57 protein-coding genes (2 of these 57 running past the window's edge) are annotated in these 55,162 nt (G+C 71.9%); 26 read left to right on the forward strand and 31 right to left on the reverse strand.

The genetic code is table 11. From position 1 onward, the window contains the following. Both P5G50_RS06385 and P5G50_RS06390 read left to right on the forward strand, forming a co-directional pair. Positions 1-3,326, forward strand: the 3' portion of a protein-coding gene (locus P5G50_RS06385; protein WP_301210526.1) for a discoidin domain-containing protein. 667 nt of this gene lie to the left of the window's left edge; the window shows 3,326 of its 3,993 coding nt (coding positions 668-3,993); its start codon lies off the left edge, out of view; its stop codon occupies positions 3,324-3,326. A gap of 86 nt (positions 3,327-3,412) precedes the next feature. Next, positions 3,413-4,024, forward strand: coding sequence for an NAD(P)H-dependent oxidoreductase (locus P5G50_RS06390; RefSeq protein ID WP_301210527.1), 612 nt, complete (start codon positions 3,413-3,415; stop codon positions 4,022-4,024). Positions 4,025-4,041: 17 nt separating this feature from the next. Here the strand turns inward: P5G50_RS06390 and P5G50_RS06395 are convergent, their stop codons facing one another. From P5G50_RS06395 to P5G50_RS06405, 3 genes are all read right to left on the reverse strand, one after another. Beyond that, entirely contained in the window at positions 4,042-4,890 is an 849-nt protein-coding gene (locus P5G50_RS06395; RefSeq protein ID WP_301210528.1) for a serine/threonine-protein kinase, read from the reverse strand. Positions 4,891-4,966: 76 nt separating this feature from the next. Next, positions 4,967-5,407, reverse strand: a complete 441-nt coding sequence (locus P5G50_RS06400) for a universal stress protein (RefSeq protein WP_301210529.1) — start codon at positions 5,405-5,407, stop codon at positions 4,967-4,969. Beyond that, positions 5,404-6,699, reverse strand: coding sequence for a CynX/NimT family MFS transporter (locus P5G50_RS06405; RefSeq protein WP_301210530.1), 1,296 nt, complete (start codon positions 6,697-6,699; stop codon positions 5,404-5,406). The genes P5G50_RS06400 and P5G50_RS06405 overlap by 4 nt, the downstream gene beginning before the upstream one ends. A gap of 54 nt (positions 6,700-6,753) precedes the next feature. Here P5G50_RS06405 and P5G50_RS06410 point away from each other — a divergent pair, with 54 nt between their 5' ends. The 9 genes from P5G50_RS06410 to P5G50_RS06450 all read left to right on the forward strand — a co-directional run bounded on the left by P5G50_RS06410 (position 6,754) and on the right by P5G50_RS06450 (position 16,270). Beyond that, positions 6,754-7,521, forward strand: coding sequence for an AraC family transcriptional regulator (locus P5G50_RS06410; protein WP_301210531.1), 768 nt, complete (start codon positions 6,754-6,756; stop codon positions 7,519-7,521). A 110-nt stretch (positions 7,522-7,631) separates the two neighbouring features. Continuing rightward, the gene (locus P5G50_RS06415; protein WP_301210532.1) at positions 7,632-8,801 is read left to right on the forward strand and encodes an ROK family transcriptional regulator; all 1,170 of its coding nucleotides are present in this window, start codon (positions 7,632-7,634) and stop codon (positions 8,799-8,801) included. Positions 8,802-8,867: 66 nt separating this feature from the next. Beyond that, positions 8,868-10,190 carry an ABC transporter substrate-binding protein gene (locus tag P5G50_RS06420; protein WP_301210533.1) on the forward strand — a complete coding sequence of 441 codons (1,323 nt, stop codon included), beginning with the start codon at positions 8,868-8,870 and terminating at the stop codon, positions 10,188-10,190. Continuing rightward, on the forward strand, positions 10,190-11,206 hold the full coding sequence (locus P5G50_RS06425) for a carbohydrate ABC transporter permease (protein WP_301210534.1): 1,017 nt from the start codon (positions 10,190-10,192) through the stop codon (positions 11,204-11,206). Before P5G50_RS06420 ends, P5G50_RS06425 begins: the two co-directional genes overlap by 1 nt. A 2-nt stretch (positions 11,207-11,208) precedes the next feature. Beyond that, entirely contained in the window at positions 11,209-12,132 is a 924-nt protein-coding gene (locus P5G50_RS06430) for a carbohydrate ABC transporter permease (protein WP_301210535.1), read from the forward strand. Then, the gene (locus P5G50_RS06435; protein ID WP_301210537.1) at positions 12,129-13,388 is read left to right on the forward strand and encodes a 6-phospho-beta-glucosidase; all 1,260 of its coding nucleotides are present in this window, start codon (positions 12,129-12,131) and stop codon (positions 13,386-13,388) included. Before P5G50_RS06430 ends, P5G50_RS06435 begins: the two co-directional genes overlap by 4 nt. Next, positions 13,376-14,395 carry an N-acetylglucosamine kinase gene (locus P5G50_RS06440; RefSeq protein ID WP_301210538.1) on the forward strand — a complete coding sequence of 340 codons (1,020 nt, stop codon included), beginning with the start codon at positions 13,376-13,378 and terminating at the stop codon, positions 14,393-14,395. The genes P5G50_RS06435 and P5G50_RS06440 overlap by 13 nt, the downstream gene beginning before the upstream one ends. Further along, complete coding sequence (locus tag P5G50_RS06445) at positions 14,392-15,453, forward strand: SIS domain-containing protein (protein ID WP_301210539.1); 1,062 nt, start codon at positions 14,392-14,394, stop codon at positions 15,451-15,453. The genes P5G50_RS06440 and P5G50_RS06445 overlap by 4 nt, the downstream gene beginning before the upstream one ends. 79 nt (positions 15,454-15,532) lie before the next feature. Next, on the forward strand, positions 15,533-16,270 hold the full coding sequence (locus P5G50_RS06450) for an SDR family oxidoreductase (RefSeq protein ID WP_301210540.1): 738 nt from the start codon (positions 15,533-15,535) through the stop codon (positions 16,268-16,270). Between the two features lie 34 nt (positions 16,271-16,304). Here P5G50_RS06450 and sigJ read toward each other — a convergent pair whose 3' ends face one another. Next, on the reverse strand, positions 16,305-17,270 hold the full coding sequence (sigJ, locus tag P5G50_RS06455; RefSeq protein WP_301210541.1) for an RNA polymerase sigma factor SigJ: 966 nt from the start codon (positions 17,268-17,270) through the stop codon (positions 16,305-16,307). Positions 17,271-17,482: 212 nt separating this feature from the next. Between sigJ and P5G50_RS06460 the strand changes: the two genes are divergently transcribed. After that, a complete protein-coding gene (locus tag P5G50_RS06460; RefSeq protein WP_301210543.1) occupies positions 17,483-17,659 on the forward strand; it encodes a phosphoheptose isomerase family protein in 177 nt (58 codons plus the stop codon). 39 nt (positions 17,660-17,698) lie between these two features. Here P5G50_RS06460 and P5G50_RS06465 read toward each other — a convergent pair whose 3' ends face one another. Then, positions 17,699-18,718 carry a LacI family DNA-binding transcriptional regulator gene (locus P5G50_RS06465; protein WP_301210545.1) on the reverse strand — a complete coding sequence of 340 codons (1,020 nt, stop codon included), beginning with the start codon at positions 18,716-18,718 and terminating at the stop codon, positions 17,699-17,701. A gap of 157 nt (positions 18,719-18,875) precedes the next feature. On the opposite strand from P5G50_RS06465, the gene P5G50_RS06470 reads away from it, so the two are divergent. From P5G50_RS06470 to P5G50_RS06485, 4 genes are read left to right on the forward strand one after another with little or no spacing between them, the layout of a single operon-like run. Continuing rightward, positions 18,876-20,168: an ABC transporter substrate-binding protein gene (locus P5G50_RS06470; protein ID WP_301210547.1), complete on the forward strand. Its 1,293-nt coding sequence runs from the start codon at positions 18,876-18,878 to the stop codon at positions 20,166-20,168. A 50-nt stretch (positions 20,169-20,218) separates the two neighbouring features. After that, positions 20,219-21,160 carry a carbohydrate ABC transporter permease gene (locus P5G50_RS06475; protein ID WP_301210548.1) on the forward strand — a complete coding sequence of 314 codons (942 nt, stop codon included), beginning with the start codon at positions 20,219-20,221 and terminating at the stop codon, positions 21,158-21,160. Continuing rightward, complete coding sequence (locus P5G50_RS06480) at positions 21,157-22,017, forward strand: carbohydrate ABC transporter permease (RefSeq protein ID WP_301210549.1); 861 nt, start codon at positions 21,157-21,159, stop codon at positions 22,015-22,017. The genes P5G50_RS06475 and P5G50_RS06480 overlap by 4 nt, the downstream gene beginning before the upstream one ends. A gap of 3 nt (positions 22,018-22,020) precedes the next feature. Beyond that, the gene (locus P5G50_RS06485) at positions 22,021-22,992 is read left to right on the forward strand and encodes a glycoside hydrolase family protein (RefSeq protein ID WP_301210550.1); all 972 of its coding nucleotides are present in this window, start codon (positions 22,021-22,023) and stop codon (positions 22,990-22,992) included. Between the two features lie 16 nt (positions 22,993-23,008). Here the strand turns inward: P5G50_RS06485 and P5G50_RS06490 are convergent, their stop codons facing one another. Together P5G50_RS06490 and P5G50_RS06495 are read right to left on the reverse strand one after the other, a co-directional pair. After that, positions 23,009-23,437, reverse strand: a complete 429-nt coding sequence (locus P5G50_RS06490) for an SRPBCC family protein (protein WP_301210551.1) — start codon at positions 23,435-23,437, stop codon at positions 23,009-23,011. Between the two features lie 83 nt (positions 23,438-23,520). Beyond that, positions 23,521-24,954: an MFS transporter gene (locus tag P5G50_RS06495; RefSeq protein WP_301210552.1), complete on the reverse strand. Its 1,434-nt coding sequence runs from the start codon at positions 24,952-24,954 to the stop codon at positions 23,521-23,523. Between the two features lie 90 nt (positions 24,955-25,044). Here P5G50_RS06495 and P5G50_RS06500 point away from each other — a divergent pair, with 90 nt between their 5' ends. Further along, positions 25,045-25,596 (forward strand): TetR/AcrR family transcriptional regulator, encoded by a 552-nt coding sequence (locus P5G50_RS06500; RefSeq protein ID WP_301210553.1) that lies wholly within the window; start codon positions 25,045-25,047, stop codon positions 25,594-25,596. A 6-nt stretch (positions 25,597-25,602) separates the two neighbouring features. Here P5G50_RS06500 and P5G50_RS06505 read toward each other — a convergent pair whose 3' ends face one another. The 5 genes from P5G50_RS06505 to P5G50_RS06525 form a co-directional block, all read right to left on the reverse strand. Further along, on the reverse strand, positions 25,603-25,824 hold the full coding sequence (locus tag P5G50_RS06505) for a hypothetical protein (protein WP_301210554.1): 222 nt from the start codon (positions 25,822-25,824) through the stop codon (positions 25,603-25,605). Positions 25,825-25,908: 84 nt separating this feature from the next. Next, a complete protein-coding gene (locus P5G50_RS06510) occupies positions 25,909-26,244 on the reverse strand; it encodes a hypothetical protein (RefSeq protein ID WP_301210555.1) in 336 nt (111 codons plus the stop codon). Next, a complete protein-coding gene (locus P5G50_RS06515) occupies positions 26,241-26,669 on the reverse strand; it encodes a GNAT family N-acetyltransferase (protein WP_301210556.1) in 429 nt (142 codons plus the stop codon). Before P5G50_RS06515 ends, P5G50_RS06510 begins: the two co-directional genes overlap by 4 nt. Before the next feature lie 24 nt (positions 26,670-26,693). Beyond that, positions 26,694-27,611, reverse strand: coding sequence for an NADP-dependent oxidoreductase (locus P5G50_RS06520; protein WP_301210557.1), 918 nt, complete (start codon positions 27,609-27,611; stop codon positions 26,694-26,696). Between the two features lie 129 nt (positions 27,612-27,740). Beyond that, positions 27,741-28,367, reverse strand: coding sequence for a TetR/AcrR family transcriptional regulator (locus tag P5G50_RS06525; RefSeq protein ID WP_301210559.1), 627 nt, complete (start codon positions 28,365-28,367; stop codon positions 27,741-27,743). A gap of 75 nt (positions 28,368-28,442) precedes the next feature. Here P5G50_RS06525 and P5G50_RS06530 point away from each other — a divergent pair, with 75 nt between their 5' ends. Both P5G50_RS06530 and P5G50_RS06535 read left to right on the forward strand, forming a co-directional pair. Beyond that, entirely contained in the window at positions 28,443-29,093 is a 651-nt protein-coding gene (locus P5G50_RS06530; protein WP_301210560.1) for a TetR/AcrR family transcriptional regulator, read from the forward strand. A gap of 29 nt (positions 29,094-29,122) precedes the next feature. Continuing rightward, the gene (locus P5G50_RS06535; RefSeq protein WP_301210561.1) at positions 29,123-29,791 is read left to right on the forward strand and encodes an MBL fold metallo-hydrolase; all 669 of its coding nucleotides are present in this window, start codon (positions 29,123-29,125) and stop codon (positions 29,789-29,791) included. A gap of 79 nt (positions 29,792-29,870) precedes the next feature. Here the strand turns inward: P5G50_RS06535 and P5G50_RS06540 are convergent, their stop codons facing one another. From P5G50_RS06540 to P5G50_RS06585, 10 genes are all read right to left on the reverse strand, one after another. Next, on the reverse strand, positions 29,871-30,197 hold the full coding sequence (locus P5G50_RS06540; RefSeq protein WP_301210562.1) for a hypothetical protein: 327 nt from the start codon (positions 30,195-30,197) through the stop codon (positions 29,871-29,873). Positions 30,198-30,281: 84 nt separating this feature from the next. Next, complete coding sequence (locus tag P5G50_RS06545; RefSeq protein WP_301210563.1) at positions 30,282-30,704, reverse strand: transglutaminase-like domain-containing protein; 423 nt, start codon at positions 30,702-30,704, stop codon at positions 30,282-30,284. Positions 30,705-30,760: 56 nt separating this feature from the next. Continuing rightward, positions 30,761-31,603: a class I SAM-dependent methyltransferase gene (locus P5G50_RS06550; RefSeq protein WP_301210564.1), complete on the reverse strand. Its 843-nt coding sequence runs from the start codon at positions 31,601-31,603 to the stop codon at positions 30,761-30,763. Then, a complete protein-coding gene (locus P5G50_RS06555; protein ID WP_301210565.1) occupies positions 31,600-32,199 on the reverse strand; it encodes a TetR/AcrR family transcriptional regulator in 600 nt (199 codons plus the stop codon). Before P5G50_RS06555 ends, P5G50_RS06550 begins: the two co-directional genes overlap by 4 nt. A 69-nt stretch (positions 32,200-32,268) precedes the next feature. After that, positions 32,269-32,982, reverse strand: coding sequence for an SDR family oxidoreductase (locus tag P5G50_RS06560; RefSeq protein ID WP_301210566.1), 714 nt, complete (start codon positions 32,980-32,982; stop codon positions 32,269-32,271). 60 nt (positions 32,983-33,042) lie between these two features. Beyond that, positions 33,043-33,507: a hypothetical protein gene (locus P5G50_RS06565; RefSeq protein WP_301210567.1), complete on the reverse strand. Its 465-nt coding sequence runs from the start codon at positions 33,505-33,507 to the stop codon at positions 33,043-33,045. Between the two features lie 381 nt (positions 33,508-33,888). Continuing rightward, positions 33,889-34,059 carry a VOC family protein gene (locus P5G50_RS18580; protein ID WP_363319457.1) on the reverse strand — a complete coding sequence of 57 codons (171 nt, stop codon included), beginning with the start codon at positions 34,057-34,059 and terminating at the stop codon, positions 33,889-33,891. Positions 34,060-34,146: 87 nt separating this feature from the next. Then, a complete protein-coding gene (locus P5G50_RS06575; protein ID WP_301210568.1) occupies positions 34,147-35,760 on the reverse strand; it encodes an ABC-F family ATP-binding cassette domain-containing protein in 1,614 nt (537 codons plus the stop codon). Between the two features lie 362 nt (positions 35,761-36,122). Next, the gene (locus P5G50_RS06580; RefSeq protein ID WP_301210569.1) at positions 36,123-36,671 is read right to left on the reverse strand and encodes a CGNR zinc finger domain-containing protein; all 549 of its coding nucleotides are present in this window, start codon (positions 36,669-36,671) and stop codon (positions 36,123-36,125) included. Between the two features lie 35 nt (positions 36,672-36,706). After that, entirely contained in the window at positions 36,707-38,245 is a 1,539-nt protein-coding gene (locus P5G50_RS06585) for a helix-turn-helix transcriptional regulator (RefSeq protein WP_301210570.1), read from the reverse strand. A gap of 275 nt (positions 38,246-38,520) precedes the next feature. On the opposite strand from P5G50_RS06585, the gene P5G50_RS06590 reads away from it, so the two are divergent. Then, entirely contained in the window at positions 38,521-42,888 is a 4,368-nt protein-coding gene (locus P5G50_RS06590) for a beta strand repeat-containing protein (RefSeq protein WP_301210571.1), read from the forward strand. An 88-nt stretch (positions 42,889-42,976) separates the two neighbouring features. On the opposite strand, the gene P5G50_RS06595 is transcribed toward P5G50_RS06590, so the two are convergent. After that, entirely contained in the window at positions 42,977-44,080 is a 1,104-nt protein-coding gene (locus P5G50_RS06595) for an epoxide hydrolase family protein (protein WP_301210572.1), read from the reverse strand. A gap of 93 nt (positions 44,081-44,173) precedes the next feature. Between P5G50_RS06595 and P5G50_RS06600 the strand changes: the two genes are divergently transcribed. Both P5G50_RS06600 and P5G50_RS06605 read left to right on the forward strand, forming a co-directional pair. Then, positions 44,174-44,470 (forward strand): DUF2277 domain-containing protein, encoded by a 297-nt coding sequence (locus tag P5G50_RS06600; protein ID WP_301210573.1) that lies wholly within the window; start codon positions 44,174-44,176, stop codon positions 44,468-44,470. Positions 44,471-44,513: 43 nt separating this feature from the next. Further along, on the forward strand, positions 44,514-45,524 hold the full coding sequence (locus P5G50_RS06605) for an aldo/keto reductase family protein (RefSeq protein ID WP_301210574.1): 1,011 nt from the start codon (positions 44,514-44,516) through the stop codon (positions 45,522-45,524). Between the two features lie 94 nt (positions 45,525-45,618). Here P5G50_RS06605 and P5G50_RS06610 read toward each other — a convergent pair whose 3' ends face one another. From P5G50_RS06610 to P5G50_RS06625, 4 genes are all read right to left on the reverse strand, one after another. Then, positions 45,619-46,668, reverse strand: a complete 1,050-nt coding sequence (locus tag P5G50_RS06610; RefSeq protein WP_301210576.1) for an NAD(P)-dependent alcohol dehydrogenase — start codon at positions 46,666-46,668, stop codon at positions 45,619-45,621. A gap of 115 nt (positions 46,669-46,783) precedes the next feature. Further along, a complete protein-coding gene (locus P5G50_RS06615; protein ID WP_301210650.1) occupies positions 46,784-47,497 on the reverse strand; it encodes an SDR family NAD(P)-dependent oxidoreductase in 714 nt (237 codons plus the stop codon). Continuing rightward, positions 47,497-47,832: a carboxymuconolactone decarboxylase family protein gene (locus P5G50_RS06620; RefSeq protein WP_301210577.1), complete on the reverse strand. Its 336-nt coding sequence runs from the start codon at positions 47,830-47,832 to the stop codon at positions 47,497-47,499. The genes P5G50_RS06615 and P5G50_RS06620 overlap by 1 nt, the downstream gene beginning before the upstream one ends. Continuing rightward, positions 47,829-48,233 carry a (R)-mandelonitrile lyase gene (locus P5G50_RS06625; RefSeq protein ID WP_301210578.1) on the reverse strand — a complete coding sequence of 135 codons (405 nt, stop codon included), beginning with the start codon at positions 48,231-48,233 and terminating at the stop codon, positions 47,829-47,831. The genes P5G50_RS06620 and P5G50_RS06625 overlap by 4 nt, the downstream gene beginning before the upstream one ends. A 101-nt stretch (positions 48,234-48,334) precedes the next feature. On the opposite strand from P5G50_RS06625, the gene P5G50_RS06630 reads away from it, so the two are divergent. Continuing rightward, positions 48,335-49,216, forward strand: a complete 882-nt coding sequence (locus P5G50_RS06630; protein ID WP_301210579.1) for a helix-turn-helix transcriptional regulator — start codon at positions 48,335-48,337, stop codon at positions 49,214-49,216. On the opposite strand, the gene P5G50_RS06635 is transcribed toward P5G50_RS06630, so the two are convergent. From P5G50_RS06635 to P5G50_RS06645, 3 genes are read right to left on the reverse strand one after another with little or no spacing between them, the layout of a single operon-like run. Further along, on the reverse strand, positions 49,213-49,566 hold the full coding sequence (locus P5G50_RS06635) for a hypothetical protein (protein WP_301210580.1): 354 nt from the start codon (positions 49,564-49,566) through the stop codon (positions 49,213-49,215). The two genes, P5G50_RS06630 and P5G50_RS06635, sit on opposite strands and share 4 nt — an antisense overlap. A gap of 51 nt (positions 49,567-49,617) precedes the next feature. Further along, positions 49,618-50,199 carry a TetR/AcrR family transcriptional regulator gene (locus P5G50_RS06640; RefSeq protein WP_301210581.1) on the reverse strand — a complete coding sequence of 194 codons (582 nt, stop codon included), beginning with the start codon at positions 50,197-50,199 and terminating at the stop codon, positions 49,618-49,620. 7 nt (positions 50,200-50,206) lie between these two features. Beyond that, on the reverse strand, positions 50,207-51,124 hold the full coding sequence (locus P5G50_RS06645; RefSeq protein ID WP_301210582.1) for a LysR family transcriptional regulator: 918 nt from the start codon (positions 51,122-51,124) through the stop codon (positions 50,207-50,209). Between the two features lie 71 nt (positions 51,125-51,195). Here P5G50_RS06645 and P5G50_RS06650 point away from each other — a divergent pair, with 71 nt between their 5' ends. Then, positions 51,196-52,179, forward strand: coding sequence for a DMT family transporter (locus P5G50_RS06650; protein ID WP_301210583.1), 984 nt, complete (start codon positions 51,196-51,198; stop codon positions 52,177-52,179). On the opposite strand, the gene P5G50_RS06655 is transcribed toward P5G50_RS06650, so the two are convergent. Next, the gene (locus tag P5G50_RS06655; RefSeq protein ID WP_301210584.1) at positions 52,112-53,131 is read right to left on the reverse strand and encodes a LacI family DNA-binding transcriptional regulator; all 1,020 of its coding nucleotides are present in this window, start codon (positions 53,129-53,131) and stop codon (positions 52,112-52,114) included. The two genes, P5G50_RS06650 and P5G50_RS06655, sit on opposite strands and share 68 nt — an antisense overlap. Positions 53,132-53,255: 124 nt before the next feature. Between P5G50_RS06655 and P5G50_RS06660 the strand changes: the two genes are divergently transcribed. Together P5G50_RS06660 and P5G50_RS06665 are read left to right on the forward strand one after the other, a co-directional pair. Further along, a complete protein-coding gene (locus P5G50_RS06660; RefSeq protein WP_301210585.1) occupies positions 53,256-54,785 on the forward strand; it encodes a sugar ABC transporter ATP-binding protein in 1,530 nt (509 codons plus the stop codon). Next, a protein-coding gene (locus P5G50_RS06665) for an ABC transporter permease (RefSeq protein WP_301210586.1) crosses the window boundary here: on the forward strand, positions 54,782-55,162 show its 5' portion. Its footprint extends 663 nt past the window's final position; 381 of the gene's 1,044 nt are visible here — the first part of the coding sequence; it begins with the start codon at positions 54,782-54,784; the stop codon falls past the right edge of the window. Before P5G50_RS06660 ends, P5G50_RS06665 begins: the two co-directional genes overlap by 4 nt.

Consider the following 55,162-nt stretch of genomic DNA (forward strand, 5'->3'; position numbering starts at 1 on the left):
TCGCGCCCGGCCTCGCCTGGGCTCCCGGCAACCCGGACGCCGGGCGGTGGCAGACGCAGTTCGACGACTGGGCGCGCAATGCGGCTGGCCAGCCGACCGCCGACGCGAACAACCCTTCCGTGGTCGGCGGCAAGCCGATCGCCTCCAACACCATGGACAACATCTACGACACCTACGTCGTCGACAACCACAACACGGTCGAGCCGCACTACCAGTCGGACATCTGGCGATCCGGCGGCAGGAACGCGATCCAGTTCATCCTCAATGGCCGGCCGCTGCCGGAGATCCTGACCAAGCAGCCGAACTCGGCCGAGCTGTGGAACTCCCTGAAGCTCGTGCTGTCGGGCCGGGGCGAGCCGTTCCAGCCGATGAAGGACGACCGCGAGTTCCTGTACGGACGCGACGTGATCCCGCTCGCCTTCCTCGGCCAGGTGCTGCGCGACCCGGACGCTGCGCGCGCGGAGGCTGACATCGCCGGGGCCCTCGACGCGTACCAGAGCTACGCTCCGGTGAACCGGCTGGCCAAGTTCTCGGGCGAGCCCAAGTACGAGCCGGAGGCGCGGGCCGAGATCGCGATCTCGTACCTGCTGCACGTCCACGCGGCCGGAGCGGGCGGCGGAGTCGTGACGCCGACACCCGAGAACACGTTCTACCAGCGCTTGTCGGGCGTGCGCGACTACGGGGCGCGTGCGGGACTCACGGTCCAGCAGTCGTCCTCCGCGTGGGCCGCCGCCTCCAGCCGGCCCGGTTACGTGAAGTTCCCCTGGGTGCCCGACCACGACGAGTGGCTGTTCGACGTCTCCGGAACGACGCCCTTCCTCTACCCGACGACGTCGGCGACGGTCGGCACGCGCAGCACGTCGGTGTACACCGCGCCGCGCGACGGCTTCGCCGGGACGGCCTCCGTCTACGAGCTGGGCGACGGTTATGCGGGACAGGTCACGCTGCCCGACGGGTCGGCGATCTACGCCTCCACCGGCGCGGGCGCCGATGACGGGAGCATCCGCGTCCGCAACCTCGACATGTCCGGCCTCGACGGCCTCGACGGCTCGCGGACGTACGAGACCGCGGAGGGCAGCACCACGGCGGCGCTGCCGGTGACGCACGTCGCAGATCCCGCGGACGCCAAGGCGGCGCGGGTGGACGATCTCGACTTCGAGCCCGTGCACGCGCGCTATGTCCGGATGCAGGGCCAGCAGGGCGACGCGACCTACGGCTACTCGCTGTACTCGTTCCACGTCTACGGCGACGGCTCGGCCACCGCGGGCGACCTCGCTGCGGGGAAGACCGCGCAGGCGTCCAGCGAGGACGCGAAGAACGCGCACCTCGTCGCCCACGCCACCGATGCGAGCGCCTCCACCCGCTGGGCGGTGTCGGTCGCCGACCGGAAGCGGGCCGACTCCTGGATCCAGGTCGACCTGGGGTCGTCGCAGACGGTGTCCGGCGTCCGCCTGGCCTGGGAGGCGAGCGCCGGGGCGCGGTACCTCGTGCAGACCTCCGACGACGGCACCACCTGGACGACGCGGTCGGCCTACGGCGGCGCGCCGGCGGACGTCAACGTCGCCCGCCTCGACACGGTCGACCTCACGCCCGCGGGCGGCAGCACGCCGGCGCCGGTGACTACCCGCTTCGTCCGGATGCAGGGCGAGCAGGGCGACCCGTCGTACGGGTACTCGCTCTACCATCTGCGCGCGCTGACGGCGGCGGGCGTCGACGCGGCCGCCGGTCGTCCGGCCTCCGCGTCGAGCGCCGACCCGGCGAACCCCGCGAGCGCCGTAACCGACGGCAAGGCCACGACCCGCTGGGCCGTCGCCAAGGCCGAGCGGACGCGCGCCGACTCCTGGGTGCAGGTCGACCTCGGCGCACCGACCGCCATCGCCCAGGTGCAGCTCGGGTGGGAGAACGCCGCCGGCCGCCAGTACCGCATCCAGACCTCGCTCGACGGGGTGACCTGGGAGGATGCGGCCCGGTTCCGCTACACCGGCGACCAGATCCTCTCGAGCTCCGGCCACTGGCTCGACGTGGAGGGGAAGGCCGGCTTCGTCGTGCGCGGCGCGACGGCTCCCATCACGGTGTCGCGCGAGAACGACGCCACGCACGTCGTCCGGCTCGCCGACGGTGCTACGGGCGCGCGCCTGATCGAGATGGTGCCGGCCGATGCGGCGGCGACGAAGGCGAGGGCGGCCGCGGCCGAGCCCAGCACGGACGCCCCTGGCGTGCTCCTGAGCTCGCTGGGCGGCTACCTCACCGCGTTCAACCTCACGGGAGCCGACGTGAAGGCGGCGATCTCGATCCCGTACACCGGCTCGACGGTCCCGCTCTTCGTCGGGACGCAGCAGCTCGGCGGCAGCGCGTCGACGCTCGCCGTCACCGTCCCGGCAGGCTCGGCGGTCGTGCTCGCGCCGCGGGCGACACTGCCGGTGGAGGCCGCCGCCACGGGAACGCTCACCGCGACGGTCGCCGATGCGCGGACCGTGCGGCTGTCCGGGGCGGGAGCGACGTCGGCGCGCGTGACCAACGTCCAGACGGGGGAGACGCGACCGGTCACGCGGGGCGGCGTCGTGTTCGCGTCGGCGACGGCCTACCCCGTCGCCGACCTGGCGCTCAGCACCTTCACGTATCCCGCCTCCGTCCTCCCGCCCGGGATGACGTCGCCGGCGCTGGCCGTCGACGGCGACGCGCGGACGTCCTGGGTGCCGGGCCCGGACGGGCGGATGGTGACCGACCTCGGCTCCCCGCGCGCGATCGGCGCCGTCGCGACGACATGGGACGGCCGCGCGGTGCCCGCAGCGACCGTCTCGGTGAGCGACGACGGCCTGACGTTCACACCGGTCGGGACCATCGCGCCGGCCGCGCGGACCGGGTCCGGCTCCGCCGCGGTCGCGGCGGACGCCCGCACCGGCTCCGTCGCCGTGGGGGTCACCGCACGGTACGTCGCCGTGAGCACGGCCTGGCGAGCGGGGGACGCAGGTCTCACAGCGCTCCGCGTGCTGCCGCCCGGTGTCCCCGTCGATGACGGCGCCGGTCCGGGCGGCGGCGATCCGGGAGGCGGCGGCCCCGGTGGTCCCGGCGGCCCCGGTGGCCCCGGCGGCGGGACGCCGGGCGGTGGCGGTTCCGGCGGGACGCCGGGCGATGGCGGCGGCGGAGGAACGCCGGGAGGCCCGGGAGAGACGGACGGCTCCGGCGGCTCGGCCGCGGGCGCCGACCACCATCGCGACGGCCTCGCGGCGACCGGATCGGACGTGGCCGGGGTGGCGGTGCTCGGCGCGCTCATCGTCGCCGCGGGCGGGGCGCTCGCCGTCCGTCGCCGCAGAAGCGCCCCCTGACCTCCGCATCCGGTACGAACGTCGGAGGCATGGCGCTGGGCGGCCGGTGGGCGGGGCGCGGTAGTCGCGCACGGGAGAATGGAGCGATGACGACCCTCATCGTGACGGCGCACCCGCACGCGCCGTCCCTCACGTCGAGTATCGCCGCAGAGCTGGCGGAGGCGCTGGGCCCGGAGGTCGAGCTCGCCGACCTCGCCGCGGAGGGTTTCGACCCTCGCTTCACCCTGGCCGACCGGCGCACCTACCTCAGCGGGACCGATGCTCCCGCCGACGTCGTCGCCGAGCAGCGGCGGGTGGACCGGGCGACCGACCTGGTGCTCGTCTTCCCGGTCTTCTGGTGGTCCATGCCGGCCCTGCTCAAGGGGTGGATCGACCGCGTGTTCGTCAACGGCTGGGCGTTCTCCGCGGGGGAGGAGGGCGGCATCCGGCGCCGGCTCGGCCGGCTCACCATCCATCTCGTCGCCGTCGCGGGTGATGACGCCGGGGTGTACGAGCGCCACGACTACGAGCGTGCGATGCGCACGCAGCTGCAGCACGGGATCATCGACTACTGCGGCGCCCGCCGCGGCGCGATGACCTTCGTCTACGACTCGGAGAGCGCGGACGACGACGCCAGGGGCGCAGCCGTCGCCGCCTCCGTGGCGGCCGTGCGCGCGGCCGTCGAGGCCACCCGGGAGCGCGACGGGGTCGCGCGGTAGACGCTCGCGAAGCGACGTCACCCGTCCGCCCGCAGCGCCTCCCGCGCGGCGGTCGCGACGTCGGCGGCGGACGGCCTGCTCGATGCGTCCGCACGGGTCATCCACTGGATGAGCGCGCGCCACGGTTCCGGCACCGTGGCAGGAATCTCCGGGTCGCGGTCCAGCCTGCCGAGTGCGGAGTCCACGGGCGTTCCCGGGAAGGCGACGGTCCGCGTGAAGCACTCCAGCAGGACGAGGCCGAGCGAGTAGATGTCGGAGGCCGGTGTCAGGGGCTCGCCCCGCACCTGCTCGGGGCTGAGGTAGGCGGCCGTCCCGAACGTCTCCTCCTCCAGCTCCTGTGGGCGGGTCGCGTCGATGGCGATACCGAAGTCCGTCAGCCGTGCCCGCGGGCGCGAGAACCGGGTCCCGTAGTCGACGACCATGATGTTGGTCGGTGTCACGTCGCGATGGATGACGCCGCGGGCGTGGACGTACTCGAGCGTCTCGGCGACCTCGAAGACGATCTCGCCGGTCCGCCTGGTCGAGAGCGGGCCCGCGTTGAGCAGCGCGCGGAGCGTGTCGCCGTCGACCAGCTCGATGACCAGGAAGGGCCGGGGGTCCTTCGGCGACGAGTCGTCGACGCCCGCATCGAGGATCGACACCACACCGTGGTGACGCAGGCCGGCGAGCACGCCGACCTCGGCGCGGAACCGCGCACGGTGGTCGGGGGTTCCTGCGGAGAAGAGCTTGATCGCGACGTCACGGCCGAGGTTCTCGTCGCGGGCGCGGAACACCATCGAGGAACCGCCGCGCGCAAGAAGCCTTTCCGGGCGATACCGCCCGAGCAGAAGCGGAACCGGGGTCTCAGTTCTGTCCACGCCCTCCATCCTCGGGCATCCTGGCCATCGGCGCCGCCCGGTAGACCCGTGAGCGACTCCGGTGTAAAGCCGGGCGCCGGGCGTCTCACGGTGTGATGACCAGTCCGTGGAGGAAGCCGTTCGTCAGACGGCGGGCCAGGTCGGCCGGCCGGGATCGCAGCCGGCGGGTGTGGCCGATGACGACGATGTCGGCGCATCGTCGCCTCGCCAGCCGGGCGAGCTCCGTGGCCGGGTCGCCGGTGGACACCAGCACGTGACCGTCGATACCGGCGCCGGCGATGGCGTCGGCGGCCGCAGCGGTCACCTCGTGCGCGACCGCCGTCTCCACCGGCTCCGCAGGCGGCACGGTCATCCCGCCGACCGCGGCGACCGAGGAGAGCAGGAGCGTGGTCCACTGGGCATACGGGCGCACGTGGCAGACGGTCAGCGCGGCCGACTCGCGTTGCGCGAGTCCGATGCTGAAGGCCAGCGCCCGGTACGACTTCTCGCTGCCGTCCACCCCCACGACGATGCTGCGCATGCTCATGGCCTCGCTCCGCCCGTGGAGAAGACGTGGCGGTCGCGCGCGGCCGCCGCGCCCGCTGCGAACTGCGCCACCAGCACGGCGAGGAGGGCCCCCACGGGCATGCTCCAGCCTCCGGTCGCCGAGTGGATGATGCCCAGGCCGACCGGCCCGAGCCCGGCGAGGAGGTAGCCGATGCCCTGCGCCATGGTGGAGAGGTGGCCGGTGTGCCGGGAGTCCGGCGAACGCAGCACGATGAAGCTCAACGACAGCGCGATCGCCGAGCCCTGACCGAGACCGAGGAACGTCATCCACCACCACGGCGCCCCGCCGTCGGTCACCAGCAGCAGCCCGGTGAAGCCCACGATCAGGCAGGCCGTGGACAGCGCGATCGGCAGCCACGGCGGCCGGAGCCGGGAAAGCGCCGGAACGGCGAGCGCTGCGGCGATGCCGGGGAGGCTCGTGTACGAGAGCATGAGGCCGGCTTCGCCGTCGGGCACGCCGGCGTCGCGCAGCAGCGTCGGGATCCACGTGAGCGCCGCGTAATAGGTCAAGCTCTGGGTGCCCATGAAGCCGGTGACCGCCCAGGCGACGCGATCGCGCAGCAGCCGCCGCATGCGGGGCTCGTCGGGGAGCTCCTCCACGGCGTCGAGGACCCGGGTCGAGTGCGGCACATGGCCGGGGTTCATCGCCGCCCGGGGGAGCCAGACGAGGAGGGCCGCCGCGGCGGGGACGAGCCAGAACCCGAGGGCCGCCCGCCACGACCCGCCGAAGTCGGCCATGAGCGGCACGGTGAACGCCGTGGCCACGGCGGCGCCGACGAACATCGCCGTCGAGTACAGGCCCATCATCGACGCCGTCCGGTGCGCGAAGTCCTGCTTGATGGCCGCCGGCATGCACACGTTTGCGACGGCGATCGCTGCTCCCACCACCACCGTCCCGGCGAAGAGAGCCACCGGCGACGGGATCAGCCGGAGTCCGATGCCGAGCGCGGCCGCCGCCATGGTGACGCCGAGCAGCCGGTGCAAGCCGATCCGGCGCGAGAGGGCGGGCGTGAGGAACGCGAACGCGCCGAAGGCGAACACCGGGATCGTCGTCAGCAGGCTCGCGGCGGCCGGCGACCCGCCGAGGTCGTGTTCGAGCGACGACAGCACGGGGCTGACCGAGGCGATGCCGACCCGGAGGTTGAAGGCGATGAGCAGCAGGCCCGCCGCCACGTACACGGCGAGGGCGGCGCTCCCGCGGCGCGGCCGGGCCGCCGACGACCCGCGCGCGGGGAGGGAGCCGGTGCGGGGCGCTTCATCCGTGAACGTCATGCGTTCATCCCAGCAGGGGGAGGGTCTGCCCGGAAACAGCTAGAGTGACGCGTGATGTCGGATTCTCGCCAACCGGGCTGGTTCGCCACGGCGGACGCCCTATCCACCGAGGGCGCCTTCCTGTTCGAGCACGCCGAGACATCGCCCCTCCACGCGCATCCGTACGGTCACCTCGTGCACGCGGCCTCCGGCGTGCTGTCGCTGCTGACCGAGCACGGGGCCTGGATCGCGCCCGCGAACCGGTTCGCGTGGGTGCCGGCGGGCTTCCTCCACCGCCACCGGGCGCACGGTCGCACGGACATGCGGATCGTCGCCCTCTCCGAAGCGGCGGCCGGGAGGCTGCCTCCCGCGCCGGCGGTGCTCGTCGCCACCACACTCGCCCGCGAGGCGGCCCTGGCGGTGACCTCCCCGGCCGAGCGCTCCGTCGACGCGCTCGACCGGCTGCGCCTGGTGATCGTCGACGAGGCGACCGCTGCGCCCGAGCAGCCGCTGCATCTCCCGGAGCCGCAGGACCCGCGGCTCCGGGCGGCCGCCGCCCACGTGCAGGAGAACCTGTCCGAGCCCGTGCCGCTCGACGTCCTGGCCGACCGCATCGGCATCGGCGCCCGCACCCTCAGCCGCCTGTTCCAGCGGGAGACGGGGATGGGCTACCGGCAGTGGAGGCTGCAGCTGCGCGTGCACCGGGCACTGGTCCTCCTCTCGAGCGGGGAGACGGTCGCCACCACGGCGGCCGAGTGCGGCTGGGCCACGACGAGCCAGTTCATCGAGCAGTTCACCCCGCTCGTCGGGATGACGCCCGGTCAGTACCGGAAGCTGCGCTGAGGCGCTCTTTCCACCGATTCCAGCGCTCGTGCTTGACAGCGGCTGAGCGCTTCGCATATCGTCTCAGCAATCGATAGGAAACTTCCTAGTCGATTGTCGAGGAGGACACGATGAGCACGTCAGGCAGCCCCAGCGTTCTGCGGGTCCTCAACGACCGCGCGGCCCTGGAGGTCCTGGTCCGCGAGGAGACCGTGTCGCGCTCGCAGCTGGAGAACCTGGTCGGGCTGTCCAAGCCGGCCACCTCGCAGCTGCTCGCGCGGCTGGAGCACGCCGGCCTGGTCGCCAAGGCCGGGCACCGCCAGGACGGCCCCGGCCCCCGCGCCCAGCTGTGGTCGCTGAAGGCCGACGCCGGGTTCGCCGCCGGCGTCGACGTCTCCGCCGCCGGGATCGACGTCGCCATCGCCGACCTGCGCGGCACGGTCGTCGCCGAGGAGTTCACACCCGCCGACAGGCTCGGGCCTCGCGACGCCCTGCTGGTCGCGCTGACCGCCGCCAGCGTGAAGGCCGGCATCGCGCCGGAGACGCTCACGCACATCTCCATCGGCATCCCCGGCGCCGTCGACCAGCAGACCGGCTACCTGCGCTACGCCTCCGAGCTCCCGGGCTGGAAGCAGGTGGACCTGCTGCACCTGCTCGACGACGCCCTGCCCGTGCCCGTCACCATCGAGAACGACGTCAACCTGGTCGCGCTCAACGAGATGGCGCACGGCACCGCCCAGGGCCGCAGCGACTTCTTCCTGCTGTGGATCGCCGAGCGCGGGGTCGGGTCGTCCGTCGTCGTCGGCGGCGAGCTGATCCGCGGCGCCACTCTGGGCGCGGGTGAGATCGGCTTCACGCCGGTCCCCGACCTGGCGACGGCCACGACTCCTTTCATCGGCCATCGGTTCGGCGACCTGATCACCAACGCCGCGCTTCTCGACCTCGCCGCCGCCCACGGCATCCGGGCGACGGGAGCCATCGACGCGCTCGAGCAGGGGCTCGCCACCGACCCGGACGGCTTCCCCCGCGACTTCGCCCGCCGCATCAGCGCCGGCCTCGCCGCGGTCGTCAGCATCCTCGATCCGGAACTGATCATCCTCGACGGCGACATCTGCGTCGCCGGCGGCGACCGCCTCGCCGCGCTCGTCGCGGAATCCCTGGCCGGGCTCGTCGAGCCGCGGGTCCCCATCGTCTCGGGGCGCGACGACGCCAGCTCCGTGCGGGCCGGCGCCGTCCAAGCCGCTCTCGTCCCGGCGCGCGAAGCCCACTTCGCGGCCGGGTCGACCATCGATGTCCCCTAACCGGGCAAGCACCATCGCAACTCAGCCTCACCCGACGTGCTCCACCATCCCAACCCAGGAGAACACATGCGAAAGGTCATCCCTGCTGTCGTCGTGACAGCACTGGCGGCGCTCGCGCTCAGCGCGTGCACCGGCACCGGCTCCTCCTCGTCGTCGCTGTCGCCGAAGCCGGCCGACGACGAGAAGATCACGCTCACGGTCTGGAGCGGCTTCGCCGACCGTGAGCTCGACGTGGTCAACAGCGCCCTCGACGGCTTCCACAAGCTCCACCCGAACATCACCATCACGAGCGAGGGCAGCCAGGACGACGACAAGATCGCCCAGGCCGTCCGCGGCGGCACCGCGCCCGACGTCGCCATCTCCGGCAACGCGAACGCGCTCGGCCAGTACTGCAAGACCGGCGCCTTCCAGGACCTCGGCGGCTACATCAAGCGCGACAAGGTCGACCTCGGCAGCATCCCGAAGGCGGTGCAGTCGTACACCGAGCACGACGGCGTGCGCTGCGCGATGCCGCTCCTCGCCGACGACTACGGCCTCTATTACAACAAGGACCTCTTCGCGAAGGCGGGCATCACCGAGCCGCCGAAGACGATGAGCGAGCTGCAGGAGGACGCCGAGAAGCTCACCGAGCTGAACCCCGACGGGTCGATCAAGGTGGCCGGCTTCGTCCCGACCATCGGCTTCTACAACAACCGCCTCGACGTCTGGGCGCCGCAGTTCGGCGCCGAGTGGCAGAACAGCAAGGGCGAGTCGTCCCTCGCCTCCAGCAAGGGCTGGAACGACCTCTTCACCTGGCAGAAGAAGATGACCGACTTCTACGGCCAGGACAAGCTCACCGCCTTCACCGCGGCGGCCGGCCAGAAGTACTCGCCGGACAACGCGTTCCAGACCGGCCAGATCGCGATGATGTTCGACGGGGAGTTCCGCACCGGGTTCATCGACGACCAAGCGCCCGACATCTCGTACGGGACCGCGCCCCTCCCGGTCGCGGACGGGCTGAAGACGTACGGCGGCAGCGACGTCGGCGGCAACATCATCGGCATCCCGAAGGGCGCCAAGAACGCCGGGGCCGCGTGGGAGCTGATCAAGTACCTCTCCCTCGACACGAAGCCGCTCGTCCAGCTCGCCAACGGGCTCAAGAACGTGCCGACGACGCTCGACGCGCTGAAGTCCCCCGACCTGCAGTTCACCGGCACTCTCGCGCCGTTCCTCGACATCTTCGCCAACAAGCACTCCAGCTCGCTGCCGACGACCTCGAACGGCGCCGCCTACCTCAAGACCGCGACCGACTTCGCGGTGAAGTGGCAGACCGGCGGGGTCAGCGACCTGAAGGCGGGGCTGAAGGACGTCGACACGCAGATCCAGAACGACAACGCGCTGCAGCAGTGATGACGACCCACGACACGACCACGGCAGCGGCGCCCCGCCTCGGGGCGCCGCTCGCCGGCCGACGCTCGGGACGGCCGGGGAGACGCGGCAACCGGGCGGCGATCCGCAACCGCTGGACGGTGCTGGCCTTCATGTCGCCCTGGATCGTCGGGTTCGGGGTGTTCTTCCTCTACCCGCTCGGCGCGACGATCTTCTACTCGTTCACCCGGTACGACCTGATCAACGATCCGACCTTCGTCGGGCTGCGCAACTACATCTTCCTGTTCACGCAGGACCCGCTGATCTGGGTCTCCATCCGCAACACCGCGTATCTGGTCATCGCGATCACGGTCGGCCGCGTGGTGTACGGCCTGCTCACCGCGCTCGTGCTCTCGAAGATCAAGCGCGGGGCCGGCATCTACCGCACACTCTTCTACCTGCCGGCCCTCGCGCCGCCGGTGGCCGCGGCGCTCGCGTTCGTGTTCCTCTTCAACCCCGGCACCGGACCGGTCAATCAGTTCCTGGCGTGGTTCGGCATCAGAGGCCCGCTGTGGTTCAACGACCCGGCGTTCTCGAAGCCGGCACTCACCGTGCTCGCGCTGTGGGCGTCCGGCGAGATCATGGTCGTGCTCCTCGCGGCGCTGCTCGACGTGCCGGCGGAATACCACGAGGCCGCCTCCCTGGACGGAGCCGGCGCGTTCCGCCGCTTCTGGCACATCACGCTGCCCTCCATCTCCCCGGTGCTCCTGTTCGCGGTGGTCAACTCGATCATCGTCGGCCTGCAGTACTTCACCGAGGCGGTGGTGGCCGGCGCTGTCGCGTCCGGATCGTCCGACGCGGTCGGCAACGCGACCTCGATCGGCTACCCCGACAACTCGACCCTGACCTTCCCGATGTGGCTCTACGAGCAGGGCTTCCACGCATACAACATGGGCTACGCCTCGACGATGGCCATCGTGCTGTTCCTCGTCTCGGCGGTGTTCACGATCATCCTGGTGCGACGGATGCGCGTCACCGGCGTCCAGGAGGAGGAGTAGCAGTGACCCTCACGACCACCGCCGTCGCGTCCGCGCGACCCGAGCCCGCCGCCCCGGCCCCTGGCCCCGGCATCGGCCGGCGCACCCGCGATCCGCGCGCCCGCGCCCGTTCGGTGCTCGGCTGGATCGGTCTCCACGCCGTCGCCATCGCCATGGCGCTCGGCTTCATCGGCCCGATCGTCTTCGTGCTGTTGACCGCCGTGATGAGCGACCAGCAGGCGCTCACCAAGGACCTCTGGCCGCACGAGTGGCGCTGGGACAACTTCGGCGCCGTCTTCGAGAAGGCCCCGATGCTCGGGTACTTCGGCCAGAGCCTGTTCTACTCGCTCACGGCGACCGTCGGAATGCTGCTCTCGAGCGTCCCGATCGCCTACGGGCTGGCCAAGCTGAAGTGGAAGGGCCGCACCTGGGCCTTCTACCTCGTGATCGTCGCGATGATGCTCCCGCCGCAGGTGATCGCCGTGCCCATGTATGTGATGTGGGCGAAGCTCGGCCTCACGGGCACGCTGTGGCCGCTGATCCTGCCGAACTTCTTCGGCGACGCGTTCAGCATCTTCCTGCTGCGGCAGTTCCTCGTCGCCATCCCCACCTCGTACCTGGACTCCGCGCGCATCGACGGCGCGTCCGAGTTCGGCGTGCTGTGGCGCGTCGTCATCCCGATGGCCCGCCCCGGCATCGCGGCGGCCGCGCTGTTCATGTTCCTGCGCACCTGGAACGACTACTTCGGGCCGCTGCTGTACACGGGCGAGAACCGCGCCAACTGGACGCTCTCGCTCGGGCTCGCCGCCTTCCGGAGCACGCACCAGGTGCAGTGGAACCTCACGATGGCCGCCACGATCCTCGTGATGGTGCCCGTCATCGTCCTGTTCTTCTTCGCGCAGAAATCATTCATCGAAGGAATCAAGTTGTCTGGAGTCAAGGGATGAAACTGGCTGTCGTCGGTGGAGGTTCGACCTACACCCCCGAGCTGATCGACGGACTGCTCGTCATGTCCGAGTCGTTCACGATCGACGAGATCGCGCTGATGGACACCGATGCGGAGCGGCTGCGCGTCGTCGGCGACTTCGCGAAGCGGATGGTGGCGGCGGCCGGCCGGAGCACCGTCATCACCCCGACCTCCGACCTCGCGGAGGCGGTGACGGGCGCCGCGGCGGTCCTCATCCAACTGAGGGTGGGCGGCCAGGCCACCCGGCACTCCGACGAGACGTTCCCGCACGACTGCGGCTGCATCGGCCAGGAGACCACGGGAGCCGGCGGCTTCGCGAAGGCGCTGCGCACGGTCCCCGTCGTGCTCGACATCGCCGACCGGGTGCGCGCGCTCGCCGGCGAGAACACCTGGATCGTCGACTTCACCAACCCGGTGGGCATCGTCACGCGGAGCCTGCTCGACGCCGGCCACCGCGCCGTCGGTCTCTGCAACGTGGCCATCAACTTCGAGCGCAACTTCGCCGAGGTCCTGGGCGTCGGGCACGAGCGCATCCAGCTCAAGCACGTCGGGCTCAACCACCTCAGCTGGGAGACCGCGGTCTACGTCGACGGCGTCGACCAGCTGCCCGGCCTGCTCGAGGCCCGGATCGACGCGGTCGCCGAGAAGTTCCGCATCACGCCCGGCCACCTGCGCCTCCAGCAGGCCGTGCCCTCCTACTACCTGCACTACTACTACGCGCACGACGAGGTCCTCGGGGAGCAGCTCAGCGAGCCCTCCCGCGCCGAGGTCGTGATGGAGGTCGAGCGGCAGCTGCTCGACGTCTACCGCGACCCCGCGGTGACGACCAAGCCGGAGCAGCTGCAGCAGCGGGGAGGCCGGTACTACTCCCTCGCGGCCATCCAGCTGGTCGCCTCCCTCCTCCGCGACACCAAGGACGTGCAGGTGGTCAACGTGCGGAACAACGGCACGCTGCCCTTCCTGCCTGACGAGGCCGTCATCGAGGCCGCGTCGGTGATCGGCGCGGGCGGGCCGGCACCGCTCGCCATCGGCAGGGTCGACCGGTCGATGGAGGGGCTGATCGCGCACGTGTCGGCGTACGAGGAGCTCGCGGTGGAGGCCGCCCTGCACGGCGGGCGCCACCGCGTCGAGAAGGCGCTCCTCGCCCACCCTCTGGTCGGGCAGTACGCGATCGCCGAGAAGCTGACGGATCGGCTGCTGGCCGAGAACGCGAGATTCCTGCCGTGGGCCCGGTAGCCGCCGGCACCGACGTCGTCCTGGCCATCGACGGAGGCAACAGCAAGACGGACGTCGCTGTCGTCGCGGTCGACGGCCGTGTCGTCGCCACGCGCCGGGGCCCCGGCTATTCGCCGCACGCCCACGGGCTCGAGGCGTCGATCGCCGGGATCGAGGATCTCGCGCGTACCGCGCTCCTGGAGGCCGACCTCGAGCTCCCGTCGCCCCGGATCGCCCACGTCGCGGCCTTCTTGGCCGGGGTGGACCTGCACCGGGAGCAGGCGGCCATGCTCGCCGCCGTGGCCTCCCGGGGCTGGGCGCCCAGCGTGAGCGTCGACAACGACACGTTCGCCCTGCTGCGGCTCGGCTCGGACGGCGACGACGGCGTGGCCGTCGTCTGCGGGGCGGGGATCAACTGCGTGGCCCGCTGGGAGGGGAGGACCGTGCGCTTCCCGTCTCTCGGTCTGATCTCGGGCGACTGGGGCGGCGGCCTGCAACTCGGCCTGTCGGCGATGAGCGCCGCGGCCAGGGACGCCGACGGCCGGGGGCCGCGCACCGCGCTGACCGCCGCCGTTCTGGAGCATTTCGACGCCCCGCGGGTGATCGACCTGATCGAGCGGCTGCACTTCGGCGACGTGCCGCAGACCCGGCTCGCCGAGCTGAGCCCGGCCGTGTTCGCGCTCGCCCTCGACGGCGATCCCGTCGCGGCGGCGCTGATCGACCGGCTCGCCGACGAGGTGGCCGACTACGTCGTCGCCGCGCTCACCGAGCTCGAGCTGACCGGGGCGGCCGTCCCCGTGGTGCTCGGCGGCAGCATCCTCGCCGCCCGGCACGAGGAGTTCGACGAGCGCATCCGGTCGCGGGTGCTCGCCGTCGCGCCCCGCACGGAGTTCGTCCAGGTGAGCGAGCCACCCATCCTGGGCGCAGCGCTCCTCGGACTGGACGCGGTCGGCGCGGCCGACGCGGCCAAGGAACGGGTGCGGCAGGCGCTGGCTCCGCGCGAGCGCATGGAGCGGGCGGCGCGATGACCGGGCACGAAGGGGGTGCGGCCGAGGCCGGTCGGCTCATGCGGGCGGAGATCGCGGAACAGCCGGAGGTGTGGGCGCGGCTGCTCGCCCGCTCCGGCCCGGTCGCCGAGGCCGTCGAGCGCATCCGTGCCGCCCAGCCGCGGTTCGTCACCTTCATCGCCCGCGGCACCAGCGACCACGCCGCCACCTACGGCCGGTACGCCGCCGACGTCCTGTGCGGACTGCCCGGCGGCTCGTGGTCGCCCTCCACCACCACCCTCTACGGCGCACGGCCGGACCTCCGGGGGAGCCTTGCGATCGGCGTCAGCCAGTCCGGCGGCTCGCCCGACCTCGCGGCGTCGCTCGCCGCGGCGCGCGAGGGTGGCGCCCTCACCCTGGCGATCACGAACGACCCCGCGTCGGCGCTGGCGCAGGCGGCGGAGCTGCAGCTGGACCTCGCAGCAGGCCCGGAGCTCGCCGTGGCGGCGACCAAGTCGTTCACCGCGGAGCTGATCACGCTGGCACAGCTGTTCCTCGGCCTCGCGGGCCGTGCGGAGCCCGGTCTCGAACGCCTGCCGGAGTGGGGCTCCGCCGTGCTCCGCGACCCGCGGGTGACCGATGGGATCGCGGCCGCCGTGGAGCGTTTCGACGGCGACCGCGTCGTCCTGACCGGGCGCGGCTACGCGTCGGCCATCGCCTCCGAGGGCGCCCTCAAGCTGATGGAGACCTGCTACGTCTCGGCCGCCGGTTTCTCGGCGGCCGACCTCCTGCACGGCCCGATCGCGGTGCTCGACCCCGCAGTGCAGGCGCTGGCCTTCACCTCGGAGGGCCCGGCAGGTGCGGCGATGCGCCCTGTGCTCGAGCGCATCCGCTCCTCCGGCGCACCGCTTCTGACGGTCGGGGCGGCGCAGCGAATGGAGGGGGAGGCATGGCTGCCCCTCCCTGCCGGTGTGCCGGAGCTGCTCGAACCCGTGCTTCAGATCCTGCCCATCCAGCTTCTCGCGCTGTCGCTGGCGCGCAGCCGCGGACTCGACCCCGATGTGCCGCGCGGGCTGCTCAAGGTGACCGAGACGCGGTAGCGAGGCTTCCTGACATCCGGACGCGTCGCCCCGTCACCTCTTCAGAGGCGGAAGGACCGCCTCATGAAGGAGTGAAGACGTGAAGGTGCTCATTGCGGGCGGACGCGGCCGGGTCGGCTCGAAGGTGGCGGACCTCCTGGAGGCGAACGGGGTCGAGGTCGTCTCGGGCGGACTCGAGGACGGGGTCGACTTCCTCGAGGGGACGAGGGTCGCGGAGGTGATGGCGGGTGTCGACACGATCGTCAACGTGCTGAACACCCCGCGGTTCGACGAGGAGGGCGCTGTCGGCTTCTTCGAGGGGACGACGCGGAGGCTGACGGAGGAGGGCGTGCGGGCCGGTGTGAGGCACCACATCCTGCTCTCCATCGTCGGCGTCGGCCAGGGCGACGCCTCCGACATCGGGTACTACTTCGGCAAGGTGGCGCAGGAGCGCGCGCTCGCGGAGGGCCCGCTGCCGTACACGATCGTGCGATCCGCCCAGTTCCAGGGCTACGTGCCGGTCCTCGCCGATCAGCACACCGTCGACGGCAGGGTGCTGGCGCCGCGCGACCTGATCCAGCCCGTCGAGCTGGATGAACTGGTGGCGCTGCTGGTGGAGGTCGCCCTCGCGGGCGAGCCGCTCGGCGAGGTCGAGTTCGCCGGTCCGGAGCGGTTCCACCTGGACGACCTGCTGCGGGGCACCCTCGCCGCCTCCGGGGATGCTCGCGAAGTCGTGACGGTCGACGGGTACGGGCCGATCGACGCGATGGTCCCGCGTGGGGAGTACCGGGCCGGGAAGGTGCTCTACCCGCTTCGCGACATCCCGCTCGCCGGCTGAAGCGCCCGAAGCGGGCTGGAACACCGCCCGCCCGTCACGTGTCGTGGCGGGCGGGCCCATCCGGAGCCCACCGGCTCAGCTTGCGCGGGTCGAGCACGAACCACACGTCGGTGATCCGGTCGGACTCCACATGGAAGCTGACGACGCCGAAGAAGCGGCCTTCTAGCGTCACCGCGTAGCCGAGCCCATCGGCCGTGCGCCGCTCCTCGAACCGCATGTCGGGCCGCTTCTGGAGCACCCCGAGCAGGAAGCGGGCCACCCGGTCGGCGCCCGCCACGACGTTCGGCGCCACGCTGACGATCCCGCCGCCGTCCGCGCGCAGCTCCACCTCGGGTGCCAGCGTCTGCAGCAGGAGGCGGAGGTCGCCGCCGCGTGCCGCCGAGAGGAAGGCCCTGACCACCTGGTCGTGCCGCTCCGCCGGCACGACCGCGGTGCGCCGCTCCCGGACGTGCCGTCGAGCCGAGGACGCGAGCTGGCGAGCCGCCGCCGGTGAGCGACCGACCAGGCCGGCGATCTCATCGAAGGGTGCGCCGAACACGTCGTGAAGCACGAAGGCCACCCGCTCTGCCGGCGTCATCGACTCCAGCACCACCAGCAGGGCGGTGCTCACCGCGTCGTCGAGGGTCACGCGCTCCAGCGGGTCCTCCACCCCCGATGTGGAGGTCACCGACCCCTCTGCGGTCCCGAGGAAGAGGTCGGCTGGTACCGGTTCCGGCAACCACTGGCCGATCTGCCGCTCGCGCCGCACCCGCGCCGCCGTGAGGAGGTCGAGGGCCACCCGGCTCGCCACCCGCGTCAGCCAGGCCGCGGGCACCCTGATCTCGTCCCGCTGCTGCTCGGACAGGCGGTACCAGCGGATGTAGGTCTCCTGCACGACGTCCTCGGCGTCGGCGAGCGTGCCCGTCATCCGGTACGCCAGCGACATCAGCCGACGGCGCTCGCCGATCACCTCGTCCGGCCGGTCGGTGGCCGGACCGTCGCTTCGCTCCTCATCGGACACGCGGCACTCCTTGTCGGCCGCCGGCACTCGGGGTGCCGGGGGCGGGTCGTCTTGTGATGTAGACGATGATGCGGATGCGGATGTGAGGTGGGAGGCGAGCGCGAGCTTCGGGGGGGCTGGTGAGTCGGACGTGGACGCGGGTGGTGAGGCTGAAGTCGAACAGGTTGTTCGACCGCGTTCATCGGCGCGCTGCGACGGAGGCCGGTGCGGCGATGCGACCGGTGCTCGAGCGCATCCGCTCCTCCGGCGCACCGCTGCTGACGGTCGGGGCGGCGCAGGGAATGGAGGGGGAGGCATGGCTGCCCCTCCCTGCCGGTGTGCCGGAGCTGCTCGCACCCGTGCTGCAGATCCTGCCCATCCAGCTGCTCAAGGTGACGGAGACGCGGTGACGAGGGGCTGACCCGTCACTGGCGGCGTCGCTCTACGCGTCACTCCACCCGGCGCACGGAGGCGCGCTCGACGATCGGCATCGGGACGAGGTGGCGGCCGCCGGTCGTCGTGCCGGCGAGGGCGAGGGCCATGGCCGTGCGGCCCATCTCCTCGTACGGCAGACGGGCCGTGGTGAGCTGCGGGCGGAGGTAGGTCGAGATCTCGTCGTCGTCGAAGGAGGCGATCGAGACCTGCTCGGGGATGCGGACGCCCTGCTCCTGGAGCGCCTGGTACGCGCCGAACGACACGTTGTCGGTCAGGCACACCAGCGCGGTGAAGTCGGCGCCGGAGGCGAGGGCCCGCCTGGTCGCCTCGTAACCGTTCTCGGGCGACCAGGTCTCGAACGCCTCCTCCCACGCCCAGCTCAGCCCGTGCTCGGCCATGACCGCGTCGAGGCCGGCGAAGCGGTCGGAGATGGTGACCGACACCTCCGGAGGGAGGTCCTCGTCGTAGCGGCGGCCGATCAGCGCGATCCGGGTGTGGCCGGCGTCGATCAGGAGTTGCGCGATGGCGGCGCCCGCCGTGCGCTCGTCGGGCAGGACGGCTGGGTAGTCGGCGGTCGTCGTCGCGTTCACCATGACGACCGGGACGTCGGACGGCAGCTCCGGCAGCTCCACCCGGCGCGCCGCCATCGAGCCGAAGACGAGAGCGGAGACGCGGCGGTCGAGCATGGCGTCCAGCGATCCGGCGAGCCGCTCGGGGTGCTGGCCCGTCTCGGCGAGCAGCACGGTGTGGTCGTTCTCCTCGGCGACGTCGAGGATGCCGCGGATCATCGCCGACGCGTAGCGGGTGAGCGTGACGTCGTCCGAGACGAAGCCGATGGTCGGCGTCGTCCCCATGCGCAGCGCACGGGCCGACGGGTCGGGCCGGTAGTTGAGCCGGTGCGCGATCGCCCGCACGCGCTTCGCGGTCTCGGCCGACAGGCCGGTGCCGGGGCGGTCGTTGAGGATCATGCTCACGGCCGTCTTCGACAGCCCGGCCTCGGCGGCGACATCCGCGATCGTCACTCTCTTCGCCACGCTGCGGAGCCTCCCTCGAACGGCGATGTCTGTTGCACGGCCTTCATCCTAGTGCTAACGTCAACGCGACTAAACGCATTTAGTAGCTGCTAAATGCATTTAGTTTTCGGGAGGCGGCTGGCCCTCCCGTGATCACGAATCCAACGGAGGATCGATAGTGAGAAGGAACACTCGCCGGGCGCTCGTGGCGTCCGCGATGGTCGCGGCGGCCGCCATGGTGGCGCTCACCGGCTGCGCCAAGGGAGGCGCCGCTGCCGGCTCCTCGAACGGGGAGCTGACCATGTGGACCCACAACGCGGGCAACAAGGCCGAGCTCGGGGCCGTGCAGAAGATCGTCGACGACTTCAACAAGAGTCAGTCGAAGTACCGGGTGAAGGTGCAGGCCTTCCCGCAGGACTCCTACAACCAGTCCGTCACCGCGGCGGCCGCGTCGAAGAAGCTCCCGTGCATCCTCGACATCGACGCGCCCAACGTGCCCAATTGGGTCTGGGCCGGCTACCTGTCGCCGCTGACCGGGCTCGAGTCGCAGCTCGACGGCTTCCTGCCCTCCACGGTCGGGAAGTACGACGGCAAGACCTACTCCTACGGGTTCTACGACGTCGCTCTCAACCTCATCACGAAGAAGAGCACCCTCGACGCCGTCGGCGTGCGCGTGCCGACCGTCGACGAGCCGTGGACGAAGGCGGAGTTCGACGACCTCCTCACCAAGCTCAAGGCCTCGGGGAAGTTCCGCTACGCGGCCGACTTCATGACCAGCTCGACGGGGGAGTGGTGGCCGTACGCGTACTCGCCGCTGCTGCAGAGCTTCGGCGGAGACCTGATCGACCGCGACGGCTACAAGACCGCCGACGGCGCGCTGAACAGCGCCGACGCGGTGGCGTGGGCGAAGTGGTTCCGCGGGCTGGTCGCCGACGGCTCCATCGCGGCGAAGTCGGGCACCGACCCGGCGGCGGACTTCGCCAACGGCAAGACCGGCATCCTCTACGACGGCAGCTGGGCGGCCGACTCCCTGCGGCAGAAGTTCGGCGACGACGTGCTGTTCCTCCCGCCGGTCGACTTCGGGAAGGGCCCGAAGATCGGCGGCGGCTCGTGGCAGTGGGGCGTCTCGAAGACCTGCTCGGACCAGGCGGGCGCCCTGGCGTACATGAAGTTCGCCACGGCTGACAAGTACGTCGCCGGTGTCGCGAAGGCGGCCGGCACCATCCCGGCGACGGAGGGCGCCGCCGCGCTCGTGCCCGGCTACGGCGAGGGCGAGGACAACGCGATCTTCCGCGAGTACTCGCAGAAGTTCGCCGAGGTCCGCCCGGTCACTCCCGGCTACCCCTTCATCGCCACCACGTTCACCAAAGCCGCTCAGGACATCGTGAACGGCGCCGACCCGAAGTCGACCCTCGACCAGGCGGTCAAGGACATCGACGCCAACCAGAAGTCGAACAACTACTTCAAGTGAGCGAGCGGGGCCGGGCCGCCTGGCCCGGCCCCGCCGTCACGAGGGATCCCATGACAACCGTCGTCAAGCCGGACGTGCGCGTCGACCGCCACGTCCCGACCGTCCGCGCCGGCGTCGCCGGCCGCTCGAAGGAGGCATCGGTCGCGCTCCTCATGTTCGCGCCCGCCGCCGTCCTCATCGCCACGTTCCTGATCGTCCCGATCGGGCTCACCTTCGTCCTCGCCTTCACGAACGCGCGGCTGGTCTCTCCGGAGCCCGCCCAGTTCGTCGGCGTCGACAACTTCGTCAACCTGTTCACCGACGACACCTTTTGGGCGTCGCTGCGCAACACGATCATCTTCACCATCGTGATCGTCCCGTTCCAGTCGGCGCTCGCCCTCGTGCTGGCGCTGCTCGTCAACAGCCGGGTGCGCGGGACGACGTTCTTCCGCACCGTGTACTTCCTCCCGGTCGTCACCTCCATCGTCGTGGTGTCGATGCTGTGGCTGTTCCTGTACCAGAAGGACGGCCTGATCAACGTCCTGCTGTCGAAGGCCGGCATCCAGGGCCCCGACTGGCTGGGCGACCCGCACTGGGCGCTGTTCGCGATCATCCTGATGTCCGCGTGGCAGGCGATGGGCTTCCACATGATCATCTGGCTCGCCGGGCTGCAGACGATCCCGGAGGAGCTCTACGAGGCGGCCGCCCTCGACGGCGCGACGCGCTGGCAGCAGTTCGCCCACATCACCTGGCCGGGCCTGCGGCAGACGCGCACGTTCATCCTCATCACCATCACCATCGCGGCGTTCGGCCTGTTCTCGCAGGTGAACATCATGACCCAGGGAGGCCCCATCAACTCCACCTCGACGCTGGTGTTCCAGGCGGTCCGCAGCGGGTTCCAGCAGCAGCAGACCGGTTACGCGTCCGCGATCTCGTTGGTGTTCTTCGTGCTGGTGCTGGTCGTCACGCTGCTCCAGCGGTTCGTCACCCGTGACAAGGAGGCGCGACGATGAAGCGGTCGGCCCGCGGCGTGCTCGTGCTCGCGCTCAAAATCGTCCTGGCGCTGGTGTTCGGCCTGCCGCTGCTGTTCATGGTGGTCTCGAGCTTCAAGCCCGACACGCAGATCTTCGGCGACCTGGGCGGCATCCAGGCGTTCCTCCCCGTCGGCGACCTGAGCCTCGACAACTACACCGGCGTCTTCGACCGGGTGCCGTTCGCCCAGTTCCTGCTCAACTCCGTCATCATCTCGGTCACGACGGTCGTGCTCGGCATCATCGTCAACTCGATGGCGGCCTTCGCGCTCTCGCGGATGCGGATGCCGGGTCGCAAGTGGGCGCTCGGCGTGGTGCTCGCGACGCTGATCGTGCCGTTCGAGGTCATGGCGCTGCCGCTGCTGTGGGAGGTGAACCAGCTGCCGTACTTCGACGGCGCGCACATCGTGCAGGGCTGGCTCGACACCTACACGGTGCAGATCGTGCCGTTCGTCGCGAACGCCTTCTCGATCTTCCTCTTCTACCAGTACTTCGACTCGATCCCGAAGGAGCTGGACGAGGCGGCGCGCGTGGACGGCGCCGGCTGGTTCCGCATCTACCGGACCGTCATCATGCCGCTGGCGGGGCCGGCGGTGGCGACCGTCGCCATCCTCACCTTCCTCCCGGCCTGGAACCAGTACCTCTGGCCGCTCATGGTCACGCAGAGCGAGGCGGTCCGGCCGGCCATGGTCGGCATCGACTACTTCAAGCAGCTCAACACCTCGTGGGGCCAGATCATGGCCTACGCGAGCATCATCACCATCCCTGTGCTGGCGCTCTTCGTCGCCTTCCAGCGCTCGTTCGTCAACTCCATCGCCTCGCAAGGGCTGAAAGGCTGATCCATGTTCTCTCTCCCCGACAGCTACGTCTGGGACTTCTGGTTCGCCGACGACGGCGACCGGTACCACCTCTTCTTCCTCTACGCGTCGAAGGCGCTGCAGGACCCCGACGCGCGACACCACCGGGCCTCCGTGGGGCATGCGGTCTCCGGCGACCTCGTGGGCTGGAAGCGGGTGGAGGATGCGCTGGTGCGCAGCGACGCCCCCGCCTTCGACGACCTCGCCACCTGGACCGGCAGCGTCGTGCGCGACGACGCCGGTGTGTGGCACATGTTCTACACCGGAGCGACGCTCACCGCGGCGGGCAACGTGCAGAGCATCGGCGTCGCGACCTCGGAGGACCTGCTCACCTGGCGCAAGAGCCCGGCGAACCCGATCCTCCGGGCGGATGCGCGGTGGTACGAGACCATCGCCGACGGGCACTGGCACGACGAGGCGTTCCGGGACCCGTTCGTCTACCGGCAGCAGGACGGCACCTGGCGGATGCTCGTCACCGCCCGCGCCGGGCACGGGCAGGTCGACGATCGCGGGGTGATCGCGACCGCGACCTCCCCCGACCTCGTGGAGTGGACGCTGCTGCCGCCGCTATCGCAGCCGGGCGCCGGCTTCGGTCAGCTGGAGGTGCTGAACACGGCGACGGTGGACGGCCGATCGGTGCTGTTCTTCTCGTGCCTGGCCCCCGAGCTCGCGTCCACCCGGCGCGAGACCGGTTCCCGGGGCGGGGTGTGGGCCGTGGTCGCCGACCGCGACGGGGAGTGGGATCCGCGTCAGGCGCACCAGGTGACCGGAGACGACCTGTACGTCGGCCGGGTCGTCGTGGACCGTGCGGGGGAGCCGGCCTTCTTCGCCTTCCGAAACGCGGGGCCGGAGGGCGGGTTCGTCGGCGGCATCACCGATCCGATGCCCGTGCGGGTGATCGACGGGCGTGTGGTGGCGGGGGAGCGGGCGCTCGACGCGGTGCCGGTGGCCCGCTAGTCCCCTCGCCTCCCCGTCACACCGCCTGCAGCGGCGCCGCGAACGACTTCTTCAGCGAGGCCGGGCCGACCAGGGGGAGGAGGCCCGCGAGGATCCTCTGGCCGAGCTTCGCCGGGGTGCGGGTGAGCCGGACGTCGACGCGGGTGCCGCGGCCCTCGGGGGTGAGCTGGAACAGCCAGCCGCCCCCGGGGCCGAACACCTTCGAGTCGTGCGTCGTGATCGTGACGGTTCCTGCGGCGCGGTCCCACTCGTAGCGCGCGCGCTCCCACGCCTGCGCGGTGCCCTCGGTGACCTCGGCCCAGCCGGCGCCGAGCCCGTGGACCCGGAAGTGCTCCTCGTCGATGCTCGACCAGGCGGCCGGGCGGGCGCTGGAGAAGTCGGTGAGGACGTCCATCAGGGCGTCCCGGTCGAGGGAGGAGGTGAGGCTGAAGCGGGTGACGCTCATGAGGGGTCCTTTCGTGGAGCCGGGTGTCGGAGCTAATAACCGGTTGGAACGGTTATGAGCATGGCAGACGGATGCATAACCTGTCAAACAGGTTGTTCGACCGCGTTCACCGGCGCGCTGCGACGGGCTCTGCGCGCCGCCACGAGCATCACCACGCCCACGACGACGGCGAGTGCGTAGAAGCCGGCCGCCACGTGGAAGACCGCCTGGTATCCGGTGACCTGCGCGGCGATCGCGGCGCGGTCTCCACCGGCGGCGATGAACACGCCCGCCAGCACGGCGAGGCCGACCGATCCGCCGAGCTGGTGCGCCGTGTTCACGAGGCCCGAGCCGGCTCCCGCCTGGTCGGCCGGCACGTCGGCCATGCCGAACTGCGTGAGGAGGATGATCGCGATGCCCTGCCCGATACCGAGCACGAGGAGCGGGAGGAGCACCCACGGGAGGAAGGCGGTGCCCGCGCCGACGGTCGACAGCCAGCCCATGCCGACGAGGGCGAGGACGAGGGAGGCGATCAGGAGGCGCTCCTGCCCCATCCACCGCACCAGCGGCCGCACCACGTAGACGGTGGCGAAGAACATGCCGGTCAGCGGGATGAAGCTCAGCCCCGCGAGCAGGGCGCTGAAGTGCAGCACGTCCTGCAGGTACTGGCTGAGGAAGTAGAACGTCGAGAACATGGCCCCGACGATCAGGATGCGGGCCAGGTACGCGCCCGACCGGGTCGCGTTCGCGAACAGGCCGAGCGGGACGATCGGCTCGGCCGTGCGGCGTTCGATCAGGACGAAGGCCACCACGAGAACCGCGGCCAGGGCCAGCAGGCCGATGACGACCGGGGAGGCCCAGCCGAGCGTGCTCGACTCGATCAGGCCCCAGACGAGCGCGGTCATGCCGACGGTGATCGTCAGGGCGCCCGCCAGGTCGAAGCTGCCGCGGCGCCGCGCGGTCTCGGTGAGGAAGCGCGGCGACAGCAGGACGACGATCAGGCCGATGGGCACGTTGATCAGCAGCCCCCAGCGCCACGACAGCAGGTCGGTGAAGAGACCGCCGACGATGATGCCGACGCTCGCGCCCGCTCCGATCACCGCGCTGTAGACGGCGATGGCGCGGCTGCGCTGCTCCGGCTCGGGGTAGGCGCCGACCAGGAGGGCGAGCGTCGATGGGATCGCGAAGGCTGACGCGACGCCCTGGAGCACCCGGGCCGCGAGCAGGACGGGCGCCGAGAACGCGAGGCCGGCGACCAGCGAGGCGAGTGCGAAGACGGCGACCGCGATCACGAAGACGCGCCTGCGGCCGGCGAGGTCGCCCACGCGCGCGCCGAGCAGCAGGAGGCCGCCGAAGGCGAGCACGTAGGCGTTCTGCACCCAGGAGAGCGAGGCGGGCGAGAAGCCCAGCTCGTCGACCAGGTGTGGGAGCGCGGTGGTGACGATCGAGGTGTCGAGCACCATCATCAGCTGCGCGCCCATGATCAGGGCGAGCACGACGGTGCGGCGCCAGGCGGGCGCCGGCGTTGTGGAAGACATCCGTACTCCTTAGGATTAGTGGGGGGACCCCTCCGGTTATAGCACAATAAACGGAGGGGCGTCCCCACTTATTCCGATCGGGAGGCACGAATGTCCGAACGTCCGCTCCGCGCCGACGCGCGCCGCAACCACGAGCGCATCGTCGCGGCCGCCGCCGAGGTGTTCGCCGAGGCAGGCTCGTCGGCGTCGTTCGAGGAGGTCGCCCGCCGCGCCGGGGTGGGCAGCGCCACGCTCTACCGGCGCTTCCCGACGCGGGCCGACCTGTTCGAGGCCGTATACGCCGACCAGGTCGACCACCTGCTGGCGCGCGGCGACGAGGAGCCCGGCTCCCCGGGTGACGCGCTCGACGCGTGGTTGCGCCGGTTCGTGGAGTTCATCATCGGCAAGCGCGCGTTCGCCGAGGAGATGGCCCACGACACGGAGCTCGTCTTCGCGGCGAGGGCCCGCATCTACGGGACGGCCGAGCCGCTGCTCGCCGCGGCGCAGGCCTCCGGCGAGGCGCGCCAGGACGTCACCGCCGACGACGTGCTGCGCATGCTCAGCGGCATCGGACTGGCGGACTACCCGCAGCCGGGCCAGCTGGAGCGCGTCATCGGCGTGTGCCTGGACGGCCTCCGGCCCGGAGGTGCGCCGGCGCCCTGACGCGCGCTATGACGCGCGCTTGCGCGCCAGCTGGTTGAGCACGCGCCGCAGCTCGAGCTCGATGGACCGGGCGACGACCTCCGACACCGGACCGTCACCCTCCCGGTGATCGGAGCCGCGGCACCGCTCGGCGTCGGCGGTGAAGTGCACGGACATGCGCCCGTCGGCGAGGACCGGCTGGAACTCGCCGCAGAATTCGCAGGTGCGGAACGAGAACGAGGCTGCCATGAAACGACGATACGGGTGCGGTGTTTCCTGCCGATTGCGTTCAGGAGAACAGAGTGCGACGGAAGCCGTGGAGGCGGCCTCCCCTCAGTGCTGCTCCCGCTCCAACTCCTGCACGTCCCAATAGACGCACGCCACGAGCGAGTGCGCGGGGCACGCCGGGGCGCCGTTGCCGTCGGGGGTCGCGATGCGGTCGAACTCGCCGCGCGCCTTCGCGAGGAGCCGCGCGAACTCGTCGTCCGTCACCACGCAGCGGTCGGCGGCGAGCCACTCGCGCAGCAGCGCCTCCACATCCTGGTGATAGACGCGGGCGTCGGCCCAGACGCGCTGCACGATGCCCGCGATCTGGTCCTCGCGCGGCGCCCCCTCCGCGCCGTCCATCACCGGGAAGTGCGGCTCGGCCTTGCGGCCGCGCGCACTCATCGCGAACTCCGCAGGCCGGGGAGGTCGCGGTCGACCAGGTCGTCGTAGGCGGGGTTGCGGTCGATGAAGGCGCGGACGATCGGGCACAGGATCGTGACCGTCACCCCGCGGTCGCGCACGTCGTCGAGGACGCGCCGGATCAGCTCCGTCGCGACGCCCTGTCCGCGGTACTCGGGGTAGACGGCCGCCGCGACCAGCACGAGCCGGTTCTCGTCGGCCGCCTCGAAGGTCAGGCCGCCGATCACCGTGTCGCCCGAGATGGCCTCGTAGGTGGCGGCCGGCTCGTTGCGCGCGACGAAGAACGTGATGGTGGGGGAGTGGTCGTCGTTCACCTCGTCGATGAGCACGACCTGGTCCTCGGTCAGGGTGCCGACGCCGTCGGGGTAGCCGGCCTCGTCGGGGTACTCGAAATCAGCGCTGGTCATGGTTCCTCCTCGTTTCGGATGGGTTCAGGGGCGGACGGCGATCACGGTCTTGCCCGCGCGCCGCCCGGTGGGGTTGAGCGCCGCGACGGCGTCGTCGAGCGGCGCGACCCGATCGATGTTGACGCGGAGACGGCCGTCGCGCACCCGCTGGACGATCTCGGTGAGTTGCGACGGCACGGACTCGACGACGAAGTCGACGGACAGGCCGTCGACGGGGTGCACGTCGCCGAGCCCGGTCACGGTGACGAGGGTGCCGCCGGGCCTGACGAGGCGGGCCGACTGCTCCTGGACGGAGCCGCCGATCACGTCGAACACCAGGTCGACGGCGCCCACGTCGGCGAGGTCGTCGTGCTCGAGGTCGACGAACTCGTGCGCCCCGAAGTCGAGCGCCTTCTGCCGGTCGGCGGCGCGCCCGGTGCCGATGACGTACGCACCGGCCTCCCGGGCCAGCTGGGTCACCATCGTTCCGACCGCTCCGGCGGCGCCGTGCGCCAGGACGGTCTGCCCCGAGCGGAGGCGCCCGTGCTGGAACAGGCCCTGCCAGGCGGTCAGTCCCGAGATCGGGAGGGCGGCGCCGACGGTGAAGTCCACGTCTCCTGGCAGGGGGGCGAGGTTGCGCGACTCGACGGCCACGTACTCGGCGAGGGTGCCGTCGCGGTGCCAGTCGGAGATGCCGAACACGCGCTGCCCGACGGTCAGGCCGGTCGTGCCGTAGCCGAGCGCCGTCACGACGCCGGCGAGGTCGTGGCCGAGGATCGACGGCGACTTCGCGCGTCCGGCGCGATCCGCCCAGGTGGAGGGCCAGTCGATCTCGGTGGGCACGTACGCCGCGGCGTGAACCTCGACCAGTACGTCGTTGATCGCCGGTCTCGGCTCGGGGCGGTCCATCAGCCGCATCCCGGCAGCTCCCTCCGCCTGATCGGTCACCACGACGGCCTTCATCCGGCCACCTCCTCGTCTGGGACGGTCGCCTCGGCGGCCGCACGGGTCAAGATTCGACCGAACGGCCGAACGATGGCCATACTAGACACAAACAGGACTAAATAGTCCAGTTTGCGGAGGGGATGATCGTCAGCGGGAGGCCAGGCTCTCCAGGTGGGTCAGCGCCATGTCGATCGACGTCGCCATGGGTGCGACATCGCGCGCCGTCTGGGCGAGCATGTACCCGCCCTGCAGCGCGGCGAGCAGGCCGGTCGCGAGGTCGTCGACGGGCGCGTCCGGCGGCAGGCCGCCGCGCTCCTGCAACCGGCGGATCGCCGCCGCCAGCAGCTCCCGCCACTCGGCGAAGAGGGCGAGCAGTCTCGTGCGCGCCACGTCGTCGTGGTCGGCCACCTCGGAGGCGAACGAGCCGAGGGCGCATCCGTACGCGCCGTGCTGGAGCGCGTTGTTCTGCACCAGCGCGTCGCGCCAGCGGCGCAGGCCGGCGAGGGTGGACACGTCGCCGAGCGCCTCCCGCTCGCGCCGGATCACGCGCTCGCCCATCAGCTCGATGACGGCGCGCACGATCTCGTCCTTGGTGGCGAAGTGCCGGTACAGCTGCGACTTGCTCGCGCCACTCGCGGCTAGCACGTCGTCGAGGGTCGTCGCCCCGACTCCACGCGTGTACATCAGTTCCGCAGCGGCGTTCACGATCCGCTCCCGGGTCGCCGCGCCGCGCGCGGTCAGGCGCGTCGGGATCGGATCGGCGGCAACGGCCATGCCCTCATGGTACGTCGGGGCATCGATGAAACGGAAGCGGAACCACCGCTTCCACTTAAGGTGTAGGATCGCCGCATGACGACCGCCATCCCGACCGAGCGCCGGCCGCGCGCCGATGCGGAGCGCAACCGGCGTCGCGTGCTCGACGCCGCCATGCGCGTCTTCGCCGAGCATGGTCCGTCGGCGACCCTGGGCGACGTCGCCCGCGCGGCGGGTGTCGGCATCGGCACGATCTACCGCAAGTTCCCGGACAAGCAGGCGCTGCTCGACGCGCTGTTCGAGGACAAGATCGACACGATCATGGGGATCGTCGAGGAGGCCGCGCTCCGCGACGACCCGGGCGAGGCGTTCCGCGGCTACCTCCACGGCATGATCGAGCTGCACGCGCACGACCGCAGCCTTGCCACGGTGCTGTTCGGGCCCGAGCGCTACGACCGCTTCCCGCCCGGCCTCCGTCACCGGCTCGGGAGCACCGCCGACCGGCTGATCGCCGACGCGGTGGCAGCGGGCGAGCTCCGGCCCGGCTTCACCCGCCAGGACACGATCGCGCTGGCCGTGATGGTGAGCACGATCTCCCTGGCCTCCCGCGACACCGGCCCCGAGCTGTGGCGCCGGTACGCCTCGATCGTCGTCGACGGGACCCGGCCCTCCGCCGGATCCGCCCCGCTGGCGCCGGAGCCGCCGGACTTCCGCGCGATGACCGAGGCGCTCAGCCGCGTGCTCTGACAGCGCCGCCCCCACGATCGGAGAACCCCATGACCTCCCACCCCTCGCTCGAGCAGCTGGCCGCCGGCCTTCACGCCACCACGCCGCCCGTCCCGCTGCCGTTCATGGCCGACGTCGAGCTGCGCGCGTTCGTGCTGGAGGCCGAGCAGGGGCCGGTCATCGTCTACAACCACCCCGGCATCGACGCGGCGGCCGACGGCATCCGCGAGCTCGGCACGCCCCAGCGCCTCCTCATCAACCACTGGCACGAAGGGATGCACGGCACACCGGCGCTCGACGTTCCGGCATTCGTGCACGAGCGCGACCGGCGGCCGACCGAGCGCTCCATGCGCGTCGACGGGGTGTTCAGCGGGAGGGAGCGCCTCGGCGACGACCTGGAGGTCATCCCGAGCCTCGCCCACACCGCGGGCACCGCCTTCTACCTCTGGGACAGCGGCGAGCACCGCTACCTCTTCCCCGGCGACTCCTTCTGGGTGCAGGACGGCGTCTGGCGGGCCGTGCTGCTCGGCGAGAGCGACCGCGCGGCGTTCCTCGACACGGTCGAGCTCATGCGCGACCTCGACTTCGACGCGCTCGTGCCGTGGCCCGCGCAGACCGGGCGGCCGGCGATCGACTTCGTCACGCCGGAGCAGAAGGAGCAGCAGCTCGCGGCGCTGCGCGAGCGGCTCCTGGCGGGGGCGAGCGGGCCGACGGCCTGAGCCGGTCGGCGACGGGCGCCGCGGTGCTCCAGCGCGGGCGGAGGACCGCGGGCGCCCTGGTGCGCTGGTGCTCAGGTGCTCAGGCGCTCAGGCTCCCGTCGGCGACCAGGTCGACCTCGTAGCTGCGGCCGGTGAGATAGGGGTGCGTCGTGATGACGCGCGGCACGGCGAGGCGCGGATCCTCGGCGAGCACGCGCCGCTCCGGGAGGGTGGAGGCGGTCGCGACGCGGTCGAACAGCAAGCGCTCCTCCTCGGGGTCGGCCGTGCCGGTGACGATGCCCCAGGCGTCGCTCGTCAGCGGCTCGAAGCCGGTGAGGGCGGCCAGATCGCGCAGGAGCGTCCAGCGCACGGTCCAGCGCCCGCGCAGCTCCGGCCCCGGGGCGTACCCGAACCGCTGCTGCTCCACCTCCGGCGCGCTCCAGGCCTGCGTCGCGTCGACGAAATCGGTCGGCGCGAGTCCGTAGCGGACGGTGTCGGCATCGGTGCGGGTCTATACGCCGTCCTGCGCGTGCTCACAGACCACGTGCGACTGCCAGTGCGACGGCTCCAGGTACCCGGCGAACCCGAAGCGGACCCGCGCCGGGATGCCGTGCTCACGCAGCACCGCGGCGAGGAGCACGGCGAACGTCCGGCAGTCCACCACGAGTCGCCGACCCGCAGGCCGGGTGCGCGACCAGGGGCCGTCCTCAAGCGCGGCGATCGCGGCCAGCACGTGCCGGATCGGGCGGAGCTCGGTGCCGTCGTCCGCCCTGCCGGCACCTGCCACGAAGCCCTCCGCTCGCGAGTGGTGGACCAGCACATTCCCGATCAGCGGGACCAGCTCCTCCACGTCGACGGGAAGGCTCTGCAGCAGCCCGGCGTACGGGCCGGGGTCCGTGACGGCGGAGTGGAGGCGGTAGGCGGAGTCGATCACGGCGAGACGGTAGCGCGAACCTCCGACAACCGGCGCGCCCGGGTCGTCGGCCCGGCTCAGAACGCGAACCGCAGCACGCCCAGGTCGCTGCGGTCGGCGAGGCGGGGGAGCGCGTTCATCATCCGGATGCCCGCACGCACCGAGCGCGGCATCCTCTCGACGTAGGCGGAGCGGCTGAGCATCGTCCGGTCGATCAGGCGGAGCCGCGGGTGCCAGGCCTCCGGCTCGCGGGGATCGTCGAACGCGGTCCCTCCCGCGGTGTCGATGCCGAGGTCGCGGATCGCTTTGACCCGCGGCATGAGGGAGCGGGCCAGCGTCGTGTAGCCGTTCATCACCAGCTCGCCGTCGGGTACGCGGTCGACCAGGCGCTCCACCAGGCTGCGGGAGATGGCAGGCGGCAGGAACGGGAAGAAGCCGTCGGCCAGGGCGATCAGCGGACGGTCGGCGGGAATCTCCGACAACCAGTCGCCGGATGCCGCATCCGCCTCCACCTCGCGGTGGTCGGCCGCCACGCCGGGACGCCCGGGCAGGCGGCGGCGCAGCGCCATGATGTGCGGGAGGTCGAGGTCGAGCCACAGCACCCCGGCCGGCGGCGCGACGCGCTGGGCCCGGTCGTCGAGGCCCGAGCCGAGGTCGAGCACGACGGCGTCGGGATGGGCCGCGAGGAACGCCCGGCACGCGTCGTCGATGAGGCGTCCGCGGGTCGCGACCGTGGCGGACTCCTTGCGCGGGAGGCCGAGGCCGTCCCAGTCGACGGCGAGGGAATCGACCACCGTCCGCGACCAGCGGTCGTCGAGGATGGGCGACGACCCGGCCGCGTCGCGCGCCCGGCCGAGGATGGGCAGCAGCGCCGAGCGCTCGACGGGCGAGAGGTCGGCCGGGAGGAGGAGGCGCGTCATCGCGCTTCTTGCTTCATCAGGGCGGCCGTCACGGCGTCGGCGATGAACCCGCGGTCCTCGCCGAGCATGGCCGCCACGAGCTCCAGAACGAGGTCGAGCCGTCGCGCCGGCCCCGGCCCCGCGCGGAGCCAGCCCTCCCGCGCCGCCCGCTCGAACCAGCCCGAGACGACGCCGGCAGCGTCGTCTCTTGCGGGCTCGTGGACGGCGCTGAAGGCCGTCCAGCCCGCAGCCCGCTCCCACGCGAGGATGCGCGCGGCGTCCGGGTGGTCGGTGAGGAAGCGGGCTGTCGCAGCGGCGAGTTCGCGCAGCATCGTCGCGAACCCGGCCCGGTCGGCCGGGTCGTCGCGCGAGGTGACGAGCTCGGCGCGCACCGCGACGGCCTCCTCGGCGACCTGGGCGATCACGGCCCGGTACAGCCCCTCCTTGTCGCCGAAGCGCTGGAAGAGCAGCGCCTTGTTGAAGCCGGAGGCCGCACTGATCCGGTCGATCCGCGCTCCCTCGAAGCCGTGCGCGGCGAACTCGGAGCGCGCCGCGGCGAGCAGGTGGGCGGTGGAGGCCGCCGCGTCGCGCGGGCGGGGCCGGGGTGTGGGGTCCATGGGCGCTCCGTTGTTGTAACTAACTGGATAGTTATATCACCGTTCAAAGTGCCGAGGGAAGAAGGCCGGTTACAGCATCCGCCGCAGCTCCCCCGCGTGCCCCCGCTCCAGGAGGTCGGCCACCTCGCGCGCGATGGCCTCTGGCTCGACGAGCGGGCCGGTGGCCTCGCGCTCGGCGGGCGACATCGCTGCGCGCTCAGCGCGGGCCCGGGCGAGGCCGATCCAGCCCGGGATCACGCCCGTCACCCTGACGTCGCGGCGGTCGCCGAGGGAGGTGGTGAACCGGTGCAGGCCGGCCTTGGCGGCGCCGTATTCGGGGGAGGCGTAGGGCGCGTCGCCGAGGCCGCCGCTCGATCCGATGTTCACCACCGCGCCGGAGGCCCTGGCGAGCTCCTCCCAGAGCAGTTGGGTGAGCAGCATCGGAGTGAGGAGGTTGAGGGTCACGCTCGCGTGCCAGGCGTCCGGCGCGGCCGCGGGATACTGCTCACCGGGGGCCTGACCGCCCGCGTTGTTCACCAGGCCGTCGAGGGGTGCTTGCCGGAGCGCGTCCTCCGCCGCGGCCTGGGCCCCGGCGAGCGATGAGAGGTCCGCGACGATGACGTGCGGCGGTGCGGCACCGCCCGGAAGCGCGGCGGCGGCGGCCGCGGCGGCAAGGGCCTCCCGGTCGCGGTCGACCAGGATCAGCCGTTGGCCACGGCGCGTCAGCTCCGCGGCGATGACGGCGCCAAGGCCGGCCGCGGCGCCCGTGATCACGGTGGCGGGAGGCGGTGCGGAGTCGCGCATGCGGTCATGCTGCGCGCGACCACCGACACAACCGCCCTTCGCACCACCGGTCCGCGCCTCTCACCACCGATCCCCGCCGAACCACCCGTCACCGACCCCGCCGTCCCAGCTCGCCCAGAGCGCCGAGGTCCAGGCGATGTCTGCGATGGTGTCGAGCATCGTGTAGCCGACGATCGTGTCGACCACGGGGTCGCCCGCGCCGCCGAGGACGCGCCGGATGGTTCCCGGGCGGCGCTTCTCGGAGCGGGCGGCGGCCTTCGCGAGGCTCTTCGGGCGGGCGTCCGCCGGGCTGTCGGCGGCGGTCGGCGCCTCGGCCGTGAACCGCTCGAACAGCAGGTCGAGCTGCTGCGGGGAGAGGCGCTCGAAGGCCTCGACGTGGACGCGCTCGATCGTCTTCGCGGAGGAGGAGGCCAGCATCCGCTCGTATTGCGCCACGGCCTCGGCGTCGGCCCTGGTCGTACCGGTCGGGGGCGGCGGGGTCTCGAGGTCGAGCCTCCGCCCGAAGATGCGGTCGACGATGTTCATGATGCTCCTCCTGCGATGGCGGTGGCGATAGCGGGTTCGGTGCGGCGGGAGGCGGGCCTGCGCCGATCACGATCAGATCGACGACGCGGGGGGAGGTGGAGGCGCCCATCAGCGGCCCGGCGCCCGCGTCACGACCTGCTGGATGGTCCAGCTGTTGCCGTCCGGGTCGGAGAACGAGGCGTAGCTGCCGTAGCTGTCGGTCGCCGGGTGCGGGCCGGGCACGCGGTTGACGTCGCCCTCCCGGTGGAAGACGCCGTCCGCGTCGTGCCAGATCCCGCTGACGTCGACGCCGCGCTCGATCAGCTCGGCACGGGCGCCGGCCAGGTCGGAGGTGACCAGGTGGAGGCCGTGCGACGAGCCGGGGACCGCGCTGGTCAGCTCCTAGCCGAAGATCACGGAGGCTTCGGAGCCCGGGGGCGTCACCTGCACCACCCGGAGGCCCTTGTCGGTGGAGAAGTCGGCGTCCAGGCGGAAGCCCGCCCGCTGGTAGAACTCCTTGGCCGCATCGACATCCGAGACGGGGATGACGGCGATCTCGAGCTTCAGTTCCATGTCCTCGATTCCTTTCGCGCCGGTGAGCGTCATAACTGGTTAGAACGGTTATGAGCTTGGCACAGTTCAAATAACCTGTCAAACAGGTTATTTTGAGATCGCCTCCAGCGCCGCCGACCGCCGGATCGTGCCGTCGCCCGGCAGCTCGAGCACGACGTCCGCGCCGATCCGCTCCAGGAAGTGCCGGTCGTGGCTGACGACGAGCAGCGCGCCGCGGTAGGCGTCGAGCGCCTCCGCCAGCTGCTCGACGCTCGCGATGTCGAGGTTGTTGGTCGGCTCGTCCAGGATCAGCAGCTGCGCTGGCGGGCTCATGAGCAGGAGGGTCGCCAGCTGCACGCGGAACCGCTCGCCGCCCGACAGCGAGCCGACCGGGCGCTCCGCCGCGTCGCCGCGGAGCAGCAGCCGGGCGAGCTGGTGGCGGATGTCCCCGGGCGGCGTCTCCGGAGCGACCCGTCGGACGTTGTCGACCGCGCTCAGCGCGTCGTCCAGTCGGTCGAGTCGCTGGGGCAGGTAGGCGACGCGGTCGGTGAACAGCGTGCCGGCCGGCGACCCACCGTCCGCCTCGACGCTCAGCAGCCGGGCGAGGAGCGTCGACTTGCCGGCCCCGTTGCGGCCGAGCAGAGCGACCCGCTCCGGCCCCTGGACGATCACCGAGTGCGTCCCGTCGGTCAGTTCGGCGATGCGCCGGCCGCGGGGGACGTCGGGGTCGGGGAGGGTGAGGTGGATGCGCTCCTCGTCGCGCACGCGCGCGTCCGCCGCATCGACGGCGGCCTGGGCGGCGGCGACCCTGTCGTCGAGGCCGGACCGCATGGCACCGGCCGACGCCTGCGCCTTGCTGGCCCGGTTGCCGGCCATGATCCGCGGGATGCCGCCGCTCGCCTGGGTCTTCTTCGCGGTGCGCTCGCGGCGGGCCAGCTTGGTCTCCGCCTCCACCCGCTGCCGCTTCTCGACCTTCAGGGCCTGCTGCGCCGCGCGGGCGGCCTGCACCGCAGCGGACTGGTCCTGCTCGAGGTGGGCGCGCCAGGCGCTGTACGGGCCGCCGAATGTCTCGAGGCGGCCGGCGTGGAGCTCGGCGGTCGCCTCCATGTGCTCCAGCAGCTCCAGGTCGTGGCTGACGACGATGAGCGTGCCCGCCCAGCGGTCGACGAGGTCGCTCAGCGCGGCCCTGCCCGCGCGGTCGAGGTTGTTCGTCGGCTCGTCGAGCAGGATGATGGCGGTGCGGCGGAGGCTGAGCCCGGTCACCGCGATCAGCATCGCCTCCCCGCCCGACAGCGTGCCGACGCTGCGCGCGAGGTCGTCGCCGTCGAAGCCGATCGCCTCGAGGCCCGCGGCCGCGCGCGCCTCGACGTCCCAGTCGTCGCCGACCGCGTCGAAGTGCGCCTGGTCGACGTCGCCGCTCTCGATGGCGCGCAGGGCGGCGACGACAGGGCCGATGCCCAGGAGGTCGGCCACCGTCGCGTCCGTGCGCAGCGTGAGCGTCTGCGGCAGGTAGCCGACGTCGCCGACGGTCTCGATGCGGCCGGAGGTCGGGGTGAGCTCGCCGGCGATGAGGCGCAGGAGCGTGGACTTGCCGGCGCCGTTGCGGCCGACGAGGCCGGTGCGCCCGGTCGTGAAGGTGCCGGAGAGCCGGTGGAGGGCCGGCGTCCCGTCCGGCCAGGTGTAGCCGAGGTCGTGCAGGGTGACTGCTGAGGTGTGCGGCATCGATCGATCCGATCTGCCCCGTCGTGGGGGCGGGTGGAGGGAGGCCGATCCGGGGCGCGGGGAAGCGCGCGAGGGCGCGGAGACGTCGAGGATCGGCGGGGATGGGCGCGACAGAGCATGCCGCCCGCAGTGGCTGCAGGGGCGACGGAGTGGCGCGCCGGTCGTCTGGGCGATGCACGCGGCGGCGGGCACGGCGAGAGGCGCACGCCCGGGGACTCGACGGTCCACCCGGGAACGGCGCACGCACGTGTCAGCCGCCGGTCGCCCGGCGGCTACAGTCTGTCGACCTCGATCTCCACGACGTCAGGATAACGGATGCTGCGGTAACGGTATTCCGGACGGCGGAACGCGCGTCGCCTGACTCAGGCGGCGGCCTCGCGGCGGCGCTCGCGGAAGGCGGTCGCCTTCATCCGGTTGCCGCAGGTCTTCATCGAGCACCACTCGCGCCGGTGGCCGCGGGAGCGGTCGAGGTAGACCTGCGTGCACTCGGGGCGCGCGCACTCGCGCAGCAGGGCGGCGTCGGGGCTGCCGAGGATGGCGATGGTCTCGCGCGCGAGGCTGCCCAGGCCGTCCGCGATGGTGCCGCTGCGGCGGACCGTGCCGTCGGAGAGCTCCAGCCGGACCGGGCTCCCTGCGGCGACCTCGTTGACGAAGGCGACGTCGTCCGCGAGGAGCGGCGTGCCGTGCAGGGAGGCGTCGAGCAGCGCGTAGATGCGCTCGCGCACCTCGACCGCGCGCTGCAGGTCGGCGTCGCCGGCGGGAGGGGCGTCGTCGATCATCCCGGCCTCCATGAACCAGGCGCTCACGTCGCCCGGCGCCGCGAACTTCTCGAGGGGCTCCGGGTTGCGGCGCGCGCGCAGCGTGCCGACGAAGTCGAGAGGGAGGGTGCCGCAGGGGAACGCGTGGATCATGTAACCATTCTAACAGGTGACATGGCGAAGTGGGGCTAGCGCGGGAAGTTCCGGGCCGCGTCCACCGCCTCCTGCCTCGAGGTCACTCCGAGCTTGCGGTAGAGCGACCGCACGGTGGCCTTGAGCGTATTGGGGCTGATGAACAGCTCGGCGGCGATGGCGGCGAGGGGCGAGCCGGTGGGCAGCATGCTCAGCACCTCCCGCTCGCGCCGCGTCAGGCCCGGGACCGGTGTGTCGGCGGGGGAGCGGTCGGTGCCGTGCAGGGGCTCGCCGGCCAGCCCGGCGAGGGCGCCGAGCGTCTCCGTCGGCAGGAAGCTGTACGTCGAGAAGAGCCGCTCGCGACCGATGATCCCGTTCGCGTGCCGGAAGGCGTCCGCCGCACGGCCCGGGTGGCCGAGAGCGAGGTGGGAGGCCGCCGAGACGAGGAGGGCGGGAGCCTCCACGCGGGGTGCGGCCGTCGTCGACGTCGCCGCCTCGGCCTGCGCGAGCGCATCGCGGTGGGCGCCGGCGCGGTAGGACGCGACGGAGGCGAGCAGCAGGTCGAGCGCAGAGGGGTGCTCCGGCAGCGGGCGCTCGTCGCGAAGCTGCGGGCGCAAGCGGGCCAGGCGCGCCTGCGCGGCTCGGACGTAGCGAGCGGTGGCGCCTCCGTGCTCGATGGCCCCGGGGTGGCGTTCCAGCTCGGCCTCCAGCTCGGCGTGCACCGACGACGCCCCCGGCTTGGTGTGGGCCAGCATGGCCGAGAGCCACAGCGCGGCCGCCCAGTACTCGCCGAGCGGGAGGCCCAGCGCCCTCCCCAGTTCGCGCGAGGCGCCGGGGTCGCCGCGATCGTGCTTCAGGAGGGCGGAGGTCAGGAAGACGATCACGTCGTACCGGCCGTTCGTGGCGTCCTCGGCGAGCGCTCGCGCGAGCCACAGCTCCGCGCTGCGGAGCCGGCCCCGATCGGCGTGCCGCCAGGCGATGTGCGCGGCCGCCCGTCGGGCGATCACCGGCTGGGCGGTGAGCCGCGCGAGGTCGTACGCGGCCTCGTACTCGGCAAGCGCGCCTGGCCCGTCCGCTGCGTCGAGGGACCGGCCCCACTGGAAGCGGAGGTGCGGCAGCGAGCCGACCATCGGCGCGCGTTCGGCCGGCGCGAGGGCGAGCAGCGCCTCCCTCGCGCGCTCGGCGGCCGCACGGGCCTCCTCCAGCCTGCCGGCGGTGCGTGCCCCCGCCGACTGGCCGGTCAGCACGATCAGGTTGCTGAGGTGGTTGCCGTCCCTCCGCTCGGGATCGAGAGCGAGGCGGCCGTCGTGGAGGAACTTCGTGGGGTCGCCGCTGATCGTCACCTGCTGCAGGTAGTTGGCGGCGACGAGGAGGCCGGGATTCTCCACGAAGGCGTCGCCGGGGAGCGCCTTGATGGCGTCGAGGAGCTGCTCGGGCGCCACGTTGGCGAAGGCGTCCCAGTTCTTCTCGATCACGGCGGCGGCGTAGTGCCAACCGTGCTGTGCCGCCGAACTGGTCACCAGGGAGGCCAGCCGGCGGGGATTCGTACGGGGATCGATCGTCGGGTACTTCTCGTCCTCAGCTCTCGATGTCATCGTGCGTTCACTCTGAGTAGATTGCCAGGGCTGCGGCGGGTGCCGCGTCGCACCCGTCCTCCGGCCGCGGTCGGCGGCACCCGGACGACAGGCGAATGCGAACGAGCGTAATGCATTTTCGAAACTCCTGTACCCCCGATGGGGTACACAGGGGGTTAACTTTCCACCGTGAAGGGGTCTACTTCCCCGATCACCCCCGAGCGGGCGTGTCGCACCCGATTAGCTGAGGCGCGACGTGGGCGCAGTGCGCCCGGCGGAGATTCGGGGAGGTTCGTGTGGGGACGCACGCAGAAGGAGCCAGGCACAGGGCAGGACTGCTGCCGCGCCTGCGGTCACGACGGCTGAGGCTGGCGGCGGCGCTGGGAGCGCTTGCGCTCGTCGTGTCGACGGTGAGCGCGGGAGCGGTCGTCATCGGCGGAGCATCGGTCGCGCACGCCGCGCCAGGGACCCCTGGCACTCCGCAGGCGCCGACCGTGGCGTTCCAGGAGAACTTCGAGAACGGCGTCGGGAACACCCCCGTCGGGCTGACCGCGTATACGGGTGCGAGTGGCCAGAAGTACACCGCCGACCCGGCCTGGCTGACCGGCTGCAACGGGCAGATCCGCAACTTCAACACCCCGTCGACCACGCTCGGCAACTGTGCCAACGACAACGAGACGTCGAACCTCAACCAGCTCGCCTACGCGCTCGGTGCGCACTCGGGCTCCGCCACTCCGGCCGCGAACCACGCGGTCACGGCATACACAGAGGGCAACCCCGGTGCCAACGCCACGCAGTTCCAGACGGCGAGCAACATCGCGCTCGCGTCCTCATCGGGCCGGTTCCTCACCTTCAGTGTCGACACCGCGGCGGTGAACTGCCAGGTGTCCGCGCCGCTGTACCAGTTCGCGTTCCTCAACCAGGCAGGGACGGCGACGAACGTCGGCGGCGTCCTCAACGCCTGCACCTCGACCACCACCGCCAACGTCCCCGCCAACGGCACACTGCCGGCGCGGGCGGTCAACGTCGGCACGTACACCTCCAACGGCTCGCTGCTCTTCAGCGGCTCCTCGCTGGGCATCCGGATGCAGAACGCGAACGGATCCGGCACGGGCAACGACGCCGCGTTCGACAACATCCGCATCCTCGACGTCACCCCGCAGCTCGACAAGGCCTTCAGCCCCGCCACTGCGGTCACCGGCGGCACCTCCACGCTCACCTTCACCGTCACGAACACCAGCGAGCTCGCCTCGAAGGCGGGCTGGGGCTTCACCGACGCCCTCCCCGCCGGCCTCACGCTGGCGAACGGAACCGTCGGCGGCACCTGCAACGCGACCACGACCGCGGTCGCGGGTGCCGCGTCGGTGACGGTCGCGAACGGCACCCTCGCCGCGGGTCAGGCGTCGTGCACCATCACCGTGCAGGTCACCGCCACCGCGGCCGGCAGCTACACGAACGGCCCCGACAACGTCACCACGGTCGGCTTGAACGAGCCGGGCACCAGCACGGTCACCTTCAGCGACCCGACCTTCACCGTCTCCAAGGCGGTCTCGTCCACCACCGCGCACCCGGGCGACACCGTCACCTACACGGTCACGGTCACCAACACCGGCGCCTGGGCGTACACCGCCGCGCGTCCGGCCTCGTTCTCCGACGACCTGTCCGCCGTGCTCGACGACGCCACCTATAACGGCGACGCCACCGGTGGAGCGGTCGTCAACGGCACGACCTTGACCTGGTCCGGACCGCTCGCGGCCGGCGCCACGCAGACCATCACGTACTCGGTCACCGTCGGCGCGGCCGGCACCGGCGACGGCGCGCTCACCAACGCCGTGGTCCCGGGATCCGACGGCGGCAGCTGCGACCCGGCCGGCTCCTGCACCACCACCACGGAAGTCCAGGCCTTCTCGGTGACCAAGACGGCGGACAGCACCGACGTGGTGCCGGGCGACACCGTGACGTACACCGTGACTGTCGAGAACACCGGCGTCGTGGACTACACCGCCGGCGACCCGGCGTCGTTCTCGGACGACCTCTCCGCGGTGCTCGACGACGCCACGTACAACAACGACGCCACGAACGGCGCCACCTACGCGGCTCCGACGCTCTCGTGGTCCGGCGCACTGGCGGCGGGAGCCTCCACCACGATCACCTACTCCGTCACCGTCAACGATCCGATCACCGGTGACTCCCACCTGGACAACACGGTCGTGACCCCGCCGGACAGCGGTGGAGACTGCGCGACGAACGCAGGCAACCCCGACTGCACCGTCCTCATCCCCTCCGGCTCGTACACCGTCGCCAAGACGGCGTCCACGACCGAGGTGACCGAGGGCAGCACCGTCACCTACACGGTGGTCGTCACCAACACCGGCGCGCGCGACTACACGGCCGTCGCTCCTGCGACCTTCACCGACGACCTGACGCGCGTCCTCGACGACGCGACGGTCACGGCCGGCCCGGACAACGGCGCCACCGTGACCGGGAACACGCTTCGCTGGTCGGGTCCGCTCGCCGTGGGAGCGACGGTCACCGTCACCTACACGGTGACGGTCGACGCCCCCGACACCGGTGACCGCGTCCTCGCCAACACGGTGCGGCCGAACTCGCCGGGCGGCTCGTGCGACCCGGCGGGCGAGTGCGACACCACCACGAACGTGCGTTCCTTCATCGTGTCGAAGACGTCTTCGCCGGGCGGCGCCGTCGCCCAGGGCGACGAGGTGACCTACACCGTGACGGTCACCAACCGGGGCACCGCGGACTTCACCGCCGCCGACCCGGCGTCGTTCACCGACGACCTCTCGGCCGTGCTCGATGACGCGACCATCACCTCCGGCCCGACCGGCGGCGCCACGATCACCGGCAGCACGCTGTCGTGGTCGGGCGCGGTCGCGGCGGGTGCGACGGTGACGATCACGTACGTCGCGACCGTCAACACGCCGGACACCGGCGACCACGTCCTCACCAACGCGGTCGTCCCCGGAACGGGCGGCAGCTGCGACCCGGGCACCTGCACCACCACGAACCCCGTCCGCTCGTACAGCGTCACCAAGACGTCGTCGGCCGCCGGCCCCGTGCACGCGGGCGACACCGTCACCTACACCGTGACCGTGACCAACACCGGCCAGGCGGACTACACCTCCGCCGTGCCGGCGACGATCGCGGACGACCTGTCCGATGTGCTCGACGACGCCACCTACGTGGCCGGCTCGGCCACGAACGGCGCCGTGGTGAGCGGGAACACCCTGACCTGGTCGGGGCCGCTCGCGGTGGGCGCGACGCTGCCGATCACATATCAGGTGCTGGTCGGGCCCGCGGGCACCGGCGACGGGACGCTGACCAACCGGGTCACCGGCGGCGACTGCGACCCCGCGGGCAGCTGCGTCACCACGAATCCGCTGCAGGCGATGACCGTGACCAAGACGGCTGACCGGACGGACGTCGTCCCTGGCGACACCGTCACCTTCACCGTCACCGTGAAGAACTCGGGAGCGGTGGACTACACCGCGGCGGCCCCGGCCTCCTTCACCGACGACCTCTCGGCGGTGCTGGATGACGCGGTCTACAACGGCGACGCCAGCGGCGGAGCGACCTACGCCGCCCCGACGCTGTCGTGGTCGGGACCGCTGGCGGTCGGAGACACCGCCATCGTCACGTACTCGGTGACGGTGAACAACCCCGACACCGGTGACCGGACGCTCCGCAACACCGTGGTCACCCCGCCCGGCGGCGACTGCCCCGCCGGCACGGACAACGCGGCGTGCACGGCGATCGTCCCGTCCGGCTCGTACACGGTCGCGAAGATCGCGTCGACGTCGACCGTCGTCCCCGGCGGCACCATCACCTACACGGTGACGGTGAAGAACACCGGGAAGGTCGCGTACACCGCGGCCGCGCCGGCCTCGTTCCGTGACGACCTGACCAACGTGCTCGACGACGCCGAGTACAACGGCGACGCGACCGGCGGCGCCACGGTCACCGGCAGCACGCTGTCGTGGTCGGGCCCGCTCGCGGTCGGGGAGACCGTGAAGGTGACGTACTCGGTGACCGTCCGCACTCCGGACACGGGCAACCTCCACGTCGTCAACGCGGTCGTGCCGAACGGGCCCGGTGGCTCGTGCGACACGGCGGGCAGCTGCCTCACCGACACGACGGTCGGCTCCTACACGGTGACCAAGACCGCCTCGACGACGAAGGCCGTCAAGCCGGGCACGAAGGTGGGCTACACCATCACGGTCATGAACACCGGAGCGCTGGCCTACACGGCCGCCGACCCGGCCTCCTTCACCGACGAGATGAAGGACGTGCTCGATGACGCGACCTACAACGACGACGCCACCCACGGCGCGGAGCTGAACGGGACCGTGCTCTCGTGGTCCGGCGCACTCGGCGTCGGGGAGACCGTCAAGGTCACCTACTCCGTCACGGTGAAGGCCGCGGGCTCCGGCAACGGACGCCTGATCAACACGGTCGACCCGGCCGTGGACGGCGGAACGTGCGACCCGGCCGGCAGCTGCGACACCAGCACGCCGATCGACCCGCCGGCGCCCGGGACCGGCCTGGCGTTCACCGGTAGCGACCTGGTCGCACCCGGCCTGATCGCCGTCGGCCTGCTCGGCGCAGGAGCCGCCTTCCTGGTGATCCGCCGCCGCCGCGCCGCCTAGGGCGCAGCAGCCCGGAGGGCATGAGGGGTGGGTCGGCAGTTCGCTGCCGGCCCACCCTTTCGTCGTGCCAGGGTCCTCGTCGTGCCGGCTAACGCAGTGCGAGCGCCGCCCGCACACCCTCCGCGTAGTCGTGCGGCTGCTCCCACGCGGCGAAATGGCCGCCGCGGTCGAGCGTGCGGAACTCCCGCACGTCGAAGATCCGTTCCGCGAAGGAGCGCGGGGCGTTCACCAGGTCGCGCGGGAAGACGGTGAACACCGTCGGCACCTCCACCCGGCCCTCCGGCTTGGGGCTCGCGACGGCGTACGGGGTGAACGACGTGCCGATGCTGCCGGTATGCCAGTACGCCTCGATCCAGCGCACGGCTTCGTCCCGGCTGAACACCGTGCCCAGGTCCCCGTCGCAGTCGGTCCACGAGCGCAGCTTCTCGCCGATCCACGCCGCGAGGCCGGCCGGCGAGTCGCCCAGGGCGGTGGCGATCGTGGCCGGCTTCGTGCCCTGCTCGTGCATGTAGCCGCCCTCGGCGGCCTGCCAGGCGCGGCCGTGCTCGACGTAGCGCTGCTCCTCCTCGGTGAGATCCGTGGGGAGGCCGTGGAGGAAGTGGTACTGCGAGATGTCGGTGAAGTGGAGGGCCGAGACCGTGCCCGGATGCGCCTCCAGCAGTCCCTCTGCCACGTCGGTCCCCACGTCGCCCGCCGACACCGCGTAGTCGCGATACCCCAGAGCGGCGACCGCGCTGCCCACGGCCGCGCCGATCTCGCGGGCGGGCATCCCGCCGCCACGGACCGGCGCAGCGAACGGGAAGCCGGGGAGCGCCGGGATGATCAGGTTGCAGTCCGCGAGCAGCGGCACGACCCGGTCGAAGCGGAGCACGGAGTCGGGCCAGCCGTGGAGCAGCAGCGCGGTCGGAGCGTCGGCCCCGACCCGGTGGTGGATCAGACGCACCGGCACGTCGCCGTCGACCAACGCCCACGGGCGGCTGCGGAGCTCCTGCTCGTGCCGGCTCCCGTCGTACTCCTCGGCCCAGTACCGCGTCAGCTCTGCGAGCCATGCGGGGTCGGCGCCGAGACTCCACGGGGCCGCGTCGACCGTCGCGACCGCGCGGAAGCGCCGCGAGCGCTCGCGCAGGTCGTCCCGTGCGGCCGCAGAAACCGCCTCCGGGGCCGCAGCCGGCCCCTCCATCACCGCAACCATGCCGACACGATACGACCGAGCGCCGACATGCCGTTCGCGGCCTGCACCCGACCCGCTCTTCTCCCGCGCCGCCATCGGCGTTACCCTCGCGGCATGTGCCGCAACATCCGCTGCCTCCACAACTTCGCGCCGCCGACGACCGACGACGAGGTGCGGGAGGCCGCCCTCCAGTTCGTCCGCAAGGTCAGCGGCTCCACGCATCCGTCGCGCGCCAACACGCCGGCTTTCGAGCAGGCCATCGACGAGATCGCCGCCGCGACCCGCCGCATGCTCGACCAGCTGGTGACCAACGCCCCGCCGAAGACCCGCGAGGCCGAGGCGCTGAAGGGCCGCGAGCGGCACGAGAAGCGGATGGAGCGGGAGGTTCGGATCCGCACGGCGTCGGCGTAGCGTCTCTCCGGGCTGAACACCTCAGCCTCAGAAGGGAACGACAGTGCAGTTCAGGTACCTCGGCAACTCCGGCTTCAAGATCTCCGAGATCACGTACGGCAACTGGTTGACGCACGGCTCGCAGGTCGAGAACGACACTGCGACGGCGTGCGTGCGGGCCGCGCTCGACGCCGGCATCACCACCTTCGACACCGCAGACGTGTACGCCAACACCGTCGCCGAGTCCGTGCTCGGCGAGGCGCTGAAGGGGGAGCGGCGGCCGTCGCTCGAGATCTTCACCAAGGTGTTCGGGCCGACGGGGCCCAAGGGGCACAACGACGTCGGGTTGTCGCGCAAGCACATCATGGAGTCGATCGACGGGTCGCTGCAGCGCCTCCAGACCGACTACGTCGACCTGTACCAGGCGCACCGGTTCGATTTCGAGACGCCGCTGGAGGAGACGATGCAGGCGTTCGCCGACGTCGTCCGGCAGGGCAAGGCCCTCTACATCGGCGTCAGCGAGTGGACCGCCGACCAGCTGCGCGCCGGGCATGCGCTCGCGAAGGAGCTCGGCTTCCAGCTCATCTCGAACCAGCCCGAGTACTCGGCGCTGTGGCGCGTCATCGAGGAGGAGGTCGTGCCGGCCTCGAAGGAGCTGGGCATCTCGCAGATCGTCTGGTCGCCCGTGGCGCAGGGCGTGCTCAGCGGCAAGTACAAGCCGGGCGCGCCGCTCCCCGAGGGCAGCAGGGCGACGGATGAGAAGGGAGGCGCGGGCGCGGTGAAGCGCTGGCTCACCGACGACGTGCTCACCCGCGTGCAGGAGCTGACCCCGATCGCGCAGGAGCTCTCGCTCACCTCGGCGCAGCTCGCCGTGGCGTGGGTGCTGCAGAACGACAACGTCGCGGCGGCGATCATCGGCGCCTCCCGGCCCGAGCAGGTGCAGGAGAACGTGAAGGCGTCGGGAGTGACCATCCCGGACGAGCTGCTCGGCCGCATCGACGAGGTGCTCGGTGGCGCCGTCGAGCGCGACCCGTCGCGCACCCACGAGCGCTCGCCGAAGACCCGGGAGGCGTAGGGGGCGGGAGGCGCAACGCGCCACGCACGACGAAGGGCCGCCGCACCGGGATCACCCGGCGCGGCGGCCCTTCCGCCTCCTCAGGCCGCGCTGCTCAGGCCGCGGTGAACGTCGACGCGTCGATCACGAACCGGTACCGCACGTCCGAGCTCAGCACCCGCTCGTAGGCGTCGTTGATGCCGTCGGCCGCGATCAGCTCCGTCTCGGGCGCGATGCCCTTCTGGGCGCAGAAGTCGAGCATCTCCTGCGTCTCGGCGATCGAGCCGATGCTCGATCCGGCGAAGGAGCGGCGGTTGCCGAACAGCGTGAACACGGTGATCGGCAGCGGCTGCGGCGGGGCGCCGACGTTGACCATCGTGCCGTCCAGGCGCAGCAGGCGGAGGTAGGCGTTGAGGTCGAGCGGGGCGCTGACCGTGTTGAGGATGAGGTCGAACCGGTTCGCCAGCGTCTCGAACGTCGCCGGGTCGCTCGTCGCGTAGTAGTCGGCCGCCCCGAAGCGCAGGCCGTCCTCCTTCTTCGACAGCGTCTGCGAGAGCACCGTGACCTCGGCGCCCATCGCGGCGGCGATCTTGACGGCGAGATGGCCGAGGCCGCCCATGCCGACGACCGCGACCTTCTTGCCGGGGCCGGTCTTCCAATGCGCGAGCGGCGAGTACGTGGTGATGCCGGCGCAGAGGAGGGGCGCTGCCGCCTCGTACGGGATCTCCTCCGGCAGCCGCAGCACGAAGTCCTGGTCCACCACGACGTGGCTGGAGTAGCCGCCCTGCGTGATGGTGCCGTCGCGGTCGACGGAGCCGTAGGTCTGCGTGTTGCCCTTCAGGCAGTAGTTCTCCATGCCGGCGAGGCAGTTCTCGCACTCGCGGCACGAGTTGACCATGCAGCCGACGCCGACGCGGTCGCCGACGGCGAACTTCGTGACGCTGGAACCGACCTCCACGACCTCTCCGGCGATCTCGTGGCCGACGACCTGCGGGTAGGTCACCGGGCCCCAGTCGCCGCGGACGAGGTGGATGTCGGAGTGGCAGATGCCGGCGTAGCGGATGGCGATGAGGACGTCGTCGGGTCCGGTCTCGCGGCGCTCGATGGTGAGGGGGACGAGCGGCTCGGTCGCGGACGGGGCGCCGTAGGCGGGGACGGTGGGCATGGATCTCCTGTGGATCGGGGATGGGTGGATCGGGGATGGGTGGAACGGGGATGGGTGGAACGGGGATCGGTGGAACGGGGATGGGGGGATCAGGGACAGCCGGGCGTGGCCGGGCTCAACCGCTCGGCAGCTCCAGCCCGGTGACCCGCGAGAGCCGCTCGACCAGGGCGTCCTGGAACGCCGGGTCGACGGTCGCGGGATGCGGCGCCCGCGGCTGCCGGTGGTACCAGTATCCGCCCGTCCTGGGCTCGATCCCGGCGGGGTCGGCGGTGGCGAGCCACTCCTGGGTGCGGTGGCCCTCCTCCAGACTGTCCGGCGCCCCGCGGCCGCCCATGCGGGTGGGCACCCAGCCGGGATCGACGGCGTGCGAGAGGATGCGGGAGCGCCGGGCCAGCGCGAAGGCGAGCGTCGTCACCAGCAGCTTGCTGGTCGAGTAGTCGCCCCGGCCGCGGAACGCCCGGTCGAGGTCGGGCGACCCGGAGCGGTGCATCCCGCTGCTCAGCACGATCGAGCGGTCCGGCGGGGTGAGCGAGGCCATGAGGAGGTACGGCGCGATCACGTTCACGGCCGTCACCGGCCCGTCGATCACGCCCGCGTTGTGGATCACGGCGTCGAAGCGGCCCAGCGCGTTCGCCTGCCGGGCCACGTCGACGGTCGCGTCGGCGTCGGAGAGGTCGCCGAGGACCACGGCGTGCATACGCTCCGCGACGGCCGGGGTGGTGAGGCGGTCGGCCCGGCGCGCGTGCAGCACGACGCGGTGACCGGCGGCGGCGAGCGCCTCCGCGGTGGCGAGGCCGAGGCCGGTGGAGGCTCCGGTCACGAGGATCATCACGCGGGATCGCCCCCGAACAGCTCCTTCGCGATCGCCATGGCCGACATCGCCGTGGGCCAGCCCGCGTAGAACGCGAGGTGGGTGATCGCCTCGACCAGCTCCTCCTGCGTCACACCGTTCTGCACGGCGAAGGGGAGGTGGAAGCGCAGCTGGTCGACGTTGCCGCCGACGAGCAGCGCGGCCACGGTGATGAGGCTGCGGTCGCGCTTGGACAGCTCCGGCCGCTCCCACACCTCGTCGAACAGCACGCGGTCGGTGTAGCGCACGAGCCCCGGGGCGAAGTCGCCGAAGGCCTTCTCGCCGCCGGTCCAGCCGGTCTTCTCGTCGCTCATGCCCGCCCCTCGTACTCGTCGTCGGTGATGTGCTCTTTCCAGGTGGTGGTGCCGGCCGGGTCGTCGGCGGACTCCAGCATGGCGATGTGCTCCATGAAGCAGCCGGGCGCCGCGGCATGCCAGTGGTCCTGGCCGGGCGGCGTGTACAGCGTCTGCCCGGGGTGGACTTCGATTATGGTGCCGTCGCGGTCGCCGAAGCGGGCGACACCGGCGGTGACGCGGAGGTACTGGCCGCGCGCGTGGGAGTGCCAGGCCGTGCGCGCACCGGGCGCGAAGCGCACCAGGGCCACGGTCATCCGCTGGTCGCCCTCGTGCGGAGCGGCGATCGGGTCGACCCAGACGTCGCCGGCGAACTGCTCCGGCGGGTTCTTCGCGGTCGGGGTGGTGGGTTCGATGTTCACGAGTTCCAGCAAACGCCCGATCCTCGCGCGCAGGGAGTCCCTGCCGAGACGTGTACTGCCAGGGCATCCCTCGACGGGCCGTCCCGGCCTAGCCTCGATGCATGGACAACCGAGCGGACGTGCGCGAGTTCCTCATGTCGCGGCGGGCGCGGCTGACGCCCGAGCAGGCCGGGCTGCCCGCGGGCGCCGGCCGCCGGGTCGCCGGGCTGCGCCGCTCGGAGGTGGCGATGCTCGCCGACGTGAGCGTCGAGTACTACTCCAAGCTGGAGCGCGGGGCGATCGCGGGCGTCTCCGCCGCGGTCCTGGAGGCGGTGGCGCGGGCGCTGCAGCTCGACGACACCGAGCGCGCGCACCTGTTCGATCTGGCGCGGGCGGCCGACGGCATCCCCGTCTCCGGACGGCCGCGGCGGCGGTCGGTCAAGAGCCCGGCCGCACGGCCGAGCCTGCACTGGGCGCTGGAGGCGTTCAGCGGCGGCGTCGCCGTGGTGCGCAACGCGCAGTCGGACGTGATCGCCTTCAACGCCCTGGGCCGCGCCTTCTACTCACCGCTCATCGGCGACGGCGGGAGGACGCCCAACTTCGCCCGGTTCCAGTTCCTCGACCCGGCCTCCCGCGACTTCTACCCCGACTGGGACCTGTTCGCCGACATGTGCGTCGCCGTCATGCGCGCCGAGGCCGGGCGCGATCCGCACAACCGCGCGCTGCAGGACCTCGTCGGCGAGCTGTCGACCCAGAGCGAGACGTTCCGGACGCTGTGGGCGGCGCACAACGTGCGCACGCACGGCGCCGGCACGAAACGCTTCCGGCATCCGCTGGTCGGCGACCTGACGCTCGCCTACGAGGAGTTCGCGATCACGGCAGAGCCGGGTCACGTGCTGCTCGTCTACACCGCAGAGCCCGGCTCGCCGTCGGCGGAGCGCCTCCAGCTGCTCGCCTCATGGGGCGCGGAGAGCGGGGCCGGACGAGAGGTCGTGACGCCCTAGCGCCAGACGGTGGCGATCACGACGTTCGCCACGGTGAGCGCGCCGATGGTCGGCAGCACCCATCCGGCGACGGCCTCGCGCTTGCGGTTCACGAGCGCGATCACGATGATCGCGATCAGCACCGCCAGCTTCACGGCGATCTTCGCGTTGTTCACGTCGTGCCCGAGCGGGTACTGCAGCCCGACGAGCAGGATGCCGGTGACCAGCATGGTCCAGGCGCCGTGCATCATCGCAGGGAGGACGCGCGCCGTGCCCGCGCGCATCGCCCGCACCTGGTAGAGCACGCCGCCGAGCAGCGCGGCGACGCCGACGATGTGCAGGGCCAGGATGACGTTCTTGAGGATCTCCATGGCCTCCACCTTACCGACAAGGTGTCGACAACCTCGAAACGGCCCCGGCGGTCAGCGCCTGGAGGAGGGGAGTCCCGTCTCCAGCAGCCCGACGATCCGCTCGGCGACCGCATCGGCATCGGCGCCGTGGGTCACCAGCCGGACACCCGTGTTCAGGAGGCCTTGGGCGAGGGCGACGTGGAGGTCGAAATCCGGCACGCCAGCCTCCTCCAGCACCGCGGTGAGCGGCCGCAACAGCGTGTCGTGCAGCGCCATGATGTCGTCGTAGCTGCTGGGGGAGAGCTCGGCCTGCTGCAGCGTCGCCGCGATGTCGTGCCGCCCGTCCGCCGTCATCCGCAGCGTCGCCTCGACGTAGGCGCGCAGCCGGCCGGCGGCGGGCACACCCTCGAGGGCCGCCTCGACCTCCGCCTCCCAGCGCTGGAAGGCATCGATCGCGACAGCGGCCAGCACATCGTCGCGCGAGCCGAAGTACTCGTAGAAGCTCGACCGGGCGAGCCCCGCCCGCTCGGCGACGGCGCGCGGGGTCACGCCCGCCACGCCCGTCTCGTGCACCAGCGCCTCGGCCGCTCTCAGCAGGGCGGCCCGCTGCGCGGCGCGGTGCTCGGCCACGGTCGGTGCGGAGATCTTGGGCATCCGCTCATTATGCTCCGGCCGCTTCGGCCGCCACCTTCCGCAGCGCCCGGAGCACCCGGCGCACCGGCGCCGAGGCGACCGCGTCCGGCCGGGCCAGCACATCCACATGGCGGGCGAGCGTCACCCCGCTGATGGGCCGCAGCACGAGCTCGTCGTCGGCGAGCGCTCCAGCGGTGATCCGCGGAACCAGGGCCACGGCGGCGCCGCTGCGCACGACCTGCGCGGCGACGAAGAACTCGTTGATGCGGTGCTCGATGCGCAGCGGCCGGCCGGCGAGGGCGGCGAGGTGGTCGAGCGCGTTGGCGAGCGGGAATCCGTCGTGCACCGAGATCCAGCGCTCGTCGCTGAGGTCGGCCGGGGTGATGCGCGGGCGGCCGGCGAGCGGGTGCGCGCGATGCAGCGCGAGGTCGAGCGGTTCCACGAACAGGGGGGTGACGTGGAGGCGGCCGGCCGGCCACGCGGGCTCGTGCGCGAGCCGGTGCGCGATCACCAGATCATGGTCGGCGGTAAGACCGGGGAACTCGGAGCGGGCGACATCCGCGTCGCGGAGCGAGACGACAGGGGGCTGGGAGCCGTCCGGCCCGCTCAGCTCGGCGAGCAGCGGGCGGAACAGCGCGAGCCCCGCACTGTGGAACGCGGAGACGCTCACCGTGCGGCTCCGCTCGCCCAGGAACGCGTCGACCGCGTCGCGCGCGCCGGCGAGCGCCTCCTCCACCCGTGCGCCCGCCACCGCGAGCGCCTCGCCGGCCTCGGTGAGCACGAGCCGCCGCCCCTGCTTGACGGTCAGCGCGACGGGCACGCCGGCCTGGAGGGCCGCGAGCTGCTGCGAGACGGCGGAGGCGCTGATGCCGACCGCCGCCGCGACGGCGGTCACGCTGCCGCGGTCGCCGAGCTCGCGGAGCAGACGGAGGCGCATCGGATCCATAAGCGTTCCTTGATCGTCATTGAAGACAGTGCCCGTTGTTCTTCACGGTCGTCACGTCGAACACTAGTGGCATGGCCGTCCGTCTGCACCGCCCCTCCGCTATCGATCTGCTGCTCGTCGCCGTTGCCGCGGTGTGGGGCTCCAGCTTCCTCCCGGCGAAGGGACTGGCGGCGGAGGTCGGGGTGCCGTCCGCCGTCGCGCTGCGGTTCCTGGCCGCCGCCGTGGCGATGGGCATGATCTGCCTCGTGCGCCGCGAGCGGCTGCCCCGCGGTCGGGGCCTGGCCGTCGCCGCGCTGCTCGGCTGCTCGCAGGCGGCGATCATCGGCCTGGAGACGTGGGGCGTCCACCTCACCTCGGCGACGAACGCCGGCCTCCTGATCAGCCTGTCCCTGGTGATGACCCCCGCGCTGGAGGGGCTCGCGTCGCGCGACTGGCTGCCGCGCTCGTACTTCGTCGCCGCGGTGGCGGCCGTGGTCGGGGTGGCGCTCCTCGTTGGCGGGGGAGGCTTCCGTCCGCCGACCGCGGGCGACGCGCTGGTGATCGTCGCGGCGGTCGTGCGCGCGCTGCACGTGACCGCGAGCGCACGGCTGACCCGCGGGCGCAGCGACGGCACCTTCGGGGTCGTGCTCGTGCAACTGCTGGTCTGCGCTCTCGGGTTCTCGCTTCTGGCGGGCGGCGACCTGCTGCCTGCGGTCACCCGGTTGGACGCGGGAGGCTGGGCGAGCGCGCTCTTCCTCGGCCTGCTCTGCTCGGTGTTCGCCTTCGCGGTGCAGCTCTGGGCCGTGCGCCGCACCTCCGCCGCCCGCGCCAGCATCCTCATGGGCACGGAGCCGGTCTGGGCGCTGCTCGTCGGCGTGCTGCTGGGCGGCGAGCCGATCGGCCCGCTCGGGCTCGTCGGGGCGGCGGTGATCGTCGCGGCCGGGTACGCGGGGCAGGCGATCGAGCGGCGGCACCGGGAGGGGGCGGCGGCACGGCTCAGTGCGCGTCTCAGCGCGCCGGGTCGGTCGACCTCCGCACCACCAGCTCCGGCTGGAACACCGTCTGACGGGGGATGAGCTCGGGGTCGCCGTTCTCCTCCAGCAGGATGCGCAGGGCGGTGCGGCCGATCATCGTGCTCGGCTGACGCATCGACGACAGTGGCACGGCGGCGGCGCCGGCGAACGAGATGTCGTCGAAGCCGATGATCGCGATGTGCTCCGGCACCTGCGCCCGGCCGTCCGAGACCAGCGACTGGAGCAGCCCGAGGGCGAGGAGGTCGTTCGCGGCGAACAGCGCGTCCGGCCGCTGGCCCGGCGGGCGCGCCATGATCCGCGTGCCGGCGGCGACGCCCTGCTCGACGGTCATCGCCGTGGTGGCCACCACCTCCAGCTCGACCTGCCCCTCGGCGTTCTCGGCGGCGACGCGCGCCCCGGCCAGGCGGTCCTGCACCTGGCGGATCTCGAACGGGCCGCCGACGAAGGCGATGCGGCGGCGGCCGGTCTCGATGAGGTGCTCGACCGCCATCCGGCCGCCCGCGACGCTGTCGACGGAGACCGAGCTGTACCGGCTGCTGCCGCCGAACCGGTCGACCAGCACCGCGCGGATGCCGCGGCGGCGCAGTCGTTCCAGCCGCGGCTGGATGTCGCCGAAGGGGGCTATCAGCACGCCACGCACCTGCTGCTCCTCGAACAGGTCGAGGTAGAGGCGCTCGCGGTCGGCGTCCTCGTCGGTGTTGCCGTAGAGGATCGCGATGCCGTGGCGCGACGCCTCGTCCTCCGCGCCGCGGACGACGTCGTTGAAGAACGGGTTCTGCCCGTTGAGCACCACGAAGCCGACGGCCGAGCTCACGCCCTTGCGCAGCCTCCTGGCCGCATCGTTGGGCACGTAGCCGAGCTCGTCGATGGCGCGGGTCACCCGCACGAGCAGCTCGGCCGACACCTCGTCGGGGCGGTTGAGGACGTTGGAGACGGTGCCGACGGAGACGCCGGCGTGCTGAGCCACGTCCCTGATGCTCGTGGGTTGCATCATCGCTCCCTCGTCGACCTGAGTGTTCACGATGCTCGCTTGACCGAGGCATCGGACCTCAATATAGTGTGCCTGAATCGTACATGAATCGATTCATGACATGTTCACCTCAATGAGGAGGATCTTCGTGCCACCCACTGACCAGCAGACGCCGGCGCCGCCCGTGCTCGAGCTGTCGAAGGTCGTCAAGTCCTTCGGAGCGGTCGTCGCGCTGCGCTCCGGCAGCCTCCGCCTCGAGCAGGGCTCCATCCACGCGCTCGTCGGAGAGAACGGCGCCGGCAAGTCGACGCTGGTGAAGATCGTGGCCGGCCTGTACCGCCGCGACGCCGGCGACCTCCGGCTGCGCGGCGAGGAGGTGGACTTTACCTCGACCGCCCAGGCCAAGGCCGCCGGCGTCGCCGTGATCTACCAGGAGCCGACGCTGTTTCCCGACCTGTCGGTCACCGAGAACGTCTTCATGGGCCGCCAGCCCGCCGGCCGCTTCGGCCGCATCGACCGCAAGCGGATGCGCCAGGAGGTCGAGGGCCTGTTCCAGCGCCTCGGTGTGCGGATCGATCCCGACCGGCTGGCCGAGGGCCTCTCGATCGCCGACCAGCAGATCATCGAGATCGCCAAGGCCGTCTCGCTCGACGCCCGGGTGCTGATCATGGACGAGCCGACCGCCGCCCTCTCCGGTGTGGAGGTGGAGCGCCTGTTCGCGGTCGCGCGCAGCCTCCGCGACGAGGGCCGCGGCATCGTCTTCATCTCGCACCGCTTCGACGAGGTGTTCTCGCTCTGCGACACCATCACCGTCATGCGCGACGGCGCGTTCGTCTCCACCGACCCGACCGACGAGGTCACCGAGGACGAGATCGTGCGCCGCATGGTCGGCCGCGACGTGACAGAGCTGTTCCCCAAGCAGGAGACCGAGATCGGCGGCCCGCTGCTCGAGGTCGACGGCCTCACCTCGCCCGGCGTGTTCGCCGACGTGTCCTTCACCGTCCGTGCGGGCGAGATCGTCGCGCTCGCTGGTCTGGTCGGCGCGGGCCGCAGCGAGATCGCGCGTGCCGTCTTCGGCGTCGACCCGTACACCGCGGGCACGGTGAAGGTCGGCGGCCGCTCCATCCCGAAGCACCGCCCGGTCGCCGCGATGGCAGCGGGTCTCGCCCTGGTGCCGGAGGACCGGCGCAAGCAGGGCCTCGTCCTCGAGGAGTCGGTCTCGCGCAACGCCACGCTGGCGATCCGCTCCAAGCTCGCGAAGGCGGGCTTCATCCGCAACGCCGCCGAGAACCAGGCCGCCCGGGTGTGGTCGAGCCGCCTCCAGCTCAAGACGAACGCGCTCGACACGCTCGCGGGCACACTCTCCGGCGGCAACCAGCAGAAGGTCGTGCTCGGCAAGTGGCTCGCCACCGACCCGCGCGTGCTCATCATCGACGAGCCGACGCGCGGCATCGACGTCGGCACGAAGGCCGAGGTGCACCGCCTGCTCTCCGAGCTCGCCGGCCGCGGGATGGGCATCCTCATGATCTCGTCCGAGCTGCCGGAGGTGCTCGGCATGGCCGACCGCGTGCTCGTCGTGCGCGAGGGCCGCATCACGGCGGAGCTCGACCGCGCCGCGGCCGACGCCGAGAACGTCATGTTCGCCGCGACCCACGCCGCCGAGGAGGCCGCCCGATGACCACCCCGACCCTCACCCCGCCCGCGCCTGCCGGCGCCTCCGCCGCCGCCCGGCTGGGCCGCGCCTTCGTCCGCGCCCGCGAGACCGGCATCCTGGTGGCCCTGATCGTCGTCATCGCGGTGACGACGGCGATCAACCCCGGCTTCCTGTTCAGCGCCGACGGCTGGCGCGACCTCCTGCTGACGCCGGCCATCCTGGTCCTCGTCGCGATCGGGCAGGCCATCGTCATCATCACGCGCAACGTCGACCTCTCCGTCGGTTCGGTGGTCGGCCTCACCGCCTACCTGACCGGCCGGCTGTTCGCCGACCTCCCCGGCATCCCGATCGTGCTCGTCTTCGTGATCGGGGCGCTCGCCGGCGCGCTGCTGGGCCTCGTC

The organism is Leifsonia williamsii (genome assembly GCF_030433685.1).
GTDB lineage: Bacteria > Actinomycetota > Actinomycetes > Actinomycetales > Microbacteriaceae > Leifsonia > Leifsonia williamsii.

Excerpts from the sequence above, each read along its gene's own strand:
- P5G50_RS06390 (WP_301210527.1), top strand. The coding sequence starts at position 3,413 with ATGACGACCCTCATCGTGACGGCGCACCCGCACGCGCCGTCCCTCACG.
- P5G50_RS06395 (WP_301210528.1), bottom strand. The coding sequence starts at position 4,890 with ATGGAGGGCGTGGACAGAACTGAGACCCCGGTTCCGCTTCTGCTCGGG.
- P5G50_RS06400 (WP_301210529.1), bottom strand. The coding sequence starts at position 5,407 with ATGAGCATGCGCAGCATCGTCGTGGGGGTGGACGGCAGCGAGAAGTCG.
- P5G50_RS06405 (WP_301210530.1), bottom strand. The coding sequence starts at position 6,699 with ATGACGTTCACGGATGAAGCGCCCCGCACCGGCTCCCTCCCCGCGCGC.
- P5G50_RS06410 (WP_301210531.1), top strand. The coding sequence starts at position 6,754 with ATGTCGGATTCTCGCCAACCGGGCTGGTTCGCCACGGCGGACGCCCTA.
- P5G50_RS06415 (WP_301210532.1), top strand. The coding sequence starts at position 7,632 with ATGAGCACGTCAGGCAGCCCCAGCGTTCTGCGGGTCCTCAACGACCGC.
- P5G50_RS06420 (WP_301210533.1), top strand. The coding sequence starts at position 8,868 with ATGCGAAAGGTCATCCCTGCTGTCGTCGTGACAGCACTGGCGGCGCTC.
- P5G50_RS06425 (WP_301210534.1), top strand. The coding sequence starts at position 10,190 with ATGACGACCCACGACACGACCACGGCAGCGGCGCCCCGCCTCGGGGCG.
- P5G50_RS06435 (WP_301210537.1), top strand. The coding sequence starts at position 12,129 with ATGAAACTGGCTGTCGTCGGTGGAGGTTCGACCTACACCCCCGAGCTG.
- P5G50_RS06445 (WP_301210539.1), top strand. The coding sequence starts at position 14,392 with ATGACCGGGCACGAAGGGGGTGCGGCCGAGGCCGGTCGGCTCATGCGG.
- P5G50_RS06460 (WP_301210543.1), top strand. The coding sequence starts at position 17,483 with ATGCGACCGGTGCTCGAGCGCATCCGCTCCTCCGGCGCACCGCTGCTG.
- P5G50_RS06475 (WP_301210548.1), top strand. The coding sequence starts at position 20,219 with ATGACAACCGTCGTCAAGCCGGACGTGCGCGTCGACCGCCACGTCCCG.
- P5G50_RS06480 (WP_301210549.1), top strand. The coding sequence starts at position 21,157 with ATGAAGCGGTCGGCCCGCGGCGTGCTCGTGCTCGCGCTCAAAATCGTC.
- P5G50_RS06485 (WP_301210550.1), top strand. The coding sequence starts at position 22,021 with ATGTTCTCTCTCCCCGACAGCTACGTCTGGGACTTCTGGTTCGCCGAC.
- P5G50_RS06490 (WP_301210551.1), bottom strand. The coding sequence starts at position 23,437 with ATGAGCGTCACCCGCTTCAGCCTCACCTCCTCCCTCGACCGGGACGCC.
- P5G50_RS06495 (WP_301210552.1), bottom strand. The coding sequence starts at position 24,954 with ATGTCTTCCACAACGCCGGCGCCCGCCTGGCGCCGCACCGTCGTGCTC.
- P5G50_RS06500 (WP_301210553.1), top strand. The coding sequence starts at position 25,045 with ATGTCCGAACGTCCGCTCCGCGCCGACGCGCGCCGCAACCACGAGCGC.
- P5G50_RS06505 (WP_301210554.1), bottom strand. The coding sequence starts at position 25,824 with ATGGCAGCCTCGTTCTCGTTCCGCACCTGCGAATTCTGCGGCGAGTTC.
- P5G50_RS06510 (WP_301210555.1), bottom strand. The coding sequence starts at position 26,244 with ATGAGTGCGCGCGGCCGCAAGGCCGAGCCGCACTTCCCGGTGATGGAC.
- P5G50_RS06515 (WP_301210556.1), bottom strand. The coding sequence starts at position 26,669 with ATGACCAGCGCTGATTTCGAGTACCCCGACGAGGCCGGCTACCCCGAC.
- P5G50_RS06520 (WP_301210557.1), bottom strand. The coding sequence starts at position 27,611 with ATGAAGGCCGTCGTGGTGACCGATCAGGCGGAGGGAGCTGCCGGGATG.
- P5G50_RS06525 (WP_301210559.1), bottom strand. The coding sequence starts at position 28,367 with ATGGCCGTTGCCGCCGATCCGATCCCGACGCGCCTGACCGCGCGCGGC.
- P5G50_RS06530 (WP_301210560.1), top strand. The coding sequence starts at position 28,443 with ATGACGACCGCCATCCCGACCGAGCGCCGGCCGCGCGCCGATGCGGAG.
- P5G50_RS06535 (WP_301210561.1), top strand. The coding sequence starts at position 29,123 with ATGACCTCCCACCCCTCGCTCGAGCAGCTGGCCGCCGGCCTTCACGCC.
- P5G50_RS06550 (WP_301210564.1), bottom strand. The coding sequence starts at position 31,603 with ATGACGCGCCTCCTCCTCCCGGCCGACCTCTCGCCCGTCGAGCGCTCG.
- P5G50_RS06555 (WP_301210565.1), bottom strand. The coding sequence starts at position 32,199 with ATGGACCCCACACCCCGGCCCCGCCCGCGCGACGCGGCGGCCTCCACC.
- P5G50_RS06560 (WP_301210566.1), bottom strand. The coding sequence starts at position 32,982 with ATGCGCGACTCCGCACCGCCTCCCGCCACCGTGATCACGGGCGCCGCG.
- P5G50_RS06565 (WP_301210567.1), bottom strand. The coding sequence starts at position 33,507 with ATGAACATCGTCGACCGCATCTTCGGGCGGAGGCTCGACCTCGAGACC.
- P5G50_RS18580 (WP_363319457.1), bottom strand. The coding sequence starts at position 34,059 with ATGGAACTGAAGCTCGAGATCGCCGTCATCCCCGTCTCGGATGTCGAT.
- P5G50_RS06575 (WP_301210568.1), bottom strand. The coding sequence starts at position 35,760 with ATGCCGCACACCTCAGCAGTCACCCTGCACGACCTCGGCTACACCTGG.
- P5G50_RS06580 (WP_301210569.1), bottom strand. The coding sequence starts at position 36,671 with ATGATCCACGCGTTCCCCTGCGGCACCCTCCCTCTCGACTTCGTCGGC.
- P5G50_RS06585 (WP_301210570.1), bottom strand. The coding sequence starts at position 38,245 with ATGACATCGAGAGCTGAGGACGAGAAGTACCCGACGATCGATCCCCGT.
- P5G50_RS06595 (WP_301210572.1), bottom strand. The coding sequence starts at position 44,080 with ATGGTTGCGGTGATGGAGGGGCCGGCTGCGGCCCCGGAGGCGGTTTCT.
- P5G50_RS06600 (WP_301210573.1), top strand. The coding sequence starts at position 44,174 with ATGTGCCGCAACATCCGCTGCCTCCACAACTTCGCGCCGCCGACGACC.
- P5G50_RS06610 (WP_301210576.1), bottom strand. The coding sequence starts at position 46,668 with ATGCCCACCGTCCCCGCCTACGGCGCCCCGTCCGCGACCGAGCCGCTC.
- P5G50_RS06615 (WP_301210650.1), bottom strand. The coding sequence starts at position 47,497 with ATGATCCTCGTGACCGGAGCCTCCACCGGCCTCGGCCTCGCCACCGCG.
- P5G50_RS06620 (WP_301210577.1), bottom strand. The coding sequence starts at position 47,832 with ATGAGCGACGAGAAGACCGGCTGGACCGGCGGCGAGAAGGCCTTCGGC.
- P5G50_RS06630 (WP_301210579.1), top strand. The coding sequence starts at position 48,335 with ATGGACAACCGAGCGGACGTGCGCGAGTTCCTCATGTCGCGGCGGGCG.
- P5G50_RS06635 (WP_301210580.1), bottom strand. The coding sequence starts at position 49,566 with ATGGAGATCCTCAAGAACGTCATCCTGGCCCTGCACATCGTCGGCGTC.
- P5G50_RS06640 (WP_301210581.1), bottom strand. The coding sequence starts at position 50,199 with ATGCCCAAGATCTCCGCACCGACCGTGGCCGAGCACCGCGCCGCGCAG.
- P5G50_RS06645 (WP_301210582.1), bottom strand. The coding sequence starts at position 51,124 with ATGGATCCGATGCGCCTCCGTCTGCTCCGCGAGCTCGGCGACCGCGGC.
- P5G50_RS06650 (WP_301210583.1), top strand. The coding sequence starts at position 51,196 with ATGGCCGTCCGTCTGCACCGCCCCTCCGCTATCGATCTGCTGCTCGTC.
- P5G50_RS06655 (WP_301210584.1), bottom strand. The coding sequence starts at position 53,131 with ATGATGCAACCCACGAGCATCAGGGACGTGGCTCAGCACGCCGGCGTC.